The organism is Priestia megaterium, assembly GCF_046599315.1.
GTDB classification, from domain to species: Bacteria; Bacillota; Bacilli; order Bacillales; family Bacillaceae_H; genus Priestia; species Priestia megaterium_F.
The window spans coordinates 125,001-180,228 of sequence record NZ_JBKIKC010000007.1 but is presented as its reverse complement, the minus strand read 5'-3'; the positions used below and the strand labels follow the sequence as shown (position 1 = coordinate 180,228).

General features: G+C 37.2%; 64 protein-coding genes, 2 pseudogenes and 4 riboswitches (2 of these 70 only partly in view). Of the genes and pseudogenes, 41 read left to right on the top strand and 25 right to left on the bottom strand.

Annotated elements, in window-relative coordinates:
- The 3 genes and pseudogenes from ACLHDF_RS20245 to ACLHDF_RS20235 all read left to right on the top strand — a co-directional run.
- Positions 1–1,168, top strand: partial view of a lysine N(6)-hydroxylase/L-ornithine N(5)-oxygenase family protein gene (locus ACLHDF_RS20245; protein WP_413920440.1) — the 3' portion only. Its footprint begins 122 nt before the window's first position; only the last 1,168 of its 1,290 coding nucleotides appear in the window; its start codon lies off the left edge, out of view; the stop codon is at positions 1,166–1,168.
- 144 nt (positions 1,169–1,312) lie between these two features.
- Positions 1,313–1,824: pseudogene (locus ACLHDF_RS20240) on the top strand (type 1 glutamine amidotransferase domain-containing protein).
- Between the two features lie 358 nt (positions 1,825–2,182).
- Positions 2,183–2,929, top strand: a complete 747-nt coding sequence (locus ACLHDF_RS20235; RefSeq protein ID WP_413920439.1) for a CAP domain-containing protein — start codon at positions 2,183–2,185, stop codon at positions 2,927–2,929.
- Positions 2,930–3,167: 238 nt separating this feature from the next.
- Here the strand turns inward: ACLHDF_RS20235 and ade are convergent, their stop codons facing one another.
- Positions 3,168–4,904: an adenine deaminase gene (gene ade / locus ACLHDF_RS20230; protein WP_413920438.1), complete on the bottom strand. Its 1,737-nt coding sequence runs from the start codon at positions 4,902–4,904 to the stop codon at positions 3,168–3,170.
- 83 nt (positions 4,905–4,987) lie between these two features.
- Positions 4,988–5,089: riboswitch (purine riboswitch) on the bottom strand.
- A 182-nt stretch (positions 5,090–5,271) separates the two neighbouring features.
- Positions 5,272–5,499, bottom strand: a complete 228-nt coding sequence (locus tag ACLHDF_RS20225; protein ID WP_013055127.1) for a DUF1128 domain-containing protein — start codon at positions 5,497–5,499, stop codon at positions 5,272–5,274.
- A 176-nt stretch (positions 5,500–5,675) separates the two neighbouring features.
- Here ACLHDF_RS20225 and ACLHDF_RS20220 point away from each other — a divergent pair, with 176 nt between their 5' ends.
- From ACLHDF_RS20220 to ACLHDF_RS20210, 3 genes are read left to right on the top strand one after another with little or no spacing between them, the layout of a single operon-like run.
- Positions 5,676–6,146: a low molecular weight protein-tyrosine-phosphatase gene (locus ACLHDF_RS20220; RefSeq protein WP_413920437.1), complete on the top strand. Its 471-nt coding sequence runs from the start codon at positions 5,676–5,678 to the stop codon at positions 6,144–6,146.
- Positions 6,147–6,187: 41 nt separating this feature from the next.
- A complete protein-coding gene (locus tag ACLHDF_RS20215; protein ID WP_413920436.1) occupies positions 6,188–6,526 on the top strand; it encodes a YtxH domain-containing protein in 339 nt (112 codons plus the stop codon).
- 14 nt (positions 6,527–6,540) lie between these two features.
- Complete coding sequence (locus tag ACLHDF_RS20210; protein ID WP_413920435.1) at positions 6,541–7,380, top strand: YihY/virulence factor BrkB family protein; 840 nt, start codon at positions 6,541–6,543, stop codon at positions 7,378–7,380.
- 229 nt (positions 7,381–7,609) lie between these two features.
- On the opposite strand, the gene ACLHDF_RS20205 is transcribed toward ACLHDF_RS20210, so the two are convergent.
- Together ACLHDF_RS20205 and ACLHDF_RS20200 are read right to left on the bottom strand one after the other, a co-directional pair.
- Positions 7,610–9,529, bottom strand: coding sequence for a heavy metal translocating P-type ATPase (locus ACLHDF_RS20205; RefSeq protein ID WP_413920434.1), 1,920 nt, complete (start codon positions 9,527–9,529; stop codon positions 7,610–7,612).
- Positions 9,530–9,753: 224 nt separating this feature from the next.
- Positions 9,754–9,903, bottom strand: coding sequence for a BH0509 family protein (locus ACLHDF_RS20200; RefSeq protein WP_013055132.1), 150 nt, complete (start codon positions 9,901–9,903; stop codon positions 9,754–9,756).
- 208 nt (positions 9,904–10,111) lie between these two features.
- Here ACLHDF_RS20200 and ACLHDF_RS20195 point away from each other — a divergent pair, with 208 nt between their 5' ends.
- Positions 10,112–10,429 carry an ArsR/SmtB family transcription factor gene (locus tag ACLHDF_RS20195; RefSeq protein WP_413920433.1) on the top strand — a complete coding sequence of 106 codons (318 nt, stop codon included), beginning with the start codon at positions 10,112–10,114 and terminating at the stop codon, positions 10,427–10,429.
- A gap of 14 nt (positions 10,430–10,443) precedes the next feature.
- Positions 10,444–11,370, top strand: a complete 927-nt coding sequence (locus tag ACLHDF_RS20190) for a cation diffusion facilitator family transporter (protein WP_413920432.1) — start codon at positions 10,444–10,446, stop codon at positions 11,368–11,370.
- 15 nt (positions 11,371–11,385) lie between these two features.
- On the opposite strand, the gene ACLHDF_RS20185 is transcribed toward ACLHDF_RS20190, so the two are convergent.
- Positions 11,386–12,570, bottom strand: a complete 1,185-nt coding sequence (locus tag ACLHDF_RS20185; protein ID WP_413920431.1) for an MFS transporter — start codon at positions 12,568–12,570, stop codon at positions 11,386–11,388.
- Between the two features lie 180 nt (positions 12,571–12,750).
- Between ACLHDF_RS20185 and ACLHDF_RS20180 the strand changes: the two genes are divergently transcribed.
- The 3 genes from ACLHDF_RS20180 (at position 12,751) to ACLHDF_RS20170 (ending at position 14,417) form a co-directional block, all read left to right on the top strand.
- Positions 12,751–13,206: a DUF3237 domain-containing protein gene (locus ACLHDF_RS20180; RefSeq protein ID WP_413920430.1), complete on the top strand. Its 456-nt coding sequence runs from the start codon at positions 12,751–12,753 to the stop codon at positions 13,204–13,206.
- Positions 13,207–13,231: 25 nt separating this feature from the next.
- A complete protein-coding gene (locus ACLHDF_RS20175; RefSeq protein WP_413920429.1) occupies positions 13,232–13,720 on the top strand; it encodes a phenolic acid decarboxylase in 489 nt (162 codons plus the stop codon).
- Positions 13,721–14,033: 313 nt separating this feature from the next.
- Complete coding sequence (locus tag ACLHDF_RS20170) at positions 14,034–14,417, top strand: OsmC family protein (protein WP_413920428.1); 384 nt, start codon at positions 14,034–14,036, stop codon at positions 14,415–14,417.
- Positions 14,418–14,712: 295 nt separating this feature from the next.
- Here ACLHDF_RS20170 and ACLHDF_RS20165 read toward each other — a convergent pair whose 3' ends face one another.
- The gene (locus ACLHDF_RS20165) at positions 14,713–15,126 is read right to left on the bottom strand and encodes a pyridoxamine 5'-phosphate oxidase family protein (protein ID WP_413920427.1); all 414 of its coding nucleotides are present in this window, start codon (positions 15,124–15,126) and stop codon (positions 14,713–14,715) included.
- A 201-nt stretch (positions 15,127–15,327) separates the two neighbouring features.
- Between ACLHDF_RS20165 and cax the strand changes: the two genes are divergently transcribed.
- On the top strand, positions 15,328–16,383 hold the full coding sequence (gene cax, locus ACLHDF_RS20160) for a calcium/proton exchanger (protein ID WP_413920426.1): 1,056 nt from the start codon (positions 15,328–15,330) through the stop codon (positions 16,381–16,383).
- Positions 16,384–16,824: 441 nt separating this feature from the next.
- Complete coding sequence (locus ACLHDF_RS20155; protein ID WP_413920425.1) at positions 16,825–17,625, top strand: YfkD family protein; 801 nt, start codon at positions 16,825–16,827, stop codon at positions 17,623–17,625.
- A gap of 36 nt (positions 17,626–17,661) precedes the next feature.
- Here ACLHDF_RS20155 and yfkAB read toward each other — a convergent pair whose 3' ends face one another.
- Positions 17,662–18,780: a radical SAM/CxCxxxxC motif protein YfkAB gene (gene yfkAB, locus ACLHDF_RS20150; RefSeq protein ID WP_413920424.1), complete on the bottom strand. Its 1,119-nt coding sequence runs from the start codon at positions 18,778–18,780 to the stop codon at positions 17,662–17,664.
- 203 nt (positions 18,781–18,983) lie between these two features.
- On the opposite strand from yfkAB, the gene ACLHDF_RS20145 reads away from it, so the two are divergent.
- The 7 genes and pseudogenes from ACLHDF_RS20145 to ACLHDF_RS20115 all read left to right on the top strand — a co-directional run bounded on the left by ACLHDF_RS20145 (position 18,984) and on the right by ACLHDF_RS20115 (position 24,694).
- Positions 18,984–19,169: an SE1561 family protein gene (locus ACLHDF_RS20145; RefSeq protein WP_413920423.1), complete on the top strand. Its 186-nt coding sequence runs from the start codon at positions 18,984–18,986 to the stop codon at positions 19,167–19,169.
- 170 nt (positions 19,170–19,339) lie between these two features.
- Positions 19,340–20,881 carry a fumarate hydratase gene (locus tag ACLHDF_RS20140; protein ID WP_413920422.1) on the top strand — a complete coding sequence of 514 codons (1,542 nt, stop codon included), beginning with the start codon at positions 19,340–19,342 and terminating at the stop codon, positions 20,879–20,881.
- A gap of 94 nt (positions 20,882–20,975) precedes the next feature.
- Positions 20,976–21,785 carry a delta-lactam-biosynthetic de-N-acetylase gene (gene pdaA / locus ACLHDF_RS20135; RefSeq protein WP_413920421.1) on the top strand — a complete coding sequence of 270 codons (810 nt, stop codon included), beginning with the start codon at positions 20,976–20,978 and terminating at the stop codon, positions 21,783–21,785.
- Between the two features lie 162 nt (positions 21,786–21,947).
- On the top strand, positions 21,948–23,330 hold the full coding sequence (rlmD, locus tag ACLHDF_RS20130) for a 23S rRNA (uracil(1939)-C(5))-methyltransferase RlmD (RefSeq protein ID WP_413920420.1): 1,383 nt from the start codon (positions 21,948–21,950) through the stop codon (positions 23,328–23,330).
- Between the two features lie 481 nt (positions 23,331–23,811).
- A complete protein-coding gene (locus ACLHDF_RS20125) occupies positions 23,812–24,072 on the top strand; it encodes a hypothetical protein (protein ID WP_413920419.1) in 261 nt (86 codons plus the stop codon).
- Between the two features lie 65 nt (positions 24,073–24,137).
- Entirely contained in the window at positions 24,138–24,431 is a 294-nt protein-coding gene (locus tag ACLHDF_RS20120) for a peptidoglycan-binding domain-containing protein (protein ID WP_413920418.1), read from the top strand.
- An 80-nt stretch (positions 24,432–24,511) separates the two neighbouring features.
- Positions 24,512–24,694, top strand: a pseudogene (locus tag ACLHDF_RS20115) (hypothetical protein).
- A 155-nt stretch (positions 24,695–24,849) separates the two neighbouring features.
- Here the strand turns inward: ACLHDF_RS20115 and ACLHDF_RS20110 are convergent.
- The gene (locus ACLHDF_RS20110; protein ID WP_413920417.1) at positions 24,850–25,041 is read right to left on the bottom strand and encodes a hypothetical protein; all 192 of its coding nucleotides are present in this window, start codon (positions 25,039–25,041) and stop codon (positions 24,850–24,852) included.
- Between the two features lie 140 nt (positions 25,042–25,181).
- Between ACLHDF_RS20110 and ACLHDF_RS20105 the strand changes: the two genes are divergently transcribed.
- Entirely contained in the window at positions 25,182–25,364 is a 183-nt protein-coding gene (locus ACLHDF_RS20105) for a hypothetical protein (RefSeq protein ID WP_413920416.1), read from the top strand.
- A gap of 222 nt (positions 25,365–25,586) precedes the next feature.
- Here ACLHDF_RS20105 and psiE read toward each other — a convergent pair whose 3' ends face one another.
- Complete coding sequence (gene psiE / locus ACLHDF_RS20100) at positions 25,587–26,006, bottom strand: phosphate-starvation-inducible protein PsiE (protein ID WP_413920490.1); 420 nt, start codon at positions 26,004–26,006, stop codon at positions 25,587–25,589.
- A gap of 404 nt (positions 26,007–26,410) precedes the next feature.
- Complete coding sequence (locus ACLHDF_RS20095; RefSeq protein ID WP_413920415.1) at positions 26,411–26,614, bottom strand: helix-turn-helix transcriptional regulator; 204 nt, start codon at positions 26,612–26,614, stop codon at positions 26,411–26,413.
- A gap of 459 nt (positions 26,615–27,073) precedes the next feature.
- Positions 27,074–27,159, top strand: a riboswitch (cyclic di-GMP riboswitch).
- 18 nt (positions 27,160–27,177) lie between these two features.
- On the opposite strand from ACLHDF_RS20095, the gene ACLHDF_RS20090 reads away from it, so the two are divergent.
- On the top strand, positions 27,178–27,306 hold the full coding sequence (locus ACLHDF_RS20090) for an anti-repressor SinI family protein (RefSeq protein ID WP_413920414.1): 129 nt from the start codon (positions 27,178–27,180) through the stop codon (positions 27,304–27,306).
- Positions 27,307–27,362: 56 nt separating this feature from the next.
- On the opposite strand, the gene ACLHDF_RS20085 is transcribed toward ACLHDF_RS20090, so the two are convergent.
- From ACLHDF_RS20085 to ACLHDF_RS20075, 3 genes are all read right to left on the bottom strand, one after another.
- Positions 27,363–27,503: an anti-repressor SinI family protein gene (locus ACLHDF_RS20085; protein ID WP_413920413.1), complete on the bottom strand. Its 141-nt coding sequence runs from the start codon at positions 27,501–27,503 to the stop codon at positions 27,363–27,365.
- A gap of 70 nt (positions 27,504–27,573) precedes the next feature.
- On the bottom strand, positions 27,574–27,807 hold the full coding sequence (locus ACLHDF_RS20080; protein ID WP_413920412.1) for a Spo0E family sporulation regulatory protein-aspartic acid phosphatase: 234 nt from the start codon (positions 27,805–27,807) through the stop codon (positions 27,574–27,576).
- 333 nt (positions 27,808–28,140) lie between these two features.
- Positions 28,141–28,326 (bottom strand): hypothetical protein, encoded by a 186-nt coding sequence (locus ACLHDF_RS20075; RefSeq protein ID WP_413920411.1) that lies wholly within the window; start codon positions 28,324–28,326, stop codon positions 28,141–28,143.
- Between the two features lie 262 nt (positions 28,327–28,588).
- Positions 28,589–28,674: riboswitch (cyclic di-GMP riboswitch) on the top strand.
- Here ACLHDF_RS20075 and ACLHDF_RS20070 point away from each other — a divergent pair.
- Positions 28,649–28,819: an anti-repressor SinI family protein gene (locus tag ACLHDF_RS20070; RefSeq protein WP_413920410.1), complete on the top strand. Its 171-nt coding sequence runs from the start codon at positions 28,649–28,651 to the stop codon at positions 28,817–28,819. (Overlaps the previous riboswitch by 26 nt.)
- A 76-nt stretch (positions 28,820–28,895) precedes the next feature.
- Here ACLHDF_RS20070 and sinI read toward each other — a convergent pair whose 3' ends face one another.
- Entirely contained in the window at positions 28,896–29,027 is a 132-nt protein-coding gene (gene sinI / locus ACLHDF_RS20065) for a DNA-binding anti-repressor SinI (protein ID WP_413920409.1), read from the bottom strand.
- A gap of 636 nt (positions 29,028–29,663) precedes the next feature.
- A riboswitch (glycine riboswitch) is annotated at positions 29,664–29,744 on the top strand.
- 158 nt (positions 29,745–29,902) lie between these two features.
- On the opposite strand from sinI, the gene ACLHDF_RS20060 reads away from it, so the two are divergent.
- Positions 29,903–31,246, top strand: coding sequence for an amino acid permease (locus ACLHDF_RS20060; protein WP_413920408.1), 1,344 nt, complete (start codon positions 29,903–29,905; stop codon positions 31,244–31,246).
- 339 nt (positions 31,247–31,585) lie between these two features.
- Positions 31,586–33,727, top strand: coding sequence for a cache domain-containing protein (locus ACLHDF_RS20055; protein ID WP_413920407.1), 2,142 nt, complete (start codon positions 31,586–31,588; stop codon positions 33,725–33,727).
- Between the two features lie 423 nt (positions 33,728–34,150).
- Here ACLHDF_RS20055 and ACLHDF_RS20050 read toward each other — a convergent pair whose 3' ends face one another.
- The 4 genes from ACLHDF_RS20050 to ACLHDF_RS20035 form a co-directional block, all read right to left on the bottom strand.
- Positions 34,151–34,267 (bottom strand): YfhE family protein, encoded by a 117-nt coding sequence (locus tag ACLHDF_RS20050; RefSeq protein ID WP_013055148.1) that lies wholly within the window; start codon positions 34,265–34,267, stop codon positions 34,151–34,153.
- A 101-nt stretch (positions 34,268–34,368) separates the two neighbouring features.
- A complete protein-coding gene (locus tag ACLHDF_RS20045) occupies positions 34,369–34,929 on the bottom strand; it encodes a GNAT family N-acetyltransferase (RefSeq protein ID WP_413920406.1) in 561 nt (186 codons plus the stop codon).
- Between the two features lie 255 nt (positions 34,930–35,184).
- Positions 35,185–36,312 (bottom strand): amidohydrolase, encoded by a 1,128-nt coding sequence (locus ACLHDF_RS20040; protein ID WP_413920405.1) that lies wholly within the window; start codon positions 36,310–36,312, stop codon positions 35,185–35,187.
- A 61-nt stretch (positions 36,313–36,373) separates the two neighbouring features.
- A complete protein-coding gene (locus ACLHDF_RS20035; protein ID WP_413920404.1) occupies positions 36,374–37,276 on the bottom strand; it encodes a TIGR01777 family oxidoreductase in 903 nt (300 codons plus the stop codon).
- Positions 37,277–37,373: 97 nt separating this feature from the next.
- Here ACLHDF_RS20035 and recX point away from each other — a divergent pair, with 97 nt between their 5' ends.
- The gene (gene recX, locus ACLHDF_RS20030; RefSeq protein ID WP_413920403.1) at positions 37,374–38,183 is read left to right on the top strand and encodes a recombination regulator RecX; all 810 of its coding nucleotides are present in this window, start codon (positions 37,374–37,376) and stop codon (positions 38,181–38,183) included.
- Between the two features lie 29 nt (positions 38,184–38,212).
- Here the strand turns inward: recX and ACLHDF_RS20025 are convergent, their stop codons facing one another.
- Positions 38,213–38,866 carry an SDR family NAD(P)-dependent oxidoreductase gene (locus tag ACLHDF_RS20025; protein WP_413920402.1) on the bottom strand — a complete coding sequence of 218 codons (654 nt, stop codon included), beginning with the start codon at positions 38,864–38,866 and terminating at the stop codon, positions 38,213–38,215.
- 82 nt (positions 38,867–38,948) lie between these two features.
- Here ACLHDF_RS20025 and ACLHDF_RS20020 point away from each other — a divergent pair, with 82 nt between their 5' ends.
- The gene (locus ACLHDF_RS20020; protein ID WP_413920401.1) at positions 38,949–39,263 is read left to right on the top strand and encodes a YfhH family protein; all 315 of its coding nucleotides are present in this window, start codon (positions 38,949–38,951) and stop codon (positions 39,261–39,263) included.
- An 85-nt stretch (positions 39,264–39,348) separates the two neighbouring features.
- Here ACLHDF_RS20020 and ACLHDF_RS20015 read toward each other — a convergent pair whose 3' ends face one another.
- Positions 39,349–39,504, bottom strand: coding sequence for a small, acid-soluble spore protein K (locus ACLHDF_RS20015; RefSeq protein ID WP_251398357.1), 156 nt, complete (start codon positions 39,502–39,504; stop codon positions 39,349–39,351).
- A 135-nt stretch (positions 39,505–39,639) separates the two neighbouring features.
- Between ACLHDF_RS20015 and ACLHDF_RS20010 the strand changes: the two genes are divergently transcribed.
- Positions 39,640–39,909 carry a YfhJ family protein gene (locus ACLHDF_RS20010; RefSeq protein ID WP_013055156.1) on the top strand — a complete coding sequence of 90 codons (270 nt, stop codon included), beginning with the start codon at positions 39,640–39,642 and terminating at the stop codon, positions 39,907–39,909.
- 63 nt (positions 39,910–39,972) lie between these two features.
- Here the strand turns inward: ACLHDF_RS20010 and ACLHDF_RS20005 are convergent, their stop codons facing one another.
- The gene (locus ACLHDF_RS20005; RefSeq protein WP_413920489.1) at positions 39,973–40,953 is read right to left on the bottom strand and encodes a metal-dependent hydrolase; all 981 of its coding nucleotides are present in this window, start codon (positions 40,951–40,953) and stop codon (positions 39,973–39,975) included.
- Positions 40,954–41,194: 241 nt separating this feature from the next.
- On the opposite strand from ACLHDF_RS20005, the gene mutY reads away from it, so the two are divergent.
- Entirely contained in the window at positions 41,195–42,289 is a 1,095-nt protein-coding gene (mutY, locus tag ACLHDF_RS20000; protein ID WP_413920400.1) for an A/G-specific adenine glycosylase, read from the top strand.
- Between the two features lie 32 nt (positions 42,290–42,321).
- Here mutY and ACLHDF_RS19995 read toward each other — a convergent pair whose 3' ends face one another.
- On the bottom strand, positions 42,322–42,546 hold the full coding sequence (locus tag ACLHDF_RS19995; RefSeq protein WP_413920399.1) for a hypothetical protein: 225 nt from the start codon (positions 42,544–42,546) through the stop codon (positions 42,322–42,324).
- Between the two features lie 116 nt (positions 42,547–42,662).
- Here ACLHDF_RS19995 and fabL point away from each other — a divergent pair, with 116 nt between their 5' ends.
- The 5 genes from fabL (at position 42,663) to ACLHDF_RS19970 (ending at position 46,804) form a co-directional block, all read left to right on the top strand.
- A complete protein-coding gene (fabL, locus tag ACLHDF_RS19990; RefSeq protein WP_413920398.1) occupies positions 42,663–43,412 on the top strand; it encodes an enoyl-[acyl-carrier-protein] reductase FabL in 750 nt (249 codons plus the stop codon).
- 98 nt (positions 43,413–43,510) lie between these two features.
- Entirely contained in the window at positions 43,511–43,699 is a 189-nt protein-coding gene (locus ACLHDF_RS19985; protein ID WP_413920397.1) for a gamma-type small acid-soluble spore protein, read from the top strand.
- Positions 43,700–43,888: 189 nt separating this feature from the next.
- Positions 43,889–44,149, top strand: a complete 261-nt coding sequence (locus ACLHDF_RS19980; RefSeq protein ID WP_057245231.1) for a YgaB family protein — start codon at positions 43,889–43,891, stop codon at positions 44,147–44,149.
- 195 nt (positions 44,150–44,344) lie between these two features.
- Positions 44,345–44,881: a DUF402 domain-containing protein gene (locus ACLHDF_RS19975; RefSeq protein ID WP_013055163.1), complete on the top strand. Its 537-nt coding sequence runs from the start codon at positions 44,345–44,347 to the stop codon at positions 44,879–44,881.
- Positions 44,882–45,052: 171 nt separating this feature from the next.
- Positions 45,053–46,804: an ABC transporter ATP-binding protein gene (locus ACLHDF_RS19970; protein WP_413920396.1), complete on the top strand. Its 1,752-nt coding sequence runs from the start codon at positions 45,053–45,055 to the stop codon at positions 46,802–46,804.
- 34 nt (positions 46,805–46,838) lie between these two features.
- On the opposite strand, the gene ACLHDF_RS19965 is transcribed toward ACLHDF_RS19970, so the two are convergent.
- Together ACLHDF_RS19965 and ACLHDF_RS19960 are read right to left on the bottom strand one after the other, a co-directional pair.
- On the bottom strand, positions 46,839–47,927 hold the full coding sequence (locus ACLHDF_RS19965; protein WP_413920395.1) for an FUSC family protein: 1,089 nt from the start codon (positions 47,925–47,927) through the stop codon (positions 46,839–46,841).
- Positions 47,928–48,253: 326 nt separating this feature from the next.
- A complete protein-coding gene (locus ACLHDF_RS19960) occupies positions 48,254–49,552 on the bottom strand; it encodes a glutamate-1-semialdehyde 2,1-aminomutase (protein WP_413920394.1) in 1,299 nt (432 codons plus the stop codon).
- 202 nt (positions 49,553–49,754) lie between these two features.
- Here ACLHDF_RS19960 and ACLHDF_RS19955 point away from each other — a divergent pair, with 202 nt between their 5' ends.
- The 6 genes from ACLHDF_RS19955 to perR all read left to right on the top strand — a co-directional run bounded on the left by ACLHDF_RS19955 (position 49,755) and on the right by perR (position 54,061).
- The gene (locus ACLHDF_RS19955) at positions 49,755–50,768 is read left to right on the top strand and encodes an ABC transporter ATP-binding protein (RefSeq protein ID WP_413920393.1); all 1,014 of its coding nucleotides are present in this window, start codon (positions 49,755–49,757) and stop codon (positions 50,766–50,768) included.
- A complete protein-coding gene (locus ACLHDF_RS19950; RefSeq protein WP_413920392.1) occupies positions 50,761–51,552 on the top strand; it encodes an ABC transporter permease in 792 nt (263 codons plus the stop codon). Before ACLHDF_RS19955 ends, ACLHDF_RS19950 begins: the two co-directional genes overlap by 8 nt.
- A gap of 9 nt (positions 51,553–51,561) precedes the next feature.
- Positions 51,562–52,347, top strand: coding sequence for an ABC transporter permease (locus ACLHDF_RS19945; RefSeq protein WP_413920488.1), 786 nt, complete (start codon positions 51,562–51,564; stop codon positions 52,345–52,347).
- A gap of 92 nt (positions 52,348–52,439) precedes the next feature.
- Entirely contained in the window at positions 52,440–52,832 is a 393-nt protein-coding gene (locus tag ACLHDF_RS19940) for an ion channel (RefSeq protein WP_413920391.1), read from the top strand.
- 69 nt (positions 52,833–52,901) lie between these two features.
- Positions 52,902–53,372: a thioredoxin-dependent thiol peroxidase gene (gene bcp / locus ACLHDF_RS19935; RefSeq protein WP_413920390.1), complete on the top strand. Its 471-nt coding sequence runs from the start codon at positions 52,902–52,904 to the stop codon at positions 53,370–53,372.
- 254 nt (positions 53,373–53,626) lie between these two features.
- A complete protein-coding gene (gene perR / locus ACLHDF_RS19930) occupies positions 53,627–54,061 on the top strand; it encodes a peroxide-responsive transcriptional repressor PerR (RefSeq protein WP_013055172.1) in 435 nt (144 codons plus the stop codon).
- Positions 54,062–54,083: 22 nt separating this feature from the next.
- Here perR and ACLHDF_RS19925 read toward each other — a convergent pair whose 3' ends face one another.
- The gene (locus ACLHDF_RS19925) at positions 54,084–54,443 is read right to left on the bottom strand and encodes a YgzB family protein (RefSeq protein WP_413920389.1); all 360 of its coding nucleotides are present in this window, start codon (positions 54,441–54,443) and stop codon (positions 54,084–54,086) included.
- Positions 54,444–54,664: 221 nt separating this feature from the next.
- On the opposite strand from ACLHDF_RS19925, the gene ACLHDF_RS19920 reads away from it, so the two are divergent.
- A protein-coding gene (locus tag ACLHDF_RS19920; protein WP_413920388.1) for a nucleotidyltransferase-like protein crosses the window boundary here: on the top strand, positions 54,665–55,228 show its 5' portion. The gene runs 303 nt beyond the window's last position; the window shows 564 of its 867 coding nt (coding positions 1–564); its start codon is at positions 54,665–54,667; the stop codon falls past the right edge of the window.

Here is a 55,228-nt window from a genome sequence, read left to right as displayed (position 1 = left end):
TGAATGGCATCCGGGGATGTTAATTGACGGCACGGACTTGCAGATTCCGTTTCTAGCAGACTTAGTTACATTTGCAGATCCAACAAGTCCCTATTCTTTTTTAAATTATATTCATAAGCAAAAACGCTTATATCCGTTTTTTTTCTTTAATCGTTTTGATATTCCGCGTCAAGAATATAACGAGTACGCAAAATGGGTATCAGAGCAGCTATCTTCCTGCTACTTTTCTTCAAAAGTTGTGGACGTGATACCGAAAAATGAAGAAGAGTATTATAAAGTAAAGGTAGAAACACCTGAGGGAATTCAGACGGTGAATGCTAAACACGTTGTAATGGGAACAGGAAGCATTCCACTTGTCCCTCCTGCTTTTGAAGAAAAGCTGAATGAGCATATCTTACACAGCAGCGGCTATTTACATAAGAAACAAGAGATTCAAAAAGGAAAGCATGTAACGATCGTTGGGTCAGGGCAAAGTGCTGCAGAGATTTTTCTTGATTTACTAGAAAAACAGACTGAACATCAATATCACCTTACATGGTTTACAAGATCTTTAAATTTTTTTCAGCTTGATCAATCCAAGCTTGCTCAGGAGTTATTTTCTCCAGACTATGTAGATTACTTTCATTCGCTTCCTTTTGAAGAACGTAAAAGTACAGTGGGAGATTTAAATCCCTTACGTCATGGAATTGAATCTTCTACCTTAACGAAAATTTATGATTTACTCTATCATCGTTCCATTAAAGGAAAAGTACCCGTTACGATTCAAGCTTCGACGGAAGTAAATGATATTCATAAAAAAGGAAATGGATATGAGCTGGAGTGCAAACAATTAAAGACTGAACGCTCTTTTCAATACGAAGCGGATCGCTTGATCTTATCCACAGGCTATAAGCCAAAGATTTCGCCATTTATAGAACGCATAAAAGATGATATCGAATGGGAAGATGACAAGCGTTTTAAAGTCACAAAAGATTATCGGCTTGTCTTTAAACAACCGCGTAGCCATCATTTTTTCACCTTAACCAATATTGAACATTCACATGGATCTGGCGCAACAAATCTTGGGTTATCCGTTCAGCGCAATCAGCGTATTCTGAACGTAATTGCAGGTAAAGATGTGTACCCAGTTCCAAAAGAGACGACCTTTCAGACCTTTAATTTGTTTTGAATTTCCGCTTTATAAAAACTTTCAATGTGTTTTTTTGATTATTGTAGAAAAGTTTTTTACTCATAAATCATGTTTAAAAGAACAGTGTACGGGTATTTTACCTATAGAATATTAGTACACAAATCAATTAAGGAGTTGCTTAGAATGAGTAAGAAAATTGCAGTATTAGTAACAGATTTATTTGAAGATGTGGAATATACAGATCCAGCCAAAGCCTTTGAAGAAGAAGGTCATACGCTAACAAAAATCGATGTAAAAACAGGCGAAGTAACAGGTAAACAAGGCGAAACAACATTAACAATTGATAAAGCAATTGCGGATGTAAAGCCAGAAGATTTTGACGCATTGTTTTTACCGGAGGCTTTTCACCAGATATCTTGCGTGCGGACGATCAAGTTGTAGCTTTCACAAAATCATTTATGGATGAGGGCAAACCGGTTATGGCTATTTGTCATGGACCGCAGCTGCTAATCAATGCTGAAACATTAAAAGGGCGTGACGTAACTGGTTTTAAATCAATTGCTATTGATTTAAAAAATGCAGGTGCAAACTTCCATGATAAAGAAGTGGTGGTATGCGGCAATCAACTAGTTACAAGCCGTACACCAGACGATATGGAAGCATTCGTACGTGAATCAGTAAATGTCTTAAAATAAGTAAATATTATTACTAAAACTTTCTTTAAAAGGTGATAACAGGATGATTTACCACTCTGCTGTCGCCTTTTTTGTATGTAACGTTTTTGACGAAGGATTTACAGTTATATTACTGCATTAGGTGGAGCAGTTTCTAAAAGAATATGAAAACCCTTTACTATCAATAGTTGGAAGCCACGTAATACAATCGAAATATTTTTTACATAAATGGAAGTATAATTTTGGTAGTTTAAAAGGCATTGCGAGTTTCATAGTTTTCGTGCAACAATGAGTGTGCATCACGAGATTGGCTTGCTACAAGCTTAGATGCGTTGCGGTTTTACAAAAAACTTTATTATCACATAGGAGGATTTCAAACATGAAGAAAAGGTTTCGTATTGCCACTGTCGCAGGTGCCGTATCATTAGGATTATTAACAGCAGGACAAGCAAATGCAGCAGCTCCTGATTGCAACACTCCAAAACAAATTAACATTAAAGATGCTCAAGCAGCACAAAATATAAATGTAGATGAGCTGTTAAAGAAATTTAACGCTCAAGGACAATCTGTTCAAGCAGCAGCTCCACAACAAGAGACACAAGAACCGGATCAAGCTGAAGCAGCTCCACAGGAACAAGCAAAAGCACCAGAGCAAAGTGAACAAACGAAAGCTCCTGAGCAAACACAGCAAAACACAAAAGCCCAACAATCAGAAAATACTGATAAATCAGAACAAACAAAAGATGCTAGTCAATTTGAACAAAAGGTAGTAGATTTAGTGAACCAAGAGCGTGAAAAACAAGGTTTAAAACCTTTAACACTTAATAAAGAATTAAGTGACGTTGCACGTATTAAATCAAAAGATATGATGGACAAAGGTTACTTTGACCACAATTCACCAACATATGGTTCACCATTTGATATGATGAAACAATTCGGCATTGAATATACAACTGCAGGTGAAAACATTGCAAAAGGTCAGCAATCTCCTGAGGATGTAATGAATGCTTGGATGAATAGTGACGGTCACCGCAAAAATATTCTAAACCCTGATTTCACTGAAATTGGTGTTGGATATGTAAAAGGTGATACTACGTACTGGACTCAACAATTTATCGGTAAGTAATACAAAAAGAGCAGGATATACCTGCTCCTTTTTGCGTTTTTAGCTGTCCAATTTGGGTATAGTAAAGTAAGAACACGTAAAGGAGTGCCTTAAATTGGGACGTATATTAAAAAAAATCTTAGTCGCTGTTTTTCCTATCCTTTTAAAAGAAGGATATCGTCATTATAAAAATCGCAAAACTCGAACTACGCCTTCTAAAGGGTATAAATAAAAAGGACTCTTTCGAGTCCTTTTTATTTTATGCTTGAACTGGGATATGCTTAAATTCTTTGACGTTAAATAGTCCTTTGTCAGTTAATTTTAGACAAGGGATAACAGGCAAGCTTAAGAAAGATAATGTCAGCAGCGGGTTGAATTTCTGTGAGATATCTAACTCATGAAGAGCCCCGTGAAGCTGTTTAAGTAAGCTGTTCATTTCATTGTATGGATGAGGTGACATTAATCCTCCGATGGAAAGAGGAAGAGAGCCGATCACTTCATTGCCTTTTACAATAACAATACCTCCGCCGATTTCTTCAATTGCCGCAATTGCTTTTGCTAAATCCTCATCATTTGTTCCTACGGCTACGATGTTATGTGAATCGTGAGCAATCGTAGTAGCAATCGCTCCGTCTTTTAACTGAAATCCTTTTACAATCCCAAGACCAATATTCCCTGTTAGATGATGACGCTCGACAACCGCCATTTTCAACTGATCATTTGCTATAGAAGACTGAAATTCGTTTTGTTTCACTTGAACTTCTTCGACAATATGATTTGTAAGCAAGCTGTTTGGATTAATTTCAATGATATTAGCGCGGTTATGCTGAAGTGGTATCGTAAGTTTTTCTATAGAAAACTCCTTCAGATGAACCGAGTTCATTAGTTCCGTTGGAAGATCAATTTGGTCATCTTGAACAGAAAGCATCTCTCCCTTTTCAGCAATGAGCTCTCCGTTTTGATAAACATGTGTTGCAGATATATCGGTTAAGTCGTCCAATAGAATAAAGTCAGCTTTGTAACCAGGAGCAACTGCACCTCTATCTTTTAACCCGTAGCATTCAGCGGCATTTAATGAAGCCATTTGAATAGCAATTAACGGATCCAGCCCGAGTTCAATGGCAAAACGAACATTATAATCAATAGAACCTTCCGTTAGTAAATCATCTAGATGTTTGTCATCGGTACAAAATAAAAACCTGCGTGCGTTACGTTCATTTACAGCAGGTAATAATTGTTTTAGATCTTTAGCGACAGAACCTTGGCGGATCAGAACATACATCCCGCGCTGAATACGTTCAATTGCTTCTTCTGCTGTTACGCATTCATGGTCTGTTGAAATGTTAGCGGTACGATAAATATTAACGCCCGTGACATCTAGACCTGAGCCGTGCCCATCAATTATGCCGCTTGCACTGTTAGCTGCTTGTAATTTATCGAGCATATCGTCATCTCCATCTCGCACAGCAGGGAAATCCATCACTTCTGCTAATCCAAGCACGCGAGGGTGGGAGAAAAATGGCGCTAAGTCAGCGGCTTTTAAGACTGCTCCAGAGCTTTCAAAAGGAGTGGCTGGAACGCTTGAAGGTAAGTTCACAAATACATCTAACGGAATGGAATCTGAGCTTTGAAGCATGAATTCAATACCAGATTTTCCTGAAACATTAGCAATTTCATGAGGGTCCGTTACGACAGTTGTGACGCCTCTAGGTATAAGAAGTTTTGAGAACTCTTTAGGTGTAACCATTGATGATTCGATATGAACGTGTCCATCAATGAACGTAGGAGAAATGTATTTTCCTTTTGCATCCATGACGTTATGTCCGTCGTATTGACCTATTCCAACAATTATTCCATCAGTAATCGCAATATCGGCTTCAATGATGGAAAGCGTAAAGACATCGATGATTTTTCCGTTTTTTACTACAAGATCTGCAGGTATTTTTTTATTGGCAACAGCAAGCTGTTTTTTTAATGTTGTTTTTGTATTTGACATGAATGTGACTCCTCTCATTGTATAACTAGATAACAATGAAGGACTATGTAAGGGAGAACATAAAGAAGAATAAAAATGTAGTATGAATGATGTTCAACCCTCGTAGTCCAACTATTTACGGTAGTTCGGTAGAAACTCTTGGACCCTATTTCCAAGACTATACGAGCTTTAGGTATTTCGATACATTCTATAGACAAATAATAAAAACGTCAATTCTTAATAAAAAAGAAAGATTTTTGGGAATATTTCATCTATATGTATGTAAACGATTTAACTCTTATTTGCTCGCTAAAAGGTGCAACATTCATGTATAGAAAAAAATGTAGAAAAAACCGTCAATGGTTATTAGTCATTGACGGAATTGTCATTAAGCTTGTTTGCGCAGCGTACCTAATTCTTCCGCGATTGCTTGCATTTCACTTGGGCTAAAAGAATCTTTTCTCATTACCATATCGTATAAGTATTTTAAGTCTTCGTACATTTCTTCGTCAAAAGCTTCAGCTTTGATTGCGCCGATATTTAGCATGCGCAGTTTTTCACTGATACTATCTACCATATGTTTAATATTCTCTGGAGATTTTACTGATAAATCCACTTTGTTCATCCTTCCAGTTGCGTTTTTTTTATTGTAACATGTTTTTATCGTGTGAACACTTTTATGTCAGGTTCTTATCCATATAAGAATGGGAACGATTTAAATAAAAGAAAACTATTTTTTAGTTTAAAAATGATTGTATATAATGTTTGTAATAAGGGAAAGGAGTCGAGACTATGATTAACGTATTATTCGTTTGTTTGGGAAATATTTGTCGTTCACCGATGGCAGAGGCGATCTTTAAAGATATGGTGAAGAAAAAAGGGTTAGAAGGAAAAATTCACGTAGATTCTGCAGGAACAGGAGGCTGGCATAAAGGAAATCCTCCTCATGAAGGGACGCAATCTATTTTAACGAAAAATAACATTGATTTTACGGGGCAAACAGCAAGACAAGTTATTCAAGAGGATATAGCTAAATTCCACTACATTATTGGAATGGATGTCGAGAATGTAGGAAATCTGAGAAGGATGGCTGGACATACTAAAACAGCTTATATTGCAAGGCTTTTGGATTTTGTGCCCGATCTACATATTGAAGATGTACCTGATCCTTATTTTACGGGGAATTTTGATGAAGTATATGACTTAGTTCGAGAAGGATGCAAGGCTCTTTTAGACGAAATTATAGAGAAGTATTTTTTGTAATAAGTGCTATTTAAAAATAAAAAGCGGAGGAGAAACGACAAATGGGTAAACGAAATAAGCTAGTAGAAGGTATTGTCATTGGAGCAATTATAGGAGGGGCTATCTCTTTATTTGATAAAGAAACAAGAAACTCCGTCATTCAAGGAAGTAAAAAACTGAAAGACAAAACAACAACTCTTATTCAGCACCCTGAACTTGTAACGGATACTGTGAAAGAGAAATATGAAACCATCCGTACGACTATTGAGCAAGTGTCTGAAGATGTATCGTTTGTAGCAGGAAAAGTAGAAAAGTTAAAAGAAACAACGCCTCAGGTGATGGAAATTGTAAATGATACAAAAGAGGCCTTTGTGGAGAAGTATGGTGATGAACAAAAATAAATAAGGAGGCGCATATGGCCGGAATGTACATAAATAACATCGTAAGGTTTGGCAAAGAACTGATGGGCCGTATTCACCGAGATGAGCTCCCTAGTTTATCAGCTGAATTGGCTTATTATTTGCTGCTCTCGCTATTTCCTTTTTTAATTTTTTTAATTACGCTAATTGGATTTTTGCCATTAGAATCAACGGACCTGCTTGACCTAGTAGAAAATGTAGCGCCACAGCAAACGCTGCACATGATTGAAAGTAATGTTTCTCATATCATTGGTTCTCATAATGAAAAACTCTTGTCCTTTGGTATCATTGCCACAATGTGGTCTGCTTCAAATGGAATTAATGCTATCGTAAGAGCATTTAACCGAGCGTATCATGTACAAGAGAATCGGCCGTTTTTAGTGGCGAGAGGCATGGCAGTTCTACTCACGTTTGCGATGATATTTGTTATTATTGTAGCGCTTTTACTTCCTGTTTTCGGTCATATGATTGGACTTTATTTATCGTCTACGTTTGGATTTTCAGAAACTTTTCTTGCTTTATGGTCAGCTTCCCGCTGGATTATCAGCGGCCTCATTTTGTTTACTGTTTTTACGGGGTTATATTACTTTGCCCCTAATAAAAAGCTGTTGATTCGAAATGTTGTAAAAGGAGCCGCTTTTGCTACGGTCGGCTGGACAGTGGTATCGATGCTATTTTCATATTACGTAAATCATTTTAATAATTATACGGCTACATATGGAAGCTTGGGCGGAATTATTATCCTGCTTATTTGGCTGTATCTATCTGGGATGATTATCGTTATTGGAGGAGAGATTAACGCTATTTTCTACGACCGTCGAGTCAAATCTTCATAGTCACAAATTGGGATGAAATCATTCACGAGATATGAGCATACTAACAAAGTGAAAGGGAGGTTTTACATTATGACAAAGCATACGAAAAAAGATGGAAGTAATACAAAGCAAAATAAAAAGAGCCAGCCGAAGCATAAAACAAGCAACAGCCAAAATGGACAAAACGGTTACCATTAAGGCATCGGTTTTCATAATAAAAAGCCTAACAAATACGTTAGGCTTTTTTGCGTTAAGATTTTAGCAAGCGAAGGCCGTTTAAAATAACTAAAATGGTGCTGCCTTCGTGGCCAATAACACCAAATGGCATATCAAGCACTTGGAAGAAATTTGAACAAATTAATAAAAAGATGACGGCAATAGAAAAAATAACGTTTTGCTTCACAATTGAGTTCATCCGTTTGGAAAGAGCTACTGCATCCGAAATTTTCGATAAATCATTTTTCATTAAAACAATATCCGCTGTTTCAAGTGCCACGTCTGTTCCTTCTCCCATGGCTACTCCAATGTTAGCAGTAGCAAGAGCAGGTGCATCGTTAATGCCATCTCCCACCATTGAAACGGTAGGGAATTTTTCTTTTAACGCTTTAATTTTATCTACTTTTGCTTCAGGCAAACATTCTGCAATGTATTCATCGACTGCACATTCTTTTGAAATGGCTTCGGCTGTTTTTTCGCTGTCTCCTGTAATCATCACGGTATGAATACCTTGTTCTTTAAGGGATTTAACAGCGTCTACAGCTTCTGTTCGTACAACGTCTTTGAGGGCAAGTAATCCCACAATACCATGCTGATCCTTTGCGTACACAATCGTTTTTCCTTCACTGGCAAGTGTAGACGAAATTTGATTTTCAAACTCAGCTGCATCTTTTTCACCTACAAAATCTGCTTTTCCTATCTTCCACGTATCTCCTTGAAGAGACCCAATGACTCCATACCCGGGAACGTCTTCAAGTGAATCTGGCTGAACGAGCGTTAATTCCTGCTTGTTTTTCACAAAGTCAACAATGGATTGAGCAAGAGGGTGATTGGACTGGCGTTCAATTGATGCTATTTTAATAAGAAATTCTTGTTCGTTCATATCAGAACGTACAATGACATTGGTTACTTCTGGTTTTCCTTTTGTTAATGTTCCTGTTTTATCAAAAGCAATTGCGCTTAAATGATTTAATCTTTCCAAATGCACGCCGCCTTTGAATAAAATTCCTTTTTTTGCTCCATTTGAAATAGCAGATAACGAAGCAGGAGTAATGGATGCAACTAGGGCGCAAGGAGAAGCTACAACTAACAGAATCATTGCTCGGTAAAACGTCTCGGTCCAGCTCCATCCAAGTACATAGTGTGGTAAAAACAGCATAACTGCTACAACTGATAAGACAATTTTTACATATGTGCCTTCAAATCGTTCAATGAACAATTGAGAAGGGGACTTTTCACTTTGGGCCGTTTGAACAAGTTGAATAATTTTTTGAAACAGCGTTTCGGCACTTGGCTTTGTCATTTTAATGGTAATGGCACCTTTCACATTCACCGTACCTGCAAATACTTCATCATCGAGCTGTTTTAGTACAGGAACAGATTCTCCTGTAATAGCAGCCTGATCAATTGTTGTTTGACCTGAAACAACAATACCGTCGGAGGGTACTCGTTCACCGGGCTTAACTAGCAGCAAGTCTCCAATTTGTAAATCTGAAATGGATACAATTTCTTCTTGATCCCCAATCAGACGCGTTGCTTCTTGCGGCTGCAGATTCATCAAAGCGCTAATTTCTCGGTTGCTTTTATTCATGGTGTACGTTTCTAATGCACCGCTTAAGGCAAAAATGAAAATAAGCATAGCGCCTTCTGTCCAGTAGCCAATTATAGCCGCTCCAATGGCTGCGATGATCATTAACATTTCCACGTTTAACTCTTTATTTTCAATCGTTTCTTCAATACCTTCTTTTGCTTTAGCAAATCCACCTATCACATAAGCTAATACAAAGAGCGTAATAGATACAGCTGTATCCTGCTGTTTTGAAAGCAGCCAGCCGGCTAAAATAAGCACTCCGCTCAACAGTGCAGCAATAAGTTCACCATGTGTTTTTAATACATTGACAGCAGAAGATGTTTGCTGCGTTTGTTCTTGTTTTTTAGGTAACGCATTTTCCATACAAATCCTCCTTGAACGATAATTGAGAAGAATAATCACAATCATTACCCCTAAAAAAGCACGAAAGCTGCCATCTCAGCGATAGCAGCACATTTTTTCATTTATTGTCTTTTAAATTGGGATATTTAGTATAGTATAGCACGGAACAAGCAAGGAGGTAACGACTAATGCTTAAAAAATAAAAACAGAATGCAGCTGGACGTCCGCATTCTGTAAAAAACGTACTACATATCTAAATGCTCTTCATAATATTTATAAGCGGAAGTGTAAATGTGTTCGATATCAGCATCCGTCATGTACATTAAGGTTTCACGGTCAATCCCCTTCATTGTTTCAATAAATGTAATCATGTTTTTACGTTCTTGTCTGCTCATTTATTATTCTCCTCTCCGTCTGTTTTAATACAGTTTATTATATTTAATTGTATTATATAACAGAAAAAGTATTTTGTGTGGATTTTTTTAAAAAATAGGCAAAAAAATTTAAAGAGACGTAAATAATTGACTATATAGAAAAATGCGTTTTATAATTCATATATGAACATATGCTCATATACTTGCATATAATGAACGGAGAGATGGTATGAAAAAAGATGAACATTCGTTTTTATCGCCTCAAACAGTAGAGGAAGCGTCAAGAATACTAAAAGCTATTTCAGATCCTACGAGAATGAAAATTCTTTATTTGTTATTTCAAGAAGAGTGTTCAGTCGGTCATATGGTTGAAGTGCTTGGGGTTTCACAGTCAGCTATTTCGCATCAGTTAACTCACTTGCGTCATTTGCGCTTAGTAAAATATCGACGTGAAGGAAATACGTATTTCTATACATATGATGATGAACACGTAGTTGAAATTTTGCATCAAGTGATTCAGCACGTAGAATGCGCACATAACGAATAAGAGGAGGGGTTTGCATGAGTCATGATCATCACCATCATCATCATGGTCACCACCATCATTTTGATACACAGCGTGAAGGTAACAAAAAAGGCCTGCTCATTGCACTAATTATCACAGCAGGTATTATGGTTCTTGAGTTTGTTGGTGGGTTTCTTACAAATAGCTTAGCGTTATTATCTGATAGCGGACACATGTTGTCGGATACAAGCTCACTTGCTCTTAGCCTTGTAGCGATATGGTTTGCTAACCGAGCTGCATCTGCTAAAAAAACGTATGGTTATTACCGTTTTGAAATATTAGCGGCTCTTTTTAACGGAGTGGCACTGTTTGTGATAGCAGGGTTTATCATATATGAAGCCTATCAGCGCGTATTAGAGCCGCAGCCTGTGGCAAGCGGCAGCATGATGCTGATTGCTACTGTTGGTTTACTTGCTAATTTAATCAGCGCATGGTCACTTATGAGACAAGGCGATGTGAAAGGAAATGTAAATTTACGCAGCGCTTACTTACACGTACTGGGAGATGCTTTAGGATCAATTGGAGCTATTGTAGCGGGACTTCTTATGATGCTGTTTGGATGGTATATTGCTGACCCTATTATTTCTGTAGTTGTGTCGGTATTAATTTTAAAAAGCGCTTGGGGTGTGCTTGCTCATAGTGTTCACATTTTGATGGAAGGCTCTCCTGAAGGATTAAATCACAGTGAAATAAAAAAACTTCTTGAAAACATCGAAGGAGTCAAAGACGTGCATGATTTACACATTTGGACAATTACTTCAGGACTGGACTCATTGAGCTGCCATATGCGCGTAGAAGATGAAAAAGATTGTCAGCAGATTTTACAAAAAGCCATCGATTTAGTACACGATCACTGCGGCATTGAGCATACGACGATTCAAATTGAAAAATCAGTTCTTCAGCACGGGACGCTAAAAGTTTAAAAAACAAGCGAGAACTTATAAGTTCTCGCTTGTTTTTTGTTGCATAGGCATTTTTTGTCCGAATATAAAAAGAACGATAAAAATAAGTCCAAGCATCCCGCTAATAATATTAAAAAAGCTGACATAGTGAAAGAACTGAATAAAAGTACCACCAATGTAAGGACCAGCAAGGCTTCCGACACTAAAAGCAATGCCGCATAGCAAATTGCCTGTAGGCAGTAAACGAGTAGGAATTAAATCCGTCATATAGCTAATTCCTAAACTAAACGTGGAACCTACAACCATGCCTGCTATAAATAAACACGTTATTAATGGAATAGTGGTTTCTTCTAATAAACTTGCTGTAAAAAATGTCACCGCTCCAATTGATAAAATCCAACCTAACACTAACTTCCGTCCAAATTTATCGCTCAGTATTCCAAGAGGAAGTTGAAATACAATAGCTCCAACTGCAAAGGAAGTCAACAGCAGTGAAATAAACTCTACTTGCAAACCAATTCGTAAACCATATACAGGAAAGCTTCCGTTCAGTGATGATTCTAAAAAACCATATCCAAAAGGCGGTAAAAAAGCAATCCAAGCATATTTAGCCGCTTTAGAAAATCGTTTAGCCGTTTCTTTTAATGAATTGACTTCTACTTCTTGCAGGGGAAATTCATTTTTTATTAAAAATAAAAATATCCAAGTTATGAGGCATAGAGCTGAAGAAATCATAAAAGGAAGTGCTTGATTAATCTCAATTAACGGCGTCATTAAAGGACCAACAGCAAAACCAATACCAAAAAAGAGCCCGTACAATGAAATATTTCGACCACGTTTATCGGCAGGGGAAGATGATGTAATCCACGTTTGAATTCCAAAGTGCAGCGCGTGATCTCCTATTCCAATAAATAAACGGAGCACGAACCAAAAAACAACAGATTTCCATAAAGGAAACAAAGCTAAAGATAAAATAACTAAAAGTCCTCCTGCTGCGATAATTGGCTTATATCCGTATCTACGAAGCGGAGCTTCCATAAAAGGAGAAATAAATAAGATGCCTAGGTACAATCCAGTTGCGTTTAATCCGTTTATAGTAGAGGAAAGACCGTCTTTCTCAAAAATAATAGCAATTAAAGGCAACAGCATACCTTGGCTGAATCCCGAAATGGTGACAAGGCTAACTAAAATCCAGAAACGTTGTTGATGAGTAGCACTCATAGCATTCAACCTCTTTTTATCTATATTTTGTCAATCCAACAGTTTAATCGTACAAGGAAAACGCTTCATTGACAAGGATGTGAACGTGCTGCGCTGTTAATTTGACATCTTTTTATAAGGAGAGTAGAATAAAACATGTAAATAGTTACATGTTTTCGTTTACAATGAAGAGGTGTCGCTATGATAGAACCATCGCTTAAGAAAATAGCGACGTTTACAATTGATGTCGGTAGACCAATTGTGATTGGTCATACAGGATTGGGAAGGAAACAGTTTATTCCTATTAAGTCAGGTACTGCAGATGGAAAGATAAAAGGCTCAATCCTTCTAAGCGGAGCGGATTCTCAAATTATTCGTGCAGATGGACGCGTCGATTTATCTGCACGTTATGTAATTCAAACAGAAGATGATGAACTTATTTACATTGAGAACAACGGAATATGTCAGGTCAGTGAAGAATTTAGAGAACAGGCTGCCGAAGGTAAATTTGTACCTCCAGAGCATGTTTATTTTCGTACGGTTCCTGTCTTTGAAACAGGAAGTGCAAAGTATAAGTGGTTACAAAACCGCATTTTTATAGGTGCTGCTGTGAGAAACACAGACAGCGTTGTGTTAGACATATACGAAATTTTATAAATAAAATCAAAGGAGAGATATAAACATGAAAAAATTTATTGGAAATCATATGATTTACACATATGAAAACGGATGGGAATATGAAATCTATATCAAAAACGAAAATACAATCGATTACCGTATTCATAGCGGAATGGTGGCAGGACGATGGGTTCGTGACCAAAAAGTAGATATTGTGAAATTAACGGAAGCTGTATATAAAGTATCTTGGACTGAACCGACTGGAACAGATGTATCTTTGAACTTTATGCCCGATGAAAAACGCATGCACGGCATTATTTTCTTTCCAAAATGGGTACATGAACATCCTGAAATTACAGTATGCTACCAGAATGATCATCTTGATTTAATGCATGAATCCCGTGAAAAATACGAAACGTATCCGAAATACGTTGTTCCTGAATTTGCTGATATTACATTCATCAAAAACGTCGGAGTGAACAATGAGGAAGTTATAGCAGAAGCGCCTTACGAAGGAATGACGGATGATATTCGCGCTGGAAAATTAATTTAACATGGAGTCATAAAAAGAGGCTAGGACAAAAGTGTTTTAGCTGAAGGTAGATCCGAACGAGTTTGATTCTTGATTAAGAATCAAACTCGTTCGGATTTTTTCATGGTGACGGTGAACCTAGGTTTCATGTATGTTGTTGCTTCTAGCTGTTGATTGAAGGGCAAGGCGGAGACTCCTGCGGGAAAAGACTCGTCGGCCGCCTGCGGAAAGCGAAGTCTTGCACGGAAATCAATAGCGGTGTAACAAGCGATCCATATTGAGAGTAGTTGTTTATATAACAAGCGGTTTATAATGGAGTAAAGGAGTGAACAAAATGGAATTTAATATGAAAAAAGAGGCGGGGTTTACGACAAATCTTTCTTATGGAGAACTACATATTGCCGGAGACGAAGAATATGGCTTTCGTCCGTATCAGCTAATGGTATCGTCCATTGCCGTTTGCAGCGGAGGCGTGTTAAGGAAGATTCTAGAGAAAAAAAGAATCTCTTTTTCGCATTTACGCATCCAAGCTGATGTGATGCGCAATGATGAAAAAGCGGGGCGAATCGAAAAAATTCATTTGCACTATATCATCACAGGAGAAGACCTTCCATTAGACAAAATTGAAAAATCGATTGAACTAGCCCGAAAGAATTGTTCGATGCTACAGTCGGTTGTTGACAGTATCGAAGTGACAGAAACCTTCGAAATAAAATGAGGCTGGGACAGAAGTATGTTAGTTGAAGGAAGATCCGAACGATGAATCGAGATTCTTGATGGAGAATTAAATTCGTTCGGATTTTTTATCGGTAGGGTGAATGTAGGTTTCATGTATGTAGCTACTTCTAGCTGGTGATTGGAGGGCAAGACGAAGACTCCTGCGGGCTCACCGGCCGCCCGCGGAAAGTGAAGTCTTGTACGGAAATCAACAGCGGTGTAACAAGCGGTCCCTACGAGCTCATTTCCCCCATTTGTTCGTCTTTAAATGGAATAGATTTAGTTATGTCTCAACCTTACATTTCCTTTGGTTTGCTTCCAGCTTTATCAAAATAGCGTATGCGTTCAGGAGTCAGCTGAAGAAGCAAATAATTTGGGTCATTTGGACTTTTAATCCACTCTTTTAACTTTTCGTTCCAAAATTTCTTTTTTAATTCTTCGTTTGTTTCCACATTTACTTTGGCTTCTATCTCTGCGTACGGGTCACTCCAACCTTGCCCGTCATAGCCTAATAAAATATGAACGTAAGGGTTTTTTTCTAGTTCTTCGACTTTATGGGTATCTTTATTAGTTGCCGTATAGAGCATAAGATCTTCATGAAAAAACATCATAAAGCGTGAGTAAGGTTTTCCATCTTGAATCGTAGCTAACGTTCCAATTGTATAGTCATCAAGTACGGATAAAATTTGATTTTTTACATCATTACTCATTTTTCCACTCCTCATTTTATCTAGTTACCCTTGGTAGTTTGGCTGATTTTTAAATATCTTAATCAAAAATCAATTAGGCGTTTATCTTTTATAAAAATAGGTTAAAAATACTAACATTGATGGTGAGTCTATACAAATTCCATTAATTTGATATGATTGATTTTGTTGTCAAAAAAATGAATAAGGTAGGTGTACATAACAATGATTAATCGAATTTTTCTTATAGCGGTTATTTTAGGAGTACCGCTATCTGTTATTGGGCACATGATGCACTTGTCAGATGTTCTTATGTTTATTATTTACTGTTTAACAATCATTGCCCTCGCAGCTTTTATGGGAAGAGCCACAGAAAGCTTAGCTGTTGTAGCTGGTCCTCGAATAGGAGGTCTATTAAATGCTACGTTTGGCAACGCTGTAGAATTAATTATTTCTATTTTTGCCTTAAAAGAAGGTCTTACAGCCGTGGTACTTGCCTCTTTAACCGGTTCTGTATTGGGAAATCTTCTTCTTGTAGGAGGCCTTTCATTCTTTATCGGAGGACTAAAATTTAAGCGTCAAGAATTTAATGTCTATGATGCAAGACACAATTCTGGATTATTGATCTTTGCCGTTATCGTTGCTTTTGTTATTCCTGAAGTGTTTGCCAGCGAGATGAACGAAGCAAAGACCATGTCCCTAAGTGTCGGAATCTCCATTATTCTTATCATCTTGTACTTAGCGGCGTTATTTTTTAAGCTGGTAACGCATCGAGGAGTGTACCAGCATAAAAGTGAAGAAGTAGAAGAACATGAGGAGCCAGAGTGGTCGATGTGGAAAGCGATTGCTGTTCTCTTTTTTTCTACGTTAGCTGTAGCATACGTGTCTGAAAGCTTGGTTAGCACAATCGAAATGGTATCTGAAAGCTTTGGATGGAGTGAGTTATTCATCGGGGTCATCATTGTAGCGATTGTTGGAAACGCGGCAGAGCATGCTTCGGCTATTATTATGGCCGTTAAAAATCGTATGGGTGTAGCTGTTGAAATTGCTGTTGGTTCAACTTTACAAGTAGCGATGTTTGTAGCACCGATACTAGTGTTAGTTTCGCTGATGTTCGAAAACCAAATGTCTCTTGTTTTTACTTGGCCTGAGTTAATTGCGATGGTAACAGCCGTATTTTTAACGATTGCTATTTCTAATGATGGAGATACAAACTGGTTCGAAGGTGCAACTCTTTTAGGTGCTTATATTATTATGGGAATTGGTTTTTATCTTATTTAAAAATGAAGAGGCTGGGACAAAATTATTTTAGTTGAAGGAAGATCCGAACGGTGAATCGTTCGGATTTTTTCATGGTGATGGTGAACCTAGGTTTCATGTGTTTAGTTGCTTCTAGCTGTTGATTGGAGGACAAGGCGAAGACTCCTGAGGGAGAAGCGGAATAGATGAGACCCCGCAGGAGTGTAAGCAAAGAGGAGGCTCATCGGCCGCCCGCGGAAAGCGAAGTCTTGCACGGAAATCAACAGCGGTGTAATAAGTGACCCCTACTAGCGCATTTATCCCATTTGTTCGTCTTTAGATTGAATTGATTTAATTATGTCTTAATCTCTTCTTTTTATGTAAGTAAATAGAAGAATTTCCCTTTTGGTATTCAGGATAAAACAGGGGATGTTTGAAAAAACTATGGTTGCATTCATTAACGATGTTGAAAGGAGTTTCTAGATGTTACGTAAATTGCTTTTATTTGTGTTTACCATCATTATTTCATTTTCATGTTCAACGAAGATCGCCATTGCTAAAACAGCTCTGCCTACCATCAACGTGCCTTCTTCAGCTTTAAATATTTCAAAAGAAAATACGTATCCAAATGCTACTCAAGACACGCCATATTTGCAGCCGAGCGAGTTCACAAAAGAGCTCATTGAAACATCAAATGTAAAAATTGAAAACCCTGATTTAATTCGTATATTAAATGAATCAAGTATCTCTAAAACTCCATGGGCAATTGGGTTTCGAGCAACCATCTTTTTAGGACAGTGGCCATTGAATTATGAATCGACAGAAACAAACGTTAACTGGCAGCACCAACGCATCAATACAAATCACTATGATAACAGAGCAGGAAAAACTCAGTACAAAATGATGTACAGCCAAGAAAACCAAAGCCACGTAAAAGGCGGACTAACAGCAAAAGTGCCTCAGCCTGATCATGTTAAACAAATGATGCTGATTGAAGCAGCTAAAAAAACAAAGCTGACTTTATCATTTCAAACGTTTGTAGGTGCCGGAACGAAAAAAGACCAGGTCTATAACGTTGCTCCCAAAAAAGTAGGTTATTTGTATGCGTATACGCCTGCTGTAAGCGAAAAGGGAAAAGTGACGTATGGAGAAGTGTATGTCACGGTAAAAGGCAGCAAGCGGTCAATTGTGGTGAGAAATGTAACGTCTCAAGGAATTGGAGCGTGGATTCCTGTACAAGATTATGTCTCCCTAAGTTTTGGGGCTTACGATCAACCGAGATAACAAAAAAGAGATTCCATCGTTGGAATCTCTTTTTTGTTATTTTGTAATATTAGCTTTAAGTTTGCTAAAATCAGTATCTTGATAATAGCTATTCTTCACCAAAATATTAGGTCCCAAACAAGAGACTGCTGAACAATGGCAGCTAAGTTCTTTTGAAATCGAGCTTTGTTGCCACGTATCAAAAGCATCTGTAAGCTTTGTATTTTGAATGTTGCCAAGAGGAGGAGTATCGCCGAAATCCGTTACGATAATATCTCCGTCGAAGATATTTACGTTTAGGCGAGAACGCCCGTCTGGATCATTTCGAACGGTTACGTTTTTACTGCTATACAAGCGCTTTAAGAGCGTTAAGTCTTCCTCGTTGTTACTGCATGCATAAAACGGTAACGTGCCGAATAGCATCCATACATTATCATCCCGAATATCAAGAAGGTGATGAATAGCTTGACGCATTTCAGGAAGAGATAATGTTTCTAGAGTGCTGGCAAAGTCACTTGGATACATAGGGTGTACTTCGTGACGCTGACAAAGCATTTCATCAACAATTTGACGGTGAATCTTCTCCATATGAGGAAGCGTACGTTTATTTAACATCGTTTCAGCTGATACCGTTACACCAGCCTTTACAAGAGCACGGCTGTTTTCGATCATACGGTCGAAATATTTGGCGCGCTGCTCATAAGTAGGTTTGCGCTCCATCATTGCAAAGCCAGCTTCCACAAAATCGTCCATCGTTCCCCAGTTGTGAGAAATATGTAAAACATCTAAATAAGAGATGATTTGTTCGTAACGAGCAAGATCTAATGTTAAATTTGAATTAATCTGTGTACGAACACCTCGTTCATGTGCATACTTTAATAAAGGCATCACATAATTTTTCACAGAAGATAGAGACATCATAGGCTCTCCGCCTGTAATGCTTAACGCCCGAAGAGTTGGAATTTCATCTAGACGTTTTAAAATTAAATCAAGCGGCAGTGCGTTTGGGTCTTTTGGCTGCAGCGTATATCCAACCGCGCAGTGCTCACATCGCATATTACAAAGTGTCGTTGTTGTAAATTCAACGTTTGTAAGTGTTGGCTTGCCATATTGTTTCATATCTAAATACGCTTCCCACGGATCGAACTCCGGGGTAATTCGTTGTAAAGTGGCCATAAAAAAACTCCTTTTATTTTTCCGTAAAGTGAAATGATTATGAAAGCATCTCACGGTCCGTCCTGCTAAAATAAATTATACGTCTCATTCAAAACGGACACCAGTGACTATTATGGATTTTATTGCTTTTAGTTGTCAAATATGAAAGTATTCGTTAGGATATAAAGAAATACGAATGAAAAGCTATATCAGGAGGGTTTAAAATGGGAAACGCCGTTCGAGATAAAGATTCACAAGTACGTTATTTAAAAGATCGTTTGAATATGTTTTTACACGTATTAGACTCCATGGAGCCTGAAAACACAGAGTTAGAAGACATTGACCGTTTGATTAATATGATTGATGACCTAGAAGCAAAATGTGAGCAGTTCAAAAAAGATAAAGAATAAAGAAAGAACGAGGGGAAGAGCGCTAGAAAAACTAGCGCTTTTTTGCTTGAAGTGGAAATCCTCCTATAAAGGTCTTTCGAAACAATTTTTGAAGGAGTATAATAAATTTTGAAAGTTGTACGACAGATAGATAAATACATAAATTATCGGGATATGGGAGGAATTAAGTGATGATTGAAGCTTTAAAACAAAGCATGTACGATTTAATTGTTGAAACATCTACAAAATTGCCAAAAGACGTTCGACGTGCTATCGCAAAGGCAAAAGCGCGTGAAAATGCAGGAACACGTGCAGCAATGTCTTTAGCGACCATTACCAATAATATCAAAATGGCGGACGATAACTTATCGCCAATTTGTCAAGATACAGGTATGCCGACATTTAAAATTAAAACCCCTGTAGGAGTAAATCAGCTTCAAATTAAAAAAGCAATTTATTGGGCAATTGAAGAAGCAACAAAGCACGGAAAGCTTCGCCCTAATTCCGTAGATTCATTAACTGGGGAAAACAGCGGTAATAATTTAGGCGGAGGCACGCCGGTTATTAAGTTTGAACAGTGGGAAAATGACTATATCGATGCACGTCTTATTTTAAAAGGCGGAGGCTGTGAAAACAAAAACATTCAGTATAGCCTACCTTGCGAAGTAGAAGGTTTAGGCAGAGCTGGTCGTGATTTAGACGGCATTCGTAAATGTGTAATGCACTCTGTGTATCAAGCGCAAGGTCAAGGCTGTAGCGCCGGCGTCATTGGTGTTGGAATCGGTGGCGACCGTACAACAGGCTATGAATTAGCAAAAGAGCAGTTGTTCCGAAACTTAGATGACGAAAATCCAAACGCTCAGCTGAAAGAATTAGAAGAGTATGTAATGGAAAATGCCAATAAGTTAGGAATTGGTACAATGGGCTTTGGCGGGGAAACAACATTACTTGGCTGCAAAGTCGGCGTCATTAACCGTATTCCTGCTAGCTTTTATGTGTCAGTCGCGTATAACTGCTGGGCTTATCGCCGTTTAGGCGTTAAAATCAATGCCAATACAGGAAGCGTTCAAGAGTGGCTGTATCAAGAAGGCGAAGAAGTAGATTTTAATAAAAATGCAGACGCAGAAGAGAAGCAAAATGTGGATGAAACAAGAGAAGTTGTATTACAAGCCCCTATTACAGAAGAGCAAATTCGTGAATTAAAAGTTGGCGACGTGGTGCGCATCAACGGTATGATATACACAGGACGCGATGCTATTCATAAGCATTTAACAGATCATGATGCGCCAATTGATTTAAACGGACAAATCATTTATCACTGTGGTCCAGTTATGTTAAAAGATGAAGACGAAAAATGGCACGTAACGGCTGCCGGACCAACAACAAGTATTCGTGAAGAACCTTATCAAGGGGATATTATGAAGAAATTTGGTATCCGCGCGGTTATCGGTAAAGGCGGCATGGGTCCTAAAACGCTTGCTGCTCTTCAAGAGCACGGCGGTGTATACTTAAATGCTATCGGTGGAGCTGCACAGTACTATGCTGACTGCATTAAGAGCGTAGAAGGCGTCGATTTAATGCAGTTTGGTATTCCTGAAGCAATGTGGCATCTAAAAGTAGAAGGTTTTACAGCTGTAGTGACGATGGATTCACATGGAAACAGCTTGCATGCAGATGTAGACAAGTCTTCATTTGAAAAGCTTGAGCAATTTAAAGAACCAGTATTTAAATAAACATACGTCCGGAACATATGGTAAAAAGTAACGTTCATGAACGAGAAAATTGAGTGGATACTAAGCTTAAAATGACTTCCGAAAGGAGCTTCTTATGCGCCGGTTCACCTTTTTTCTCGTTTTTTTATTCGTAATGTCAACAGGCATATCATCTGTTGAAGCACAAATGTATCCAAACACTCCTATCAGCTGGGGATTCCAAAAAAGTAAAAATCACAAGCCCGCATCCGCAGGTACAGCTTATGAACAAATTCTTGCTAAGTATGATGCTTTTTACCTCGGAGATACAAATAAAAAAAATATTTATTTAACGTTTGATAACGGTTATGAAAATGGTTATACACCGCAGGTATTAGACGTGCTTAAAAAAAGAAAGGTTCCTGCGACGTTCTTTGTAACAGGACACTATTTAAAAGAAGAGCCCGAGCTGATTAAGCGAATGGTAAAAGAAGGACATATTGTCGGAAATCATTCATGGCATCACCCTGACTTAACTCAAGTAGATGATGCACGTTTCAAAGAGGAACTACAAAAAGTAAAAGACGAATACAAGCGCATTACAGGTCGAAATGAAATGAAATATCTTCGTTCACCTAGAGGTGTATTTAGTGAACGAACGCTAGCTCTTTCAAAGCAAGAGGGCTATACGAATGTATTTTGGTCGCTTGCCTTCGTTGACTGGAAAGTGAATGAACAAAAAGGCTGGCGCTACTCATACGACAATATGATGGCTCAAATTCATCCAGGTGCCATCATGCTTCTGCACACGGTCTCAAAAGATAACGCGGATGCGTTAGATCAAGCGATTGTGGATTTAAAAAAGCAGGGCTATACGTTTAAAAGTATTGATGATTTAATGAACGAACGCAAACAAATGAAGAAAAATCCTTCTAAAAAGAAATAAAGATAAAAACCGACGGGAAGGTTTCTCCTGTCGGTTTTTTGCTGTTGAAGTGTTATAATATGCGTTGATGTCTTTTTTAAAGCGATATGGTCTAATAGGTTTTAAGCAGCTAAGGACCGTTAATAACTATATAAAGAATTTAAACTAATCGGAGTTGGTCTCATGAATAAACCAAAAACTGAAATGAAAGTTCAAAAAGGACAAACATTTCCGTTGACTATAAAAAGACTCGGTATTAATGGAGAAGGCGTAGGATATTTTAAGCGCCAAGTCGTCTTTGTACCGGGAGCCTTACCAAATGAAGAAGTGGTTGTAGAAGCAACAAATGTTCAGCATAAGTTTGCCGAAGGAAAAATTAAGCGAATTCGCAAAAAATCTCCTCATCGCGTAGAAGCACCCTGTCCTATTTATGAACAGTGCGGAGGATGTCAGCTTCAGCACTTATCCTATGAAGGTCAGTTAGAATCTAAGCGCGATATTGTTCTGCAAGCGTTCGAACGTCACAGTTCATTAAAAAAAGTAGAAGCGAAAACACGTCAAACCATTGGAATGGAAGATCCGTGGGGCTATCGTAATAAATCTCAGTTTCAAGTAGGTGTGGATAAACAAAAAGTCATCGCTGGTTTGTATGGACTAAATTCTCATCGACTGATTGACATCGAAAACTGTCCCATTCAGCACGGAGCCACAAATCACGTAACAAAAGAAATGAAACGAATTTTACAAGACCTCCAAATTCCTATCTATAATGAGCGCAAACGCCGTGGTATCGTCCGTACCATCGTATCTCGAGTAGGATTTGAAACGGGTGAAGTGCAAATTGTCTTAATCACAGCTAAACAAGAAATTCCGAAAAAAGAGCTGCTGATCAAAGAAATTAAGCGTCGTCTACCGGAAGTGAAATCGCTCGTACAAAACGTAAATGGCCAAAAAACGTCGCTTATCTTTGGAGAGGAAACGTTTACACTTGCTGGAAAATCGGTGATTCAAGAGACCTTAGGCGATATCTCATTCGAACTTTCAGCGCGTGCATTTTTCCAGTTGAATCCTCTTCAAACAGTGAAGCTATATGACGAAGTGAAAAAAGCAGCTGCGCTAACGGGTAATGAAAAAATTGTAGATGCCTACTGTGGAGTAGGTACAATTGGCTTATGGCTTGCTAAAGATGCCAAAGAAATTCGTGGAATGGATACGATTGAAGAATCCATTGTAGATGCGCGAAAAAATGCCAAAGATCATGGATTCGAACATGCCACGTATGTAACGGGTCCGGCTGAAAAATGGATGCCGAAGTGGGTAAAAGAAGGCTGGAAGCCAGATGTTATCGTCGTTGACCCGCCGCGAACAGGCTGTGATGATAAGCTTCTAAAAACAATTTTACAAGTGAAGCCAAAGAAAGTGGTTTACGTTTCTTGTAATCCATCCACATTAGCAAAGGATGTGCAGCAGCTGTCGAAAGCTTATAGTGTGGATTACATTCAGCCTGTGGATATGTTCCCTCATACGGCGCATGTGGAGAATGTAGTACGCCTAACATTGAAATAATAGCATTTATAAGACGGCTAAGAACAAAATGACCACATTTTGACCACTTAGCCGTTTTTTTGCATATATTCACTGAATTTTTTAGAGGTATTACTTTTCATTTCCTCGGTCACATGAGCAAGAGGTTGGAAGATGGAGAACTAGCACAAACACAAAAAAAGGTGATGCTGGATTCTTCTCGTTTGCTCATATATCACGTTATTTATATATGAATCTTGCTTTCTATGCTGAAGATGGAGGGAATGGCTACATTTATATTGATGGATCAGGGGCCACTGGTAATACAAACTACGTTAGTTTTTTACAGATCATTCGATAGGAAATAATTATGCGATATTCGGAAAGAATTTTGTAGTAGATTTAGGTGTCCCTACGGGTGGCTTACGAAGTGTGTATGTTCGAATTAAGAGCAATATAGCTAATAAATCCATAAATGTACGTAAAATACGCGCTTGGATGCGTGGATAAAGGAGTGAATGTTTTGGAAGAGAAAAAGTATCAAGTGTTTGTTAGGGTAAAAGAAAACGGGGAATTGTCAACTTGTGAAGTTGGGATACCTATAGTTAGAAGAGAATCAGCTGATTTCTTTTTTCTTATGGAAGATGAGGCGTTAGCAATGGATTTAAAAGAAAATGCCCAAAACTATAAGGTTGTACTTAACGGTATGAAACCGGATCTTGTACGTATTGAGTCTCCAATTGAAGAAGCTCCTGTGGAAGAGGCATCACAGTTGAAGAATTAATTGCTGCAAATCCAGACGTAAAATCATCTCAATTAAAGGTAGGCCAAACAATTAAGTTTGGAACCGTGAAAAATACGTACACATCAACACCTGAAACCCCTAAAGAAGAGCAATTAGAATACAAGTATCCTTTACCTTCAGGCATACTTAAAACTGGATCAGTAGATAAAACAACAATAAAACAACTTCAAAATGCTGTTAACTTCAAATGTGGTAAAGCTGATGGTATCTATGGAGTTAAAACAAAGGATGCTGTGAGACGTTTTCAAAAAGCTTACTTACCATATGAAGTAGATGGCACATATGGACCGAATACACAGAGTAAACTGCAAGCTGTTTTAAAATCTAAAAGTTATTGATTAAAGTCCCTGCTCTTAGGAGTAGGGACTTTTTTATTTGTCTATAATGGTTCTATAGATAAGAATGTGAGGGATTCATAATGGAAAAGTTAGAGGATAAGTACATGAATATTGATTTGAACAAAATTTATGAGTACAAAGACTGACCAGATAAAATTGCTGGACGGTGTGATTACTGTGGTAGTGTTACATTCAAAAGCAGTGTAGGTGGCGGAAAGTTTCTACGCGAGTGCACGAATTGTGGAATGAAAAAGAATATTTAACTGGGAGTTTTTGATGAGGGTTACTATCACAGAAGGTCCATTGATTGAAAAAAGTATACAAGAGGCTTATAAATTTATATTTAGCCGCTACATAAAAGCATTGAAAGATGATTCAAAAAAGTAAACCCCCACTTTTCGGAGTGGGGGCTTTTTTATTAAATTTCTTTAAACCCTAATATTTTAACATTGTCACTTACCGTATCCTCTTTTTTAGCTGCTTCCATTTTGGCTTCCTTCACAAGCTCTTCCTTGTGTGCTAATAATTCACCTTTAAGCATAACACTTCCTTGAGAGCTAACTCCATTGACTATTTTTGCGTAATCTACACGGACGTATGCCTTATCCATTCCTCCAGCCTTTAATATATAAACTACTATTTCCCGCTCTTTTACGAAATACCTTCTTTTATCTGTTTTTTTATATCAATGTCTACATAACTGTATTTTTGGCAATATAAATAAGGCAATAAGAATGTGAGGTATCCATAATGGAAAAATTAGAAGATAAGTACGCGAATATTGATTTGAACAAAATTTATGAATACAAAGACTTACCAGATAAAATTGCTGGACGGTGTGATTACTGTGGTAGTGTTAAATTCAAGAGCAGTGTAGATGGGGGCAAGTTTTTACGCGAATGTACGAGTTGTGGAATGAAGAAGAATATCTAATTAGAAAAACCTGTACTCACTTAGGAGTATCAGGTTTCTTCGTGCGTATATTTTTTCCGTTTGCGTCATATTCGTTCGTTATATTAATAAAGGCTTTGTCATCTTCCCTAAAATACATTAACTTAGCAAACGTTTCCTTTAAAAGTGAAGGTGAATTTAAATTCCTAATAGCTTGAGTTAAGAGGGGCGCTAATTTATTAGTACTATTTTAACAAGGCGTAATTATAGTTTCTCCTTTTGTTTCGACGAACACTTTATAATAGCGTAACTGATAGTTAACACAAGAATAGCCAAAGTATGTAAAAGTGTAGTAACCGGGTTATCGTGTTCCACAATAACCAGACGGATTAATGCTGTAATGCCAATATAAAGAAAGTAGCGTAGAGGGAAGTGATAATTCTCCTGGAAATATTTTACAATCATTGCAATGAATTCAAAGTACAAAAAGAAAACTAAGATACTTTCAAGAATTTTGTAGTGAGTCTCAACCCCTCGGTTGAAAATAGAAAAATGAATAAAATGAAAGATTTCTTTAGCGAGCAAAACGGATAAAGTAACAGCAAGTAAAATCAATGCTGTATTTAAGATAAACCGAAGAATGCCTGAAATCCTAAAGTTTGGTCTTTTATCTTGTTGTATCATCACTACTCACCCTCCAATAGACTCTTTACTTTATTATATATCCTGTTTTAGATGAAACGTTAGCAATGAGCTTTCTTTATTGTTTATTGGAATGGTTATTTTAATTCATATATTGCAATAAATGAAGATGTATATGATATACAAATCTCCATTTGTGGAATAAAGAAGAACATCTGAAGCAGAATTATGGACAGCTGTATTTTACAGGAGTACACTTTATAACGATAGTTATTTCACTATCATTACTTTACTGTTTGACAATGTAATGTTGTCGAGACCCTTTGTTATCTCCCCTGATAGCAAACAATCCCCTTAGCGAAGCCTTTTCTGTTTGATGTCAGAGAAGGTGAGGCCCCCACTCATTGGAGTGGGGGTTATTTTTTTCTAACTTCTATAAAATTTATTTACTCCTTAGTCCTAACCCAAATTTCTTTAATATCCATTTTCAATGCTTCGCTAATTCGATAAGCACTTTCAAACGAGGGTAAACTTCTGTTATTAACAAGAGAACTCAATCCAGCAGGACTGACACCTACTACCTTGGCGAAGTCTCCATGTTTAATTTCTCTCTCTGCTAAAATAACTTTTAATTTACATTTGAACTTCATTTAATTCACCTCTATATTATCTGTTCGACCTTAACTTTTTTAATTCCTTCTAAAAAATTTAGGTGGACAAGATATATTGTACAGACTTACTATAATACGATTTAACATACGAAACATAATTCGTTTTGAAGGCGGCTGTAAATTCGCTTTAAATATTCGTTTAGTGACTACGTATTAGCTTTCGGTAGCAGTCTTTCAAAATGAACAAGGGAATCCCTTTATACCAACGCTTAAAAAAATATATTCTAGTTCTTTTCATCAGGGAATATCTACTATGTAAGTTTTAAAGAAAAAAGTATTTCTTGGTTAATTAAAACGAGTATTGCTTATGTATCTGTTCAATTACTGCCTATGTTAACTAACTTATGACATATTAAGCGGAAAATTCACAAAAAATCTTGTCAAGCCATAAAATATGACAAAATTTAACCCATTTGAATGGTATTATGATACTATTCACCTAGAGAAAGGCAAACTGTTTGAAAAATCAGGACGCAAAGCCATAGGCCTAAGGTCTAAATGACTATGATAGCTAGGTTGCCTAAATAAATAGGAGGATATTTATGACGAAAAAAGGTAATTCAGTAGAGAAAGAATTAGATCAGGAGTGGATTAAGCTTATAAAACAGGCGTATGAGATAGGATTAACAATACAAGAAGTTAAAGATTTCTTAAAAATTAATGAAAGATGATTTTAAGAAAAAAACCATTAAGACTGATACAATCTTAATGGTTTTTACAGGTAAACTTACTCTTCCTTATTATCTTTAGAATCCTTAGCTTTCTGTTCAAGAAATTTTTTGAAGTCCTCTTTACTCACATTCGAATTCATAGCTTCTTTTGCTAAGTCCATCCACTCTTTTGGAATAGTTTCACTGTGATTATTCATATTAGTGCTCCTCGAATAGAATTTTTAACTTTCTATAGATACCCGCAAATATGATAATATAATTAATTTATTATATATTCAATAATATATAATAAATCATTAGTTTTCTATGTTCTTCTCTTTTCCAATGAAATTTATTTAACAGCTCGTCAAGTTTCTGGCTTAATACTATAGTTTGGATGCTGTCAAACCCTTCTCTAATGCCTGTAGCTATCATTAGCTCTCTAATATCTTCAATCTCTGATAATATAGAACCTAGAGTGGGGCATAGTAAGATGTTATTTTTATATAACAAGTTTGTCACCTACTTTAAATTATTCTGTACTAAATTTCCTCACTACTTTCTAATCGGTGAAAAGTAAATATTTTGAAGTTGAAAATTAATTTTTTTGAAAATTAATTCAAATTCATAGTAATTGAAAATGGAGGTACACACGCAAATATAAACGTAAACAAGTTTTATGAAAACAAAGAATTATAGAATAAGGTGGGGCGCCGACCGATGCGATTATTATGCAAGTGTTAAGTCTAAGAGTAGGCGTAGGCGGCAACAAGTTTCTACGCGAATGTACGAATTGTGGTATAAAGAAGATATTTAAAAAGATAAGGCTCCTACTCATTCGAATAGGAGCCCTTTTTACCATTCTTTTATCTTTTCAATATTATCTAGAAATATTGAAACAAGGTCACTGAAAGAATAAACGACCTCATTAAAGGCAAATGCAATTCCTTCTTGTGTATCCACAGGTTTTACATGAGGGTTTTTCATTAAATCTCTTACTAATCCTATTGCAAGGTTCTTATCTGCGCTATCATACTGCATTCTTTTCGCCTCACTGTTTTTATAAATAATATGCTGGAGAAGAGTTTATATTACATACTTAACCCTGCCACTAATTATGGGTGGCCAAAAACGAGCGGAGCTTATGTATTTATTCAGTTGCTACCGATGTTAACAAAGATATTAATACAATCTATGACATATTAGATGAAGAATTAACAAAAAATTAACAAAAAAATATTATCAAGCTACAAAATTTGACAAAAATTAGCTTCTTTCAATAGTATTATTATGATACTAAATGTCTAGATAAAGGCAAACTGTTTGAAAAATCAGGACGCAAAGCCATAGGTCTAAGGTCGGTATGACTATGGTAGCTAGGTTGCCTAAATGGATAAAGGGGATGTCTATGCTGAATAAGGGTAATTTGTCAGAGAAGGAACTAGATAAGGATTGGGTTGAACTTATGAAAAAAGCATATGAAACGGGACTAACTGTTCAGCAGGTCAGGGAATTCTTAAAGAATAATAAATAGCAGTAAAAACGTGCTATAGGTAATTAAAAATCAATAAAAAGCTCATTCTAATGATTTTTTAATTACCTACAATTTTCTATTTTTCGGAAGATTTTTTTTCAATAAACTCTTTAAATTCTTCTTTGGTTACATTAGATTCCATGGCTAGAATCACTAATTCCTCCCACTCTTTTGGGAGATCTTGTTTAACATCTTTTCTAGTTGTCATACTGTTCTCACCTTTTTTTATTACTTTAACCCTATACAGTATATCTGAAACGTTTTTATGTTTACACCCCCTCTAGAAAAGTTTACAAAAACTCAAAAGTAATATATTAGCGAAAATAATTTAGTAATGCAGGTACCATGGATAAAAAAGTTAATAAAAAGTGGCCAATAAAAATTGACCACTGACCACGTAAATGACCACAAATTAGTTACTATGGGATACAAACACATGGAGATCTTCTATTAAATTAACAATTAATCTCTCATTTATAATGTTAGAAAATCAACTACATGTTATGAGATACAGACTCAAATAAATAGTGTCTAATACGGCGCATGTGGAGAATGTGGTGAGTTTAACGTTGAAGAAATAAATGGAGATAGTAAAGGGCAGGTTTGATTCTGCTCTTTTTTTTACTTGTGATAGGATGAGCCTTATCACAAGTAAAGGAATAAGGTTTTTATGATTGAATACATTCTATTCCCTTCTTTTGAAAAGGAAAATACATGAATGTGATTTTTTCTGTTGACAAAGCATGCGACTGGTATTAGAATAAACAACTATTCGACAGTCATTATATTGATCGAAAAATTTAATACGTAGAAAGCTATGATTGCTATGGATCACACTATAGCAGGAGCAGCTTCTGGAGAGATCGCGAGAGTTTCGCGACGCCGAAGGGTTCACAATCTCAGGCAAAAGGACAGAAGAGTACCGGATATTTATTTGGCATGTTAATAATTGTTAGCATATGAAATAATATTTGTTATTCTTATGACCATGAGATTGGAGCGCATCCAATCTCTTTTTTTATTGGACTTTATTTGTAGTCCGCACAATCGTATCACAGGTTTTATTGTTAGGAGGAGTTAGGGTTGGAACAACGAGAATTAAAGAGGGATTTATCTAATCGTCATGTTCAGCTAATCGCGATTGGGGGAACCATTGGTACGGGATTATTTTTAGGTTCTGGTAAAGCAATACAGCTTGCAGGTCCCTCTATCATCTTTGCTTATTTAATTGTTGGTATTGCGCTTTTCTTTGTGATGAGAGCGCTAGGAGAACTACTGCTGTCTAAAGCAGGTTATCAATCGTTAACAGATATTGCTGAAGAGTATCTTGGACCGTGGGCTTCATTTGTAACGGGATGGACCTACTGGTTTTGTTGGATCATGACAGCTATGGCTGATGTGATTGCCGTTGGTGTATACGTCAAATATTGGTTCAACATCCCTCAGTGGATTCCTGCACTTATTTGTGTAATTATTTTATTGGGGCTTAATTTGTTAACCGTAAAGTTATTTGGAGAATTAGAGTTTTGGTTTGCTTTAATAAAGGTTATTACGATTCTTGCGTTAATTGTTATTGGCGTTATTTTGCTGATAATGGGATTTAAAACAGATGCGGGATCCGTTACAGTTCAAAATCTTTGGAATCATGGAGGACTGTTTCCAAATGGAGTTTCAGGTTTCCTACTATCATTCCAAATGGTTATCTTTGCATATGTCGGTGTTGAATTAGTAGGGGTATCGGCAGCAGAAACGTCGAATCCAGAAAAAAATATTCCATCGGCCATTAATAAAATTCCGCTTCGAATCTTATTTTTCTATGTTGGAGCGCTGGTCGTTCTCTTATTCATTAACCCGTGGATGGAATTAAATGCGGCGGAAAGCCCGTTTGTTAAAACCTTTAGTTTAGTAGGGATTCCGCTTGCTGCTGGAATTATTAATTTTGTTGTATTAACTTCAGCTGCTTCCGCTTGTAATAGCGGGATGTTTTCAACGAGCCGTATCTTATATAATTTAAGTAAAAATGACCAAGGGCCATCTAAGTTTGCAAAACTGAACAAAAATCATGTACCAAGCAACGGATTGTTTGTATCTACGCTAGTCATCTCAGCGGGAGCTCTGTTAAGCAAACTTATACCAGACCAAGCTTTTGGCATTGTAACAACTATTAGTGCTATTTGTTTTATTTGGGTGTGGAGTATCATTCTTATCTGCCATCTAAGATATAAGAAAATGCGTCCGCAGCTGCATGCAACATCAACATTTAAAGCACCATTAACACCATTTATAAACTATGCTGTGCTAGCGTTGTTTGCTGTGATTCTTGTTATCATGCTGTTTTCTGATGCGACGCGTCCGGCCTTATTATTGACTCCTGTTTGGTTTATTTTCTTATTTATTTTTTACGGAACTAGAAGAAAAAGAAAATAAACCTTTAAAGGCAAGAAAATCAGCAGTGAATAAATCTGTTTTTTAATAAAGAAAATAATAAACTTGTGACCTCATCACGCCATGATGGGGTCTTTTTAGTGGAGGAGAGATGGTTGATTTCTACTGTATGAATAAAACGCAGAAAGCAAAGTTTATATAAGAAAACTAAAAATTTGTTCTAACGGAGAACACAGTGATAAAGCTCATATTTTTCTGATAGTAATGTAGAACAAAATGCTTTTCTTCTGTGTCTAAAGGTGGAATTCTGTCATTTATATGGAAAAGCTTTCATTTTGCAGTACAATGGAGGTAGACTTCATTAGATTAAGGTGAACAAACATGAAATGGTTTAAATCTCATACGTTTTGGAAAATCTTCACGATTAATGTACTTCTTATTTGTACCGTACTGATGCTAATGTTTATTGTTTCAAGAGTGATGCTGCCTAATATTTCTCAAGATCAATATCGACAGGTAACGGATAAGACCGTCCAGAGAATGAAAGAGCAAATTAACGTCGTCATTAAAGATATTTGGAACCTAGGCAACGAGGTACAGCAAGATCCTATTTTTTTATCAGATGATCAACAAGAGATAGACAAAGAACTGCAGAAAATAGTTAATATTTCACCGTATATCGATAGTGGAACCATTTTTAATGTAAAAGGGTATGTTGACCATTATTACCCGGATGATTTAAAGAGTATGAAACATGTGAATTTAAGAAAAAGAAAATATTTTCAAGAGGCGCTTCGAACCAAAAAAATATATTTAAGCGATGTCGTTTCAGCAGATACAAAGCATTACATTGTGGTGATGGCGATCCCTATTTTGGATGAGCAGCAAAATGTAAAAAAAGTTATAAATTTAGCGCTGCGAATTGAAGAAAATAAAAGCTTTCAATCAATCTTTCAAACGTTCGATATAGGAGAGAACGGTTATACATTTATTGTAGATCGCAACGGTAGAATTATTTCTCACCCAGAGAAACAGAGAATCGGCGAAAATGCTAGGAAAAATGAAATTGTCCAGGAAACGATGAATCATAAATCAGGATATCGGCGCGTTGTGAATACCGAAGGTAAGTATTTCTTTGCTTCATTTGAATATATTCCTGTGCTGGATTGGGGAATCGTTGCTGAATTACCCGTTGAAGAAATTTACAGGCCTTATGAAATGTTTGAAAAAACGCTTTGGACCGTTTCAGGTATTACGATTTTGCTGCTGTCTTTTTTTACTGCGCTATATGCAAGGCAAATTGTGAACCCTATTCGTAAACTATATGAATTGGCGGGACAAGTAGCGCGCGGGAATTTTAATCAAAAAATTCCAGAACGAGAAATTGAACGTGGTGAAATCGGTACTTTATCTAAACAGTTTAATGAAATGATCAGCTATATACGTCATTCTAAAGCACGTTTACAGCAAAAAGAAAATCAGCTGCAGGAACAAAAAACGTTTTTAAGACAAGTCATTGACATTAATCCAAGCTATATTTATGCCATCAATCAAAAAAGGGAGTTCATTCTCGTTAACGAATCTTTTGCGATGCTGCTAGGTGAAAAATCCGATGATTTGATTGGACAATCAATTGATCAATACCAATTCAACCTTCAATCAGATCTTTTATATAAAGGGGCGTTTTCAAACTGTACGCAAAAAGGGATGGTATTAGAAGAACAGTTTAAAGATTCGAAAGGGGACCGACGCTGGGTGGAAACAGCAAAACTTCCTATTGTGAATGAAAAGAAGGAAGTGATTCAAATGCTGTGCGTTTCGACGGATATTACGGAGCGTAAAAAAGCAGAAGAGAAGCTTAGAACCTCTGAGAAGCTTGCCGTGATAGGAGAACTTTCAGCTGGAGTTGCTCATGAAATCAAAAATCCTTTAACCTCTTTAAAAGGTTTTGTTCACTTATTAAAAGAACAAAATCCTAAAGATGCTTTGTATATAGATATCATGGAAACGGAATTAGAACGAATGAATGGAATTGTAGAAGAATTTTTGATGTTAGGAAAACCTCAGGTAATGAAGGTTGAACCTTTGCATATGCAAACGCTTGTTCAAGAAGTGTGCTCACTTCTTGAACCTGAAGCAGTGGAAAAAAAGGTGGCTTTTATATTTAAAAGAGACGACCACTTACCTCACGTGTACGGAGATAAAAATCAGTTAAAACAAGTATTTATTAACATTATTAAAAATTCTATTGAGGCAATGCCAGAAGGAGGAGTTATTAATATTACTATTAAAGCAAAAGAAAACCACCTTTGGCTGCAGCTTGCTGATGAAGGACAAGGCATTCCGCCTGAACGGTTAGCGAAGATAGGAGAGCCTTTTTATAGTACAAAAGAAAAAGGTACAGGCTTAGGGCTGATGGTCAGCTATCGGATTATTAAAGCCCACCATGCGCAAATGACGTTTTCTAGTCAGCTAGATAAAGGAACAAGTGTGGATATATTGTTTCCAATCATAAAAAAGTAGGGGAACTTTCCCTACTTTTTATTATTATACTTATAATATATCAAAAGCTTTCATACTACTAAATCAAACGATAATGATAAAGGAGATATCCACAGGTTAACAAGAAGTTAACTGCTGAATTATATAGGATATTCACAATTTTATCCACACTATTCACATTTTTTCAGAAAATTTACATAAAAATTACCCACTGTCATTTCAAGTTATGAAAGCGCTAATACACATTTTTAATAAAGTTATTCACATTATCCACATAATTGTGGGTAAAGTGTGTGGATATGTTAGAGTATAAAAAAAACTTAAAGCGTAGTCATAAAATCTCCGTATTATTATTTTTACATAATATAAAACGTCCTTCCGATACACAGTGTATAGAAAGGACGTTGGTATGATCAAGCGTTGGATAGAGATGTTTTGCCTCACTTATTTTTTCGTGTAGCCGCCTGCACGGTCTGCTTTTTTAAACTCGCGGCCGTAATAGATTTCTTGAGCGCTACTTAACGTATTTTTTGCGTTTTCTTTTCGTTTCTTTTCAGACATAAAAAAACCTCCCATTCACGTTTTTCGATCATACTACTTATTTTTTCCAGAATCTTTCGTTTTTAATCATAAAAAAAGCTCTCCGTGTAACGGAGAGGCTCTTACGCTTCTTTAAGCTGATGATCTTCTTGAACGTCTTGTTCGTGACGCAAATAGTATAATGTATATAAGTCTTTTGGAATTTCGTATAAATCATATACGACTTCATGTTGATTAATTTCATCGTATAAAGCTTTGTGTGTTTCATTCGCAAGTACTGCATAAGGCAGTTTTTCTGCAGCCTTAATAGACCTAATATTGATTTTACGAATTCGCATAAAAATTCGCTCTATATTTAACTCAAAGAATAGTTCATTAAAGAACGCTTCTTTTGCAATTTGATTATAACCTTTTCCATGAAACGGTTTGCCAAGCCAAGTGCCTAAAAAACCAGCTTGGTCCTGTACATCAAATAAATTAATGGTGCCGATAGGATTACCCCATTCGTCTAGAATTGTGCGAGAAATAATTTCTCCATGTTCTTCTGCTTCCATCGTTTGTTTAGTCACAAATAAAAATTCTTCATAGGAATGGGCTTTATGACGAACAAAAGGGAAGACATCAGGATGTACCATGAGTTCGTATAGAGATTGACAGTCATTTAGGTCACGTTTTTTTAACATAACTTTTCCCTCCTGATCGAGGGTATATACAGACTCCAATCAAGTCCCCACCCTCGAAATTTTTTAATAATTAAAAAAATTTCGGGGTGGGAATCGAACCCACTAGAACCAGTTACCTGGTGGCGCACCATTTGCCTTCCCATTACAAGTCAACAAACATAAAAAGTCAACGTGTGATGTTTATGCTTTTGTGAAATTCACATGCTTCTAAACGTATCATACTAAAAAAAATAAAAAAAGAAAATAGGTAAAATGTTAATTTTTTTTAAATAATATTTTACCATTTATCATGGTAAAAATAGGCTTTGCTAAGTAGTGAAAGGGATGATGGCTCCATAGCACTAAATCAGCATCTTTTCCTGCTTCAATACTGCCGATTCGTTGATCGAGACGGAGATTCCGGGCAGCAGCAATCGTGATGCCTTCCAATGCTTTTTGCTCTTCGAGTCCTTCACGTACGGCAATGGATGCACAAATATTTAAATACTGAATGGGCGTATAAGGATGGTCTGTTGTAATGGAAACTTCCACTCCTTCATTGCAGAGAGCTTGATAGGTTTTCCATGTTTTATTCTTCAACTCAACCTTTGAGCGGCGTGTTAAAGTTGGTCCCACGCTCACTTTTAAATTTCTGCCACCCAGCTCTTTGGCAATCAAATGACCTTCTGTACAGTGTTCAATACGAACGTCTAAAGTAAATTCATCTGCTAAGCGAAGAGCTGATAGAATATCATCGGCTCGGTGAGCATGAATTCGAACTGGAATCTCTCTATTCAGTGCTTGAATGAGCGGTTTGATTCGTAAATCATTTTTATTGTCGTTGCTTTTTGCGTGATAAAAGGCTTCTCTCAGCATGCCCATAATACCCATTCGTGTAATGGATTCTTTATTGCCATGGCTGTGAATTCGTTTTGGATTTTCTCCTAGAGCAATCTTGAGTCCAGCTGTTTCTTGAATTAACATTTGAGAAATACTTGTTCCGGCTGTTTTAATAACGGATGTTGTACCTCCAATCACATTTGCACTTCCCGGCATAATGTGTACAGACGTAATACCCGCTTCAATGGCATCTTTAAACCCAGGATCTAAAGGATGTACACTGTCAAAAGCTCGGATATGGGGAGTCATAGGTTCGATTGTTTCATTAGCATCATTTCCGGCCCAGCCGGTTCCTTCATCATATAATCCTAGATGTGTATGAACATCAATAAACCCAGGGAATAAATAACGCTGTTTGCAGTCAATAACTTCTACTTGAAGAGGGGGCTGCAAGTTTGGTCCAATTAAAACAATTTTTCCATCTTGAATGAGCACATCACTATTATAAATAGGTTTTGACGTAATAGGATAGAGCGTTGCATTTTTCAAGAGAATGGTTTTCATAAAGGATTCTCCTATCTATCGGCAGCTTAGTAACCTGTTTTAGGGGAATAAAAAATAATAACTAGAGCAAATCTCGCAATGCATCTTCTAATACAGTATATGTAAAAATGTAATTCTGTTGAATCAATTTTTCAGGTAAAACGCGCTGTCCTTTCAAAATAATCATGCTCATTTCTCCCATCAGCAGCTGAAGGCCAAAGCTAGGTACGGGCATCCAGTGAGGGCGATTCAATACTTTTCCAATCGTCTTTCCAAACTCTTTCATTTGAACGGGATTTGGGGCAGTTACATTAACAGGCCCTTCTATTTGTTCGGTATGAATACAATAATCAATAATCTTCAAGACGTCTTGAAGGTGCACCCAAGACATCCATTGTTCTCCGGAGCCGACTGTCCCACCTGCAAATAATTTATAAGGAAGGGCAGTAGAAGGAAGTGCGCCACCATCTTTGCCTAATATAACGCCGAACCTTGTTAAAACGGTACGGATATTGAGCTCCATAGCTTTTAGCGCTTCATTTTCCCACTTTTTTACCGTGTCAGCTAAAAAGTCCGTGCCGATGGAAGGGGAAGCTTCTGTGAACGTTTCTTTGGTCGATGTTCCATAATAACCAACTGCGCTTGCATTTACATAAAGCGACGGTTTTTCGGGTATGACAGCCATAATGCGAAGGATTTCTTGAGTAGAAGAAAGGCGACTTTCCACAATGGCTTTTTTGCGCTTGTCCGTCCAGCGACCGCTGTTAAGTGAAACGCCAGCTAAATTGATGAAAACATCTGCTCCTTCTACTTGCTCTTCAGGTTGACTGTTTTCTTGCATCCATTCTACATATTTAAGCTTCGGATCTCTTGCAGCTTTATCTGCATTGCGTGTTAAAATATATACATAATGTTTTTGTGTTAAAAAATGTTTTGTTAAAGCTTTACCTACGAACCCAGTTCCTCCAGCAATAACAATTTTCATACGAATTTCCTCCTTTATTGAGATAAATAAAAATGTGTATGATGCGCTTAGCGGTTCTTCAGCCATCAATTTAATAAGAAATATGAGGTGAAGGTGAATGCCTGTTGTCACAAAGATTACAACGCAAAAAAATAGCGGTGAACGTTATAATGTGTATTTAGATTACGGTAAAGGTGAAGAGTTTGGCTTTGGTGTTGACGAAAATGTCCTCATCAAATACGGCTTAAAAAAAGGTCGTGAGCTTGATGAATTTGAATTAACGGAAATTCAATATGCAGATGATGAGAAAAAAGCTTATAATTTAGCGATTACTTACTTATCTTATCGAATGCGTTCTGAAAAAGAGGTACATGATTATTTAAGGAAAAAAGAAGTTAACTCTACTATTATTCAACAAGTTATTCAGAAATTAGTCAGCCACCGTTATTTAAATGATGAAGAGTTTGCGAAAGCATTTGTGTTAACTCAAATGAACACGACACCAAAAGGACCAAATGTGATTCAAAGAGAATTAAAAGAAAAAGGGATTCCTGATTCCATTATTACCCTTAGTTTATGTGAATACCCTGAAGAACAGCAAATTCAAACTGCTGTGAAATTAATTGAAAAGTTAAAAGGGAAATACAAAAAATTATCTCAAGTGATGATGAAACAAAAAATGGAACAAGTATTAGCAGTAAAGGGCTATTCTTTTTCTATTATTCAAGAAGCATTTCAGCGCACGGATACAGAAAAAGAAAGCGATGAGGTGTGGGAAGCTCTGCAATATCAAGGCATGAAAGCTCATCGTCGTTTTTCAAAATATGAAGGCTGGGAGTATCAGCAAAAGATGAAGCAGGCTCTTTATAGAAAAGGGTTCTCTATTGATCAAATTGAATCATTCTTAGCTTCTATTGAAGAGGAATAAACCGTCCGTGGAAACGGACGGTTCTTTCTTTAAAACAAAATATCTTCCGAGTCGTTTTGCTGTTTATAAATAACCTCAGCAATTTCTAAAGCTGAGCGCAATCGGCTTTTATCTTTAATATGGTTGTTGTGGTCCCAAAAAGGAGTATTCATGCCGCCCATATAAGCTGCAATCACATGAAGGTTGGTATCTTGATACTCCACTTTTAAACTTTCTGTAAATCCTCTTACTCCAAATTTGCTTGCCACATAGACGCTTTCATTAGCTTTCCCGCGAAGTCCTGCAGATGAAATAATATTCATAATTTTAGGTTCAGGTCTCGTCAAAAGATGAGGCATAAGCGCTTGCGTTAAAAAAATAGTTCCTTTTACATTTGTATCGATGACTTCATCGATTGCTTGTTTTGTATAATCCGCTAAGGGGCCGAAATGTCCAATTCCTGCATTGTTGATAAGGATATCTACTGAATGCTGAATCAGCAGTTTTTCTACGGATTTTCCTACTTCCTCATATTTTGTAATATCTACAGGCATCGTATATACGTTGTCTCCTAGCTCATGTTGCGTCTCTTTTAATTTATGTGGATTGCGTCCAGCTAGGATGACGTTGTAGTCTTTTGCGTAAAGTTTTGCGAGTTCTTTTCCAAGACCCGTTGCACCGCCCGTGATTAGTACCGTTTTCATTCCCAAAACTCCCTTTTCATAGTCTCCCTTTAGTTATACCTTTTGTTATAATAAAAAGAAAGCAAACAAGGGGGAAAGCAGCATGTCTGAAAAACGTTACAGCGATATGACGACGTATGAACTTCAACAAGAGATTGGGTCTCTTCAAGAAAAAGCACGAAAAGCTGAACAGCTTGGCATGATCAATGAATATGCAGTATTAGAAAGAAAAGTAACAATGGCTAGATCTTATTTATTGGATCCCGAAACGTTTAAAGCAGGGGAAGTATATGAAATTCAAGGGGATCCAGGTTCATATTTTAAAATTGATTATATGAACGGGGTTTTTGCATGGGGGTTTAGACTTGGTGCACCCCAAAACGAAGAGGCATTACCTATTTCCATGTTGAAAAAATAACGGAACGAACAAGCAGCACAAAGTAGTGCTGCTTGTTTGATTTCTATATTCACTCTATTTTTAAACAAATGAGCCGAGCAAGCTGTTATTCTTCGCGCTCATTAGAAGCATGCATACGTTCTTGAGGATGCGTATTGATTGTTCCATTTGCACGTTTTGAAGCGTATTCAGCTTTTGCTCGAGGTTCGCCTTCAAACTTATTACCATGTTGGTTTGGAAAATCTTTTGCTTTATTGCGCATCGATACCTCTCCTTTTACAACAGAAAGCGTTGCGGTTATGATATAGTACATGAGGGAGTGAATAACTCCGCATTTATAGTGTAAGTTAAAAGTGCAAACATACTCATAAAGAATTTTGGTAATCGAGGTGTTCTTATGAACGATATATTTGAAAGATTAACGAATCAGCTATTAAATAAAAACAGTTCACTCTCATATGCTCAAGCACGTACGTGGGTTGAACTTTTCTGGGAAGATTTTGAGTCATCTTACGCAAAAGCTGGATATGATTATAAAGGTAAAGAAGCGACGGAAAAGGTTGTTACGATGTATATCAACAGTTACGGTGACAAACTTCATGAAATCGCGGTTAAAAACCCTAAATATCAGCATTTATTAAATAACGATGACTATTTAAAACATTAAATAAAAACGAACCGTCTTCTCAAGACGGTTCGTTTTTGGGTTTCATATTGGTTCTTGTTATGATTAGTGCGGGAGGTAATCAAGCTTTTTACGCAATTTTTTCTCACTGAAAATCCAACCTGTGTACGAACAAATAATATTTAAATCGTAATCAAGCTGGACTACGGCTACAAATGGATAGTAGTCCTTGCTGCGGTAGCGTAAATCAATAAAGCGCACTTCAATATGGTCGTTATATTCGTCCAGTTCCCATCTATAAATAGGTGAAAATGAAAGAAAAGCAGATAAATTTTCATCTTTTTTCGCTACTTCAATTACGGCTGATTCGGGGATGGGAACTTTATCAAACGTATCATAAATAAAAATGTCTTCTCCAATTGCTCTTCCTACATGAAAATACTTTTCGGTTGTCACAGCTAAATGCCAGTGGGTGAAACGCATCGTAGGAGAGATATTGAGCTTGATTACATCAGGAAACTGTTTTCGAAGCTTCTTGGCGATCTGGTGGCGCATATAAAACCGCAGGCCATAATAAAACGCCAATAACACATACAGCGTAATGAATGTGGGTCCCGGCTCTGCTCCAACAAACCAAATGAGAATTGCAAGTACGTGAGCTGAGAAAATCACGTAATCAAACGTGTTGATTACGCCAAGCGCAATCCATTTATTTGTGAAAGGCCGTAATGCTTGCGTACCATAAGCGTTAAAGATATCCACAAAAACATGAATAATGACGCCTGCAAAGGTCCACATCCATAGGTGCAGCAAGTTAGCTCCTGGCAGCAGAAGCGAAAGAATAAGCACGATAAGCAAAGGCCATAAAATAACAGCTGGAATAGAATGTGTAATTCCACGGTGATTGCGGATATACTGTGCATTGTTTCGCAGCTTTAAAACAGTGTCTAAATCAGGTGCTAATGACCCGGCCATGACGCCAATCATTACAGCATCCAATGTGGCTGTATTCGCAGATACAGTGGGGTCTAATGTTGCAAGGCCGCCTAGAGCGATTCCCATTGCAATGTGTGTACCAGTATCCAGAGCGAACTCCTCCTTTGTAAGATGACGATCTTAGATTATCCTAATTCAGCACGGAAGCTTGATTTAGGGCAAAAAAAATCTCGCTTTATTACTAACGCAGCAAATTTGCTGTTTTTATTCATTATTTGAACAATTCATTTTACTATTCATATTTGTAGTTGTTATAAGGTTATCATAAAGTTACTAAGATTCAAAAAGCAACACATTGTATATGTATAGTTAATACCTCGGAGGCTATGACGTGAAACAAAGTAAAGATATTGTACAAAATTTTGATATTCAAGCATTTCAAGATGACCTAATCTCTTGGTTTGAGCAGGAACAGCGCATTTTACCGTGGCGTCAGGATCAGGATCCTTATAAAGTGTGGGTATCTGAAATTATGCTTCAGCAAACGAGAGTAGATACGGTCATTCCGTATTTTAATAATTTTATTAGCAAATTTCCCACTATAAAAGACTTAGCTTATGCAAATGAAGATGATGTGTTAAAAGCGTGGGAAGGGCTAGGCTATTATTCCCGTGCTCGTAATTTGCAAACTGCTGTTCGAGAAGTTCATGAACAATACGGGGGAGAAGTTCCAAATACGCCAGCAGAAATCTCTAAACTAAAAGGAGTAGGTCCCTATACAACAGGAGCGATTTTGAGTATTGCATACGGAGTGCCCCAGCCTGCTGTAGATGGAAATGTCATGCGTGTGCTATCGCGCATTTTATCCGTTTGGGACGATATTGCAAAACCAAAAACAAGAAAGCTGTTTGAAGACATCGTGCATGAAATCATTTCAAAAGACAATCCTTCCTATTTCAACCAAGGCATGATGGAGCTTGGTGCTATTGTCTGTACACCAACTTCGCCTTCCTGTTTGTTATGTCCAGTTCGCGAACATTGCCGCGCGTTTGAAGAAGGAGTACAGAACGAACTTCCTGTTAAATCAAAGAAAAAAGCGCCGCGTGCGCTGCAGCTTGCTGCAGCGGTGATTAAAGACAGGGAAGGAAATTATCTGATTCATAAACGTCCAAGCAAAGGACTTTTAGCTAACCTATGGGAGTTTCCAAATGTAGAAGTAGATCTTAGTATAGCGCCAGATCATCAGCAGCTTCAGGCATTTATTCAAAATGAGTACGGGGCTGATGTTAAAATCCATGCACCGTTTACGACGATTCAGCACGTGTTTTCTCATATCATCTGGAACATCACAGTATATGAAGCAGAGCTTGTAAGTGATATCAGTGCATTAAAAAATTTGAAAGTAGTTTCTGAAAAAGAGTTAGAACAATATGCATTTCCTGTTTCTCATCAAAAAATCTTAAAAGAATATTTACTTGTTAAATAAAAGAAGCGTGGATAACTCCGCGCTTCTTTTATTTAATCATATGATACATGCGTGCCGTGTGTATAATCTGCTTCGTGTCGCTGTAACCCGCCGCGTGCTTCAATTTCTTTAATAATTTGCTGATGAATACTTTGCCCTTCAGCATTTAAATACAGCGTCATTTGCTGTAAAGAGTGATGGAAAAAAGCAAGCTCGCTGTCTTTCCACTCGCTCTTAGAAATCATTGAAAGAGCCGCCATATCTCTACCTACATACATTTTATTCACCTCGTTCATTTCATCAAGTTTTATCTATTTTCCCTATATTACTTGTTTCTTATGCGATAAAATCAGTACAATGTAAAGATAATACGATACATAAGGGAGATGACATCATGTCACAAAAGGTAGCACTAGTTACAGGAAGCAGCAGAGGTATTGGAAAAGCAATTGCCTTGCGCCTTGCTAAAGAAGGATACGATATTGTATTGAACTATGCACGAAGCAAAAGTGCCGCGCAGGAAGTAGCGGAAGAAATTAAAGCATTAGGCAGAGAAGCATTAGTTGTCAAAGCAAATGTAGGAAAAGTAGAAAAAATTAAAGAAATGTTTGAGCAAATTGATGAAGTATTCGGTCGCTTGGACGTATTTGTAAGTAATGCGGCATCAGGCGTTTTACGTCCTATTATGGAACTAGAAGAAACTCACTGGAATTGGACAATGGATATTAACAGTAAAGGATATTTATTCTGCGCACAAGAAGCGGCTAAACGTATGGAAAAAGTAGGCGGAGGAAAGATTGTTACCATTAGTTCGCTCGGTTCTATCCGTTATTTGGAAAATTATACAACAGTAGGTGTGTCAAAGGCTGCTGTAGAAGCGTTAACACGTTATCTAGCAGTAGAGCTAGCTCCAAAGAATATTGTGGTAAACGCCGTATCTGGAGGAGCTGTGGACACAGAAGCATTAAAACACTTCCCAAATCGCGATGAGCTTTTAGAGGATGCGCGCAAGCATACTCCAGCTGGTCGTATGGTAGAGCCAAAAGACATGGTAGATGCGGTTATGTTCTTAGTGTCCGATCAAGCGAATATGATTTGCGGTCAAACGCTCATTATTGACGGAGGACGTTCACTTTTAATGTAAGATAAATGTGTTTTGTGCTTGCGTCTTAAAATACTGAGAAAAAGTTTGCATACCCTATTTACCTCCCGGGCATATTAATTTTCGTGGAGGTGATTACAATGGCAAAGCAAACAAACAAAACAGCATCTGGTACAAGCGTACAACACGTGAAAAACCAAAATGCTCAAGCATCTAAAAACAACTTCGGTACTGAATTCGCTAGCGAAACAAGTGCTCAAGAAGTGAGACAACAAAACGCACAAGCTGAAGCAAAGAAAAACCAAAACTCTGGTAAATACCAAGGTTAATATCAAAAGCGAACTTAACGTCTTTCATACGGCGATGTTAAGTTCGCTTTTTTAATATTAAAAAGCAACAAAGTGTGACAAAACTTCTTGAAACTTTACATAACTCGTCAAAGGAATCTGGATCATCTAAACAGAATGTTAACAGAAGTGCCTAGTGTATGGTTAAAGCAAATAGGGAGGAGCTATCATATGAAAAAATTTGATCAGCTAGTGACTCAACAATTAGAGACTATGGATCAACTTCTGTTTTTGCAGTCTGAGATTGAGCGTTGTCAGGAAATCGAAGGTGAACTAATAAAACTTCATGAAGAGGCAAGGCTTCATTCTGTGCAAGATGAAATTAGTGAAATGAAGCTAAAATTAAAAGAGATTCAATTGACGTTTGAAGCACAAACAGAAGACATTATTCGTACATATAAAAGTGAAGGGGCTTGCTCTACACTTGCTTAATGAACATTGATGTGTCACTTCCTCTCTTTTTTAAGGCTGTCAAGCAAAGGAAAAGCAGGGGAAGTGACTTTTTTGAATTCAAGAAGGTTAGCACATTTGTGTTAAAATGAGAGAGAAACCGTTATAATAAACATAAGACAAATGGAGACGTTATATGAATTCTTTTAAGTGCTAAAATGAAAGTAGGTATTGGAGATGGGAATTCCAGTGGAAGGAGAAACAATTCAAATACACAGCTACAAGCATAATGGACATATTCATCGCGTGTGGGATCGGACAACTGTATTAAAAGCAACTAATAACTTAGTGATTGGAGGGAATGATCGTACGGTCGTTACAGAATCAGATGGACGAACATGGGTCACAAGAGAGCCTGCAATTTGTTATTTTCATGCTCAGCAGTGGTTTAACGTTATTGGCATGATTCGTGAAGACGGAATTTATTATTACTGTAATATCAGTTCCCCGTTCATTTATGATGACAATGAAGCGCTCAAATATATTGATTATGATTTAGATATCAAAGTCTATCCAGACATGACATATACACTTCTTGATGAAGATGAGTATGAGAAGCATCGAAAAGAAATGAATTATCCAGAAGTGATTGACCGTATTTTACATAATCATGTAGAGGAATTAAAAGGTTGGATTCGACAGCGAAAAGGCCCGTTTGCCCCGGATTTCATTGACATTTGGTATGAGCGTTTTTTAACATATCGGCATTCTTAATGAATGATCTAGACAGAACATTATGTTAGGCCGTCTAAAGTTGACTGTTTGATATAATGTTCTTTTTGGCGTTATGCTCACCGTCTTTTAAAAGAGATAAAAGCACTAAAAAATCGACGCATGTACATATACTAAGAAAGCTTGCCCTCATAGATAGAAAGGGGAGATTTTATGGGAAGTATAAGACGCTACATGAAATTTGTACAGCCATACAAATGGCAAATTGTCGGCACTGTATTAATTGGTATTATTAAATTCGCTATTCCCTTACTAATTCCGCTGCTTTTGAAATATGTTTTAGATGATATCGTAAATGGGCATGGCATGTCTTCCTCAGAAAAAATTCATAAAATGGTGACGATTATGGGGATTTCGTTTGTTATATTTTTAGTGTTAAGACCGCCCATAGAATATTACAGACAGTACTATGCTCAGTGGGTATCGAGCAGAGTATTATATGATATTCGGGATCAGTTGTTTAGCCATATTCAAAAGCTTAGCTTACGTTATTATGCAAATACTCGAGCGGGCGAAGTGATTTCACGAGTCATTAATGATGTGGAGCAAACAAAAAACTTTGTGATTACAGGCTTAATGAATGTTTGGCTCGATATGATGACAATTGTAATAGCCATTGTAATTATGTTTACGATGAATGTGCCTTTAACACTGGTATCGATTATTTTGTTGCCGGTTTATGCGTTCTCTGTAAAGTATTTTTACAGTCGTCTTCGCCATTTAACAAGAGTTCGCTCGCAGGCTTTAGCGGAAGTGCAGGGTCACTTACATGAAAGAGTGCAAGGGATCTCGGTTATCCGCAGCTTTGCCATTGAGCCTCATGAGCAGAAGCAATTTGATAAGCAAAATTCAAATTTTCTGCAAAAAGCAATTAACCATACGAACTGGAATGCAAAGACATTTGCAGTAGTGAATACCATTACGGACTTGGCGCCTTTAATCGTGATTACATTTGCTGGTTATCAAGTTATTACAGAAAGCCTTAGCGTAGGAACTATGGTAGCATTTGTTGCCTACATTGATCGCTTGTATAATCCGCTTCGCCGCTTGGTCAATTCATCCACTACGCTCACGCAGTCTGTTGCATCTATGGACCGAGTATTTGAGTTCATCGATGAAGAATATGATATTACAGATAAAAAAGATGCAAAAGTATGCACTGAGCTTCACGGGAAGGTTCAGTTTGAGAATGTTTCATTTGCTTATGAAAAAGAAGAAAAACCTGTTATTCATGATATTAATTTAGATGTAGAAAAAGGAAAATCTGTTGCGTTTGTTGGAATGAGCGGGGGAGGGAAATCCACGCTTATCAGCTTAATTCCACGCTTTTACGATGTGACGGAAGGGAAAATTCTCATTGATAGCATCGATATCAAAACCTATAAAGTACGCAGCCTGAGAGATAAAATTGGAATCGTCCTGCAGGATACGGTGTTGTTTAGTGACACGGTTAAAAACAACATACTGCTTGGAAAGCCAGGGGCGACGGATGAAGAAGTAATCGCTGCGGCAAAAGCTGCAAATGCTCACGATTTTATCATGAATTTGCCCGAAGGGTATGATACAAAAGTGGGAGAGCGAGGAATGAAGCTGTCAGGAGGACAAAAACAGCGTATTTCCATTTCGCGCGTATTTTTAAAGAATCCTGCTATCCTTATTTTTGATGAAGCCACTTCAGCTTTAGATTTGGAAAGCGAGCACTATATTCAAGAAGCATTGGCGGAACTGGCAAAAGACAGGACCACCTTCATTGTAGCCCATCGGTTATCTACAATTACTCATGTCGATGAAATTGTACTTTTAGAAAATGGACGAATAGTTGAGCGAGGTTCTCACGATGAGTTAATTAAGAAAAAAGGCCACTACTATCAGCTTTTTACGGTTCAGCAGCTTGATACCATTTAAAAACACCACCTATTGTTAACAATAGGTGGTGTTTTTAATCTTCTTGTCGCTGATGATTAATATCAAATGAGTTATCATCTTTATGATAGCTTTGGAACGTATCAATCAGCTTATCAAGATGTTCTAATTCTTCACTATACTCAATGATGACAGAAATTAAAGGGAAGATATGATAAATAACTTTGTTCTCTTCATCATTATCGTATATTTTGTACTGCATAAATTTATCGATTAAAGCCCGTTTTCCAACGCAGGCTTCGTTTGGTACAGTAGTAGTTGGCTGTACGCGTAATTTCCCAATGAATTTTAACAATACTTGCTCATGATACATTAACAGACACTCAGCTTCAGATTTGATTAAATCTTGAAATTGCTGAGGCATGACTTGAAGATCGTTTTCTACTCGGTGAAGCAGCTTCAAGGTTGTAAGCGCTCGCGTTGTTACGGTAATCATTTGACGAAATAAAACGAGCTTGCGTGACTTAACAAAACGTTTTTTCTTTGAATAAGTTCTTTCTTCTTTGTAAAAATCGAAAAGTTGATTCATCTTAGCCATATTGTCTTTCATTTTTTCAATGTCTTCTTTTAACAATGTGTGCTCAGATGCGTGATAAAGATTCATGCGAATCCATTTAATAATTTCTTCCGTTGTGCTTACAATTTTATAATACAGTTTTGTTTCATACTTTGGTGGAATAAAAATAAGATTGACAATAAATGCTGAGAATACACCAAGCAACACTGTACCAAAGCGTATAAGCGCATATTCAACGAAATTATCTCCTGGATTTTCCATGATTGCAATTACTGTCACAAGCGCAAGGCCAATTGTATTATTAATACGTAATTTTAAGTTGACTGCGATGACAACAACAGCGGTAAAACCAATAATGATGGGGTGGGTACCAAAAATAAGTCCAAAACAAACTGCAGAAGCAGCTCCAATCACATTCGCCTGTATTTGCTCCAATATCGTTAAATAAGATCTGTAAATAGACGGTTGAATTGCAAAAACTGCCGCAATTGCCGCGAATATTGGAGATGGTAAACTTAGAAATTCACCTAATAACAATGAAAGTGTAATGGCAATTCCCGTTTTTAAGATGCGGGCACCAAGTTTCATGTGCGTTCGTAGTTCCTTTCTGTAAAAAAGTTTTTTCGTTATGAAGAATGTTCCCCAAAACAAATGATAAATTGCAAAAATCAATCCTTCTTTATTACATAACCTGTTGGAAATAATATAAACAATAACATACTATACAAGGTTTAAGAATGGATATCAAGAGAAAACAAGTAGAAAAATAAGGGTATTTCTCGGGATTTTTCGACATGCTAACAAAAAGAAGATGACGCGTAAGAAATGGTTATGAAAGGTGGGAATGTTCTATAAGGAAACCCAAAGGTAAGGCAAAAAGCACTCATTTTAAAACGAGTGCTTTAGAGTAAAAATTAACGCTCTTCACTTAACTGTTTAAATGCTTTTTCTACTGCTTCTAATGTGTCGGTAATATCTTGTTCTGTATGAGCAGTAGTAAGGAACCATGCTTCATACTTCGAAGGAGCTAAATTAACGCCTTGGTGAAGCATTAGTTTAAAGAAGCGTGCGAATAATTCGCCGTCTGTGTTTTCTGCTTGTTCATAGTTTTTAACCGTTTCTGTTGTAAAGTAGAGAGTAAGAGCACCTTTCAATCGATTGATGGTAATAGGCATGTTGTATGTACGAGCGTGTTTTAAAATACCTTCTTCAAGCATCGCACCTAGCTTATCCAACTGTTCATAAACACCTTCTTGCTTTAGTACTTCAAGACAAGCGATCCCAGAAAGAATAGACGCTGGGTTCCCTGCCATTGTACCTGCTTGATAAGCCGGTCCAAGTGGCGCCACTTTTTCCATGATTTCTTTCTTACCGCCATAGGCTCCGATTGGAAGACCGCCGCCGATGATTTTTCCAAATGCAGTGAGATCAGGTTTTACACCAAGTAAATCTTGAGCTCCACCGTACATAAAGCGAAACGCTGTAATAACTTCATCGTAAATAACAAGTGCTCCAGCTTTGTGAGTTAATTCATTTACTTGTTCTAAAAAGCCAGGTTCCGGCTCAACAATTCCAAAGTTTCCAACGATTGGTTCCACTAAAACAGCCGCAATCTGATCGCCCCATTTTTCTAATGCTTCCTTGTAAGGTTCGATATCGTTAAAAGGAACTGTGATGACTTCATTAGCGATACTTTTTGGTACACCGGCAGAGTCAGGAGTTCCGAGTGTAGAAGGACCAGATCCAGCTGCCACTAATACAAGGTCAGAATGGCCGTGGTAGCAACCTGCAAATTTAATGATTTTATCGCGTCCAGTATAAGCACGTGCCACACGGATCGTGGTCATAACTGCTTCTGTTCCAGAGTTGACGAAACGCACTTTATCTAGTGCCGGCATGGCTTCTTTGAGCATTTTAGCAAATGTTACTTCATGAGCAGTTGGAGTACCGTAAAGAACACCCGTTTCAGCTGCCTTTGTAATGGCTTTGGTGATATGAGGATGAGCATGTCCCGTAATAATAGGACCGTAAGCTGCTAAATAGTCAATGTATTTATTTCCATCAACGTCCCAGAAATAAGCTCCGTTTGCCTTTTCCATTGCAACAGGTGCTCCGCCTCCTACGGCTTTATATGAACGTGAAGGGCTGTTAACGCCGCCTACAATATGTTCGAGCGCTTCAGCGTGTAATTGTTCTGATTTTGTAAATTGCATGTTATGCCTCCTAATGAAAAATTCAACTTCTTTATTCTATCAAACTTATTTGTTTCTTGAAAAACATTCGAGAACGTGTATGATAGAAATTTGTGAGCTAACTGCTAGAAAATAGTTCCTCACCTCTTTGAGGGGTTGCTGGCAAAGACGCCGGAAATAATAAAAAAAACCACTAATACGTCGACGTAACGGAGGGAATACAATGAAAAATGCTATTGAGGTGAATCAACTTCGGAAAGAATTTAAAGCCTACTCTAGCCGCTCTGGCCTTAAAGGGGCATTCCGGGATTTATTTACCCGTAATTATAGAGTGATGAAAGCGGTGAACGACATTTCGTTTACCGTAAAACAAGGAGAAATGGTAGGGTATATAGGAGAAAATGGAGCGGGGAAATCGACCACAATCAAAATGCTGACAGGAATCTTAACTCCTACGTCAGGCGAAATTACCGTAAATGGAATGAACCCTCATAAAGAAAGAGAAAAATTTGCCCAGACGATTGGAGTTGTTTTTGGTCAACGCTCTCAGCTGTGGTGGGATATTGCCGTACAAGAATCTTTTCGCTTATTAAAAAAAGTATACAAAGTGTCAGATGAAGATTATAACGCTCACATGGAGCACGTTATTCAAACTTTAGATATCGGGCCGCTGCTAGATAAGCCGGTGCGAAAGCTTTCTCTAGGTCAGAGAATGCGCTGCGAGCTGGCTGCTGCTCTTATTCATAATCCGCCGCTTCTATTTTTAGATGAACCGACGATCGGTTTAGATGTACTAGTTAAATTAAAAATCCGCCAATTTTTAAAAGAAATTAATGAAAAATATAATACGACGATTTTGCTTACGACACATGATTTAGCCGATATTGAAGCTTTATGTGAACGCGTTGTAATGCTGGATGAAGGCAGTATTATTTATGACGGATCGCTGCAAAAGCTGCGTTCAAACTGGGGAGACCTTAAACAAATTACGTTTGAATTTGACACAGCTCCAAATAAAGAGCAGTTGAAGCTATTGACGCAAGGGATGTCTGTTAACTGGATTGAAGGTGATCAAAAATATTTGTGGACAGCGCAGCTTCAAAATAAAGGAGACTTAATGTCCCAGCTGATTGCTAAAGTGGTGGCAAAGCATGAAATCAGCGATATTAACATTGAAGAAATTTCGACAGAAGAAATTATTCGCAACATCTATGAAGAAGGTGTTGTGAATGGATAAATATATAGAGATGATACGCATTCGCTTTTTAATGATGCTGGCGTATCGGACGAATTATTACAGTGGAATATTGATTTATGCGATTAATATTGGTGCTTACTACTTTTTATGGTCCGCTATTTATGGAGGAAAAGAGAATATTCAAGGATTATCCATTATTCAAATGACAACATATGTAGCCGTTTCATGGATGGCAAGAGCCTTTTACTTTAATAATATTGACCGTGAAATGGCAACGGAAATTAAAGATGGCAAAGTGGCTGTAGAGTTAATTAAGCCATACAGCTATCTTGGTATGAAAACGATGCAAGGACTGGGAGAAGGGATTTTTCGGCTGCTATTCTTTTCAGTGCCCGGCATGATCATTGTCGCATTCTTATTTCCAGTCCAGTTTTCAGCAAATGCAGCAACATGGCTTTATTTTGGACTGTCTTTAATTTTTAGTTTCATTATTAATACACAAATTAATTTATTAACGGGTATTACAACTTTCTTTCTCTTTAATAATGATGGACTCATTCGAGCGAAGCGAGTGGTCATTGATTTGTTTTCAGGACTTCTTCTGCCCATCAGTTTCTATCCTTTCTGGGCGCAACATATTATGAGCTATTTCCCTTTTCAGGCCATTAGTTATATTCCGAGCATGATTTTCACAAATGGATTTAAAGGGCAGGAAGTAATGAATGCTCTTATCACACAGGCAGTCTGGTCAGTACTTCTATTTATTCCTATTGCATGTTTGTGGAACATAGCGAAGAAAAAAATGGTTATTCAAGGAGGATAGTCTATGAGAATGTTTTATTTTTCGATTTTCTTTCAGTACATTGGTCAATATATGAAAACAAGGCTTCAATATCGTACGGATATGGTAGTTGAAATCATTTCAGACTTATTATTTCAAACAGTTAACTTGATTTTCATTTTAGTTGTATTTGGACATACTCAGTCGCTGCACGGATGGTCACGAGAGGAAATTATCTTTATTTATGGTTTCTTTTTAGTCCCTTTTGCTATTTTTTCGTCTTTCTTTAACATTTGGGATTTCAATGAGCGGTACATCGTTAAAGGAGAAATGGACCGAATTTTAACGCGGCCCATTCATAGTTTATTTCAAGTTATTTTGGAGCGGATGGAACTAGAATCATTGTTTGGTGGTATTACAGGGATTGCAGTAATGGCTTACGCTGCGTCTTCTTTACATCTTCATTTCCAGTGGTATGATGTCTTTATTTTTCTATTATTTATTTTAGGGGGAGCGCTTGTATACGCAGGAATTTTTATCGCTTTAGCAAGCATAGGCTTCTGGTCGGATGCAAGAACATCTATTATGCCTACTATTTATAATATTGGAAACTACGGAAGGTATCCTGTAGATATTTATAATAATGTTATCCGGTATGTTTTAACATGGATTCTTCCTTTTGCATTTGTAGGCGTATATCCAGCTGCTTATTTCTTAGGAAGGTCAGAATGGTACGGATATGCATTTTTAACTCCAGTGATGGGAATCGTCTTTTTTGGAATCTCTATTTTTCTATGGAATACAGGGGTCAAAAAATACAGAGGAGCAGGCAATTAAATGTCTGTTCTTTTTCGTGTCTTCAGAGTAGTAATGAACGGACAAGAACGTGCGTATAGTGTTAATAGAGTATAAATTAAAGGAGTAGAATAATGGTTATTTTTCTAATCCTCATCATCATTGTGTTTGTAATTGGTAGTATGAAATTTCTCTTTGAAAAAGAGCTTGGAGAATTTCATTTTTTCTCAATTGGTCATTTCTTTGTCTTGTTTTATTCATATATCACAGTTTTATTGGGATTTAGCCTTATTTATACGGTGTGTGAAATGGGAAGTATTCCGGTGTTAAGCGGAGGGTTTGAGCATGAAGGTCATTATTTTTACACGTTGTTTAACAGCATGTATTTCAGCGCAGCGACGTTATTTTCAGTAGGATATGGAGATATGTATCCAGTTGGAGTTGGAAAATTATTTGCAACTTTTGAAGCGTTTATCGGCTATATTATGCCCGCGATCTTTGTGATGCGAACTGTTACCCGCACTTAAACTTGTCATCCTATCTAATATTGGGTACGCTATTCAAAGAAAATGAAAAGCGTAAAGGAGCCGATAAATATGACAGCTGTAGTTGGAGAAAAAGCACCGGATTTTGTGTTGATGTCTACAAATGGAGAGCAAGTATCACTGGCGTCGATGAAAGAAAAAAACGTTGTGCTGTATTTTTATCCGAAAGATATGACGCCAGGCTGTACAACAGAAGCCTGTGATTTCAGAGATCAACATGAAAATTTTGAACAGTTGGATGCGGTGATTTTAGGGGTCAGCCCTGATCCTATCGACAAACACCATAAGTTTATTGATAAGCACGGCCTTCCGTTCTTACTTTTGGCTGACGAAGATCACAGCGTAGCTGAAGAGTATGGAGTATGGAAACTGAAAAAAAACTTTGGGAAAGAATATATGGGTATTGAGCGTTCCACTTTTATTATTAATAAAGAAGGAACGCTTGTTAAAGAGTATCGCAAGGTTCGAGTGAAAGGACATGTAGAAGAAGCTTTAACATTTATTAAAGAGAAAATGGGATAAAAACAGGCAGATAACTAGAGCAGTTTTAATCTTTGCACATACAATATCAGTGTAGGGCATACCTCCTCAGATGTTAATATATTTAAAAGTGTGGATTAATTTCCACACTTCTTTTTTTGCATAAAATATATGAATGATTATTACTTATTGCATAAAATAGGAATAGGCATCAAGTTGACAAAACGTGGGTAAAACATGTAGACTAATTATAAGAATTATAAAGTAATAATACTTACAGAAGAGGGGTGCATGACGTGTCAAATCATTTACAAGAAGCCCTTGAAACGTTAAAAGGTACTGGCGTTCGTATTACACCACAACGTCATGCTATTTTAGAGTATTTAATCAATTCCATGACACATCCAACAGCAGATGATATTTATAAAGCGCTGGAAGGTAAGTTTCCAAATATGAGTGTAGCAACCGTTTACAATAATTTAAGAGTATTTCGCGAAGTAGGTATTGTAAAGGAACTAACGTACGGTGATGCATCAAGCCGATTTGATTATGTTACAACAGAGCATTACCATGTAATTTGCGAAAGCTGCGGAAAAATTGTAGATTTTCATTATCCTGGTTTAGATGAAGTAGAAAAGCTAGCTGCTCATATTACTGACTTTGATATTAGTCATCACCGTATGGAGATTTACGGAACGTGTCCCGATTGTACAGCTAAAAAAGCGCACTAATAAGCTGATAGTAGTGATACTATCAGCTTTCTTTTTGTTTTTTTCTATTATACTTTTCATCGAATTCTTTTCCTTCAAGAGACCGGTCAAGCGTAAGCGGTTCGTTGCAATACATACACATATCTACGCGCCCTAACATTTTTGTTTGTTTTTGACAGGTAGGGCAGGTTACTTGAACCGCTTTCGTAGAAAGCATGCCAATCCAGAAATAAACGCCGGTACTGGCTACAATGCATAGCAGCCCTAAAAGCATAAAAACAGTCATTAGCCAGACTGAAGAACGAAAGAAAATTCCCCCATACATAACAATGAAACCAATAAAGATTAGGCTGAGTGCAAAGGTGCGAATCTTATTAATTTTATTTGAATACTTTATCCCCATCAGTATCCCCCCTGCTACCAATATATCATAGAGTTAGACAGTGAATGTGGATAAAATTGAATCTTCGGAAAATTATCATTGATTTTTGAGCTTTCTAAATGATTTCTGTAATTCTGAGTGGGATATCCGCTATACATCGTATATAATAAAAAAAGAAATCTTAGTCCATAGCCTTTAATTTTTCGAAAAATATTTGTCTATTACAGTTAGGAGAGCTCAAAATGGAAGATGTTTTACGGCCAATATATCAAGAAAGAGCTAGCAATAAAGACACACTAGGTATTTTGCTGATTGAGAAAAAGAAATCAGAATCTCCAGTGACGGATAATTTGGATGCTATCTTATTTATTGTGACCAAAACTACAGAAACTTCTCTTTTTATTAAACAATACGAATATGAAAATGAGCGTGCAGCACTTTATATGGCTTCTGAACAGCAAATGAGTGAATGGATTATGAACGGGACGAACCGCCGTATTATTGATTGGATCTTAAATGGCAAGGTGTTATTTGATCGAAATGAATATATGGAAAACTTAAAGAAGCGCTTGATTGATTTCCCTAGAGAAGATCGGACAAAGAGAATAGGGGTCGAGTTTGCTAAGTTGATTCGCCGATTTAAAGAAGGAAAAGACTTTTATACATCTAATCATTATTTAGATGCATTTAATCATGTCATTCATGCTCTTCATCATTTAGCACGACTGTCTGTACTGGAAAATGGATTTCACCCAGAAGTGACAGTGTGGAACCAAGTGAAAAAAATAGAACCTGAAATCCATCGC

Bases quoted from the DNA above. Each gene is read 5' to 3' on its own strand.
- ACLHDF_RS20235 (WP_413920439.1), top strand. From the start codon at position 2,183: ATGAAGAAAAGGTTTCGTATTGCCACTGTCGCAGGTGCCGTATCATTA.
- ACLHDF_RS20165 (WP_413920427.1), bottom strand. From the start codon at position 15,126: ATGAGTAATGATGTAAAAAATCAAATTTTATCCGTACTTGATGACTAT.
- ACLHDF_RS19985 (WP_413920397.1), top strand. From the start codon at position 43,511: ATGGCAAAGCAAACAAACAAAACAGCATCTGGTACAAGCGTACAACAC.
- recX (WP_413920403.1), top strand. From the start codon at position 37,374: ATGCCTGTTGTCACAAAGATTACAACGCAAAAAAATAGCGGTGAACGT.
- ACLHDF_RS20145 (WP_413920423.1), top strand. From the start codon at position 18,984: ATGGGAAACGCCGTTCGAGATAAAGATTCACAAGTACGTTATTTAAAA.
- ACLHDF_RS19965 (WP_413920395.1), bottom strand. From the start codon at position 47,927: ATGAAACTTGGTGCCCGCATCTTAAAAACGGGAATTGCCATTACACTT.
- ACLHDF_RS20020 (WP_413920401.1), top strand. From the start codon at position 38,949: ATGTCTGAAAAACGTTACAGCGATATGACGACGTATGAACTTCAACAA.
- ACLHDF_RS20195 (WP_413920433.1), top strand. From the start codon at position 10,112: ATGAAAAAAGATGAACATTCGTTTTTATCGCCTCAAACAGTAGAGGAA.
- ACLHDF_RS20010 (WP_013055156.1), top strand. From the start codon at position 39,640: ATGAACGATATATTTGAAAGATTAACGAATCAGCTATTAAATAAAAAC.
- ACLHDF_RS20050 (WP_013055148.1), bottom strand. From the start codon at position 34,267: ATGTCTGAAAAGAAACGAAAAGAAAACGCAAAAAATACGTTAAGTAGC.
- ACLHDF_RS19955 (WP_413920393.1), top strand. From the start codon at position 49,755: ATGAAAAATGCTATTGAGGTGAATCAACTTCGGAAAGAATTTAAAGCC.
- ACLHDF_RS19945 (WP_413920488.1), top strand. From the start codon at position 51,562: ATGTTTTATTTTTCGATTTTCTTTCAGTACATTGGTCAATATATGAAA.
- ACLHDF_RS20105 (WP_413920416.1), top strand. From the start codon at position 25,182: ATGGAAAAATTAGAAGATAAGTACGCGAATATTGATTTGAACAAAATT.
- bcp (WP_413920390.1), top strand. From the start codon at position 52,902: ATGACAGCTGTAGTTGGAGAAAAAGCACCGGATTTTGTGTTGATGTCT.
- ACLHDF_RS20075 (WP_413920411.1), bottom strand. From the start codon at position 28,326: ATGCAGTATGATAGCGCAGATAAGAACCTTGCAATAGGATTAGTAAGA.
- ACLHDF_RS20040 (WP_413920405.1), bottom strand. From the start codon at position 36,312: ATGAAAACCATTCTCTTGAAAAATGCAACGCTCTATCCTATTACGTCA.
- pdaA (WP_413920421.1), top strand. From the start codon at position 20,976: ATGCGCCGGTTCACCTTTTTTCTCGTTTTTTTATTCGTAATGTCAACA.
- ACLHDF_RS20055 (WP_413920407.1), top strand. From the start codon at position 31,586: ATGAAATGGTTTAAATCTCATACGTTTTGGAAAATCTTCACGATTAAT.
- ACLHDF_RS20140 (WP_413920422.1), top strand. From the start codon at position 19,340: ATGATTGAAGCTTTAAAACAAAGCATGTACGATTTAATTGTTGAAACA.
- ACLHDF_RS20110 (WP_413920417.1), bottom strand. From the start codon at position 25,041: ATGGATAAGGCATACGTCCGTGTAGATTACGCAAAAATAGTCAATGGA.
- ACLHDF_RS20045 (WP_413920406.1), bottom strand. From the start codon at position 34,929: ATGTTAAAAAAACGTGACCTAAATGACTGTCAATCTCTATACGAACTC.
- ACLHDF_RS20015 (WP_251398357.1), bottom strand. From the start codon at position 39,504: ATGCGCAATAAAGCAAAAGATTTTCCAAACCAACATGGTAATAAGTTT.
- ACLHDF_RS20180 (WP_413920430.1), top strand. From the start codon at position 12,751: ATGATAGAACCATCGCTTAAGAAAATAGCGACGTTTACAATTGATGTC.
- ACLHDF_RS20210 (WP_413920435.1), top strand. From the start codon at position 6,541: ATGGCCGGAATGTACATAAATAACATCGTAAGGTTTGGCAAAGAACTG.
- fabL (WP_413920398.1), top strand. From the start codon at position 42,663: ATGTCACAAAAGGTAGCACTAGTTACAGGAAGCAGCAGAGGTATTGGA.
- ACLHDF_RS20095 (WP_413920415.1), bottom strand. From the start codon at position 26,614: ATGAAGTTCAAATGTAAATTAAAAGTTATTTTAGCAGAGAGAGAAATT.
- ACLHDF_RS19960 (WP_413920394.1), bottom strand. From the start codon at position 49,552: ATGCAATTTACAAAATCAGAACAATTACACGCTGAAGCGCTCGAACAT.
- cax (WP_413920426.1), top strand. From the start codon at position 15,328: ATGATTAATCGAATTTTTCTTATAGCGGTTATTTTAGGAGTACCGCTA.
- ACLHDF_RS19940 (WP_413920391.1), top strand. From the start codon at position 52,440: ATGGTTATTTTTCTAATCCTCATCATCATTGTGTTTGTAATTGGTAGT.
- rlmD (WP_413920420.1), top strand. From the start codon at position 21,948: ATGAATAAACCAAAAACTGAAATGAAAGTTCAAAAAGGACAAACATTT.
- yfkAB (WP_413920424.1), bottom strand. From the start codon at position 18,780: ATGGCCACTTTACAACGAATTACCCCGGAGTTCGATCCGTGGGAAGCG.
- ACLHDF_RS19980 (WP_057245231.1), top strand. From the start codon at position 43,889: ATGAAAAAATTTGATCAGCTAGTGACTCAACAATTAGAGACTATGGAT.
- ACLHDF_RS20170 (WP_413920428.1), top strand. From the start codon at position 14,034: ATGGAATTTAATATGAAAAAAGAGGCGGGGTTTACGACAAATCTTTCT.
- ACLHDF_RS20035 (WP_413920404.1), bottom strand. From the start codon at position 37,276: ATGAAAATTGTTATTGCTGGAGGAACTGGGTTCGTAGGTAAAGCTTTA.
- ACLHDF_RS20025 (WP_413920402.1), bottom strand. From the start codon at position 38,866: ATGAAAACGGTACTAATCACGGGCGGTGCAACGGGTCTTGGAAAAGAA.
- ACLHDF_RS19970 (WP_413920396.1), top strand. From the start codon at position 45,053: ATGGGAAGTATAAGACGCTACATGAAATTTGTACAGCCATACAAATGG.
- ACLHDF_RS19950 (WP_413920392.1), top strand. From the start codon at position 50,761: ATGGATAAATATATAGAGATGATACGCATTCGCTTTTTAATGATGCTG.
- ACLHDF_RS19975 (WP_013055163.1), top strand. From the start codon at position 44,345: ATGGGAATTCCAGTGGAAGGAGAAACAATTCAAATACACAGCTACAAG.
- ACLHDF_RS19995 (WP_413920399.1), bottom strand. From the start codon at position 42,546: ATGTATGTAGGTAGAGATATGGCGGCTCTTTCAATGATTTCTAAGAGC.
- psiE (WP_413920490.1), bottom strand. From the start codon at position 26,006: ATGATACAACAAGATAAAAGACCAAACTTTAGGATTTCAGGCATTCTT.
- ACLHDF_RS20190 (WP_413920432.1), top strand. From the start codon at position 10,444: ATGAGTCATGATCATCACCATCATCATCATGGTCACCACCATCATTTT.
- ACLHDF_RS20155 (WP_413920425.1), top strand. From the start codon at position 16,825: ATGTTACGTAAATTGCTTTTATTTGTGTTTACCATCATTATTTCATTT.
- ACLHDF_RS20085 (WP_413920413.1), bottom strand. From the start codon at position 27,503: ATGAATAATCACAGTGAAACTATTCCAAAAGAGTGGATGGACTTAGCA.
- ACLHDF_RS20175 (WP_413920429.1), top strand. From the start codon at position 13,232: ATGAAAAAATTTATTGGAAATCATATGATTTACACATATGAAAACGGA.
- sinI (WP_413920409.1), bottom strand. From the start codon at position 29,027: ATGACAACTAGAAAAGATGTTAAACAAGATCTCCCAAAAGAGTGGGAG.
- ACLHDF_RS20200 (WP_013055132.1), bottom strand. From the start codon at position 9,903: ATGAGCAGACAAGAACGTAAAAACATGATTACATTTATTGAAACAATG.
- ACLHDF_RS20220 (WP_413920437.1), top strand. From the start codon at position 5,676: ATGATTAACGTATTATTCGTTTGTTTGGGAAATATTTGTCGTTCACCG.
- ade (WP_413920438.1), bottom strand. From the start codon at position 4,904: ATGTCAAATACAAAAACAACATTAAAAAAACAGCTTGCTGTTGCCAAT.
- ACLHDF_RS20185 (WP_413920431.1), bottom strand. From the start codon at position 12,570: ATGAGTGCTACTCATCAACAACGTTTCTGGATTTTAGTTAGCCTTGTC.
- ACLHDF_RS20090 (WP_413920414.1), top strand. From the start codon at position 27,178: ATGACGAAAAAAGGTAATTCAGTAGAGAAAGAATTAGATCAGGAGTGG.
- ACLHDF_RS20070 (WP_413920410.1), top strand. From the start codon at position 28,649: ATGACTATGGTAGCTAGGTTGCCTAAATGGATAAAGGGGATGTCTATG.
- ACLHDF_RS20215 (WP_413920436.1), top strand. From the start codon at position 6,188: ATGGGTAAACGAAATAAGCTAGTAGAAGGTATTGTCATTGGAGCAATT.
- ACLHDF_RS20205 (WP_413920434.1), bottom strand. From the start codon at position 9,529: ATGGAAAATGCGTTACCTAAAAAACAAGAACAAACGCAGCAAACATCT.
- ACLHDF_RS19925 (WP_413920389.1), bottom strand. From the start codon at position 54,443: ATGGGGATAAAGTATTCAAATAAAATTAATAAGATTCGCACCTTTGCA.